This is a genomic window from Polynucleobacter sp. IMCC 29146 (assembly GCF_021395195.1).
In the GTDB taxonomy this organism is placed as follows: Bacteria; Pseudomonadota; Gammaproteobacteria; order Burkholderiales; family Burkholderiaceae; genus Polynucleobacter.
The window spans coordinates 113,487-170,183 of the sequence record NZ_JAJVCR010000004.1 but is presented as its reverse complement, the minus strand read 5'-3'; the positions used below and the strand labels follow the sequence as shown (position 1 = coordinate 170,183).

Here is a 56,697-nt window from a genome sequence, read left to right as displayed (position 1 = left end):
GCAACACGGCCAGTTACGACAATTTGTGCACCTGCCAAAATTGCATTGGCAATTTCTCGCGCACCTTGGTATGCATTCGCACAGACGAAATTCGCCGCATCAAATTGTTCGCCTAAATGCTGGCGCAATAAGGTCTCAACTTTTTTACCATCCAACCTATCGCCCACCACAATTGCAATCCGAGGGCTAGGTAAACCAAGGCGTTTTGCCAAAGCCTGAATGACTTTGCCAGCCCCCTCTGGGTTTGCTGCACCAAAATTACCGACAATGGTGATCTGATGCTGCAAGCAAGCCGCCAATATAGGCTCCAGCTCAAGTTCTAATAAAGGCTCATACCCTAATTGTGGGTTAGCGCGTTTAGCTAATTGATGGCTTGCTAAGGTTCTTTCTGCCAAATTCTCAAAAATAATGGCCGCAGGACCGCCCCGCTCGATTAAGGTTTGCACCACGGGTGCAGCTGCATCGGTACGATCACCCGAAAAACCAGCTCCGCAGCCAACCGCAAAAATCGGCATTACAAATCACCGCGTTTTTTCAGCCACGCATCTCGATAGATATTCGTCATACCAATCATGATCGAAGTAGTCCAAGCTACAGAAAATAGGCCAGAAAAGGCAATAAAGAGGGGTAATACTTTCCATTCAAAAGGCATGATATTGCTAATGAAACCAATTGTGGTGTAGGTACTTCCAGCAAATAAAATGGCTTCGATAGGGTTCAGCACTAAACCTAGTAATAACAACATTACAGCCCACAGAATCACTTCAATAATATGAATTAAAGCAATAAAAGCAAATGATAAATAGAAATGAAATAGTACTAAATTGAATTTTTTACTGACAAAATCTAATTTGGTGATGTTATTAAAACGCATCAAAATAAAGTTAATCGTAATGCCATGAAATAACAAGATGAAGACTAAACCCCCTAATCCAAAAGCAGATTGAATCGCCAGATCAGTAAAGGAAAAATGCTCTAAGTTAAGGTGAATTGAATTCATCGATAAATTATCTCAAATACGCTAGCTATGTTAAACAAGCGACATAAAAGCGCTTAATTTCAGGATCGCATTGCACATCCCTTACTTGAATCGGTTTTTGTAAGCTGATGCCCTCAATTGAACGGCAGCGACTTAAGGCCACATAAACCTGACCCGAAGCAAACGTACCCGAGGAAAGATCTACTCTTACCTTATCTAAGGTTTTACCCTGACTCTTATGAATGGTTACGGCCCAGGCCAACATTAAAGGAATTTGGGTATAGGTGCCAACTACATTGGGCTTTATTTTTCCCGACATCATCTCAATTGCGTATTGATAAGATTCCCAATCAAATGACTTAACCTCCACTGTATTCATGTAGGAAGCACTCTGAATCTCGACCTTGACCGCATCGCTTTTTAATTCCTTCACCACCCCAATACTGCCATTGACCCACTTCTTTGGAAAGTCTTTGTCATTGGCAGTAAACATAACTTTTGCGCCAATTTTTAAGGCTAAATGAAGGGGCGAAGGAAGGTTGCGCTCGTCGATATTAAATTTGCCATCTAGCTTACCTAAATATGTTTTTGCCGGAGAAGTAATTGCTACAAGTTCACTATTATTAATTTGGTCGGCCCGTGCATTGGTAGTAGTGAGAGTGATACTTAACGGGTCAAGATCTTGCTTGGCTGTTGTCGCTGATTGAAAGCATTGGGCGTTAAGACGCTCTAAGGTCGCATCAATATCTTCATTCAGCCGAATTTGATTCAGCATCTGCGTAAACTCACCATCTTTTTGGCGAAATATTTTTTGTAGCTCAATCATGGTTACCGCTTTACGATGCAAGACCATGGCACAAAAAAAGTAAGCGCCTTCGTAACCGCGCTCACGCAATATTTCCATATCTTCACTTCTTACGACCGGAGGTAATTGAAATAAATCACCTACAAACATAACTTGTATACCGCCAAAAGGCTCTCCTCGTTTGGGCCCATTCGCGCGTAAAAATAAATCCATTGCATCAATCAAGTCGGCACGCACCATTGAAATTTCATCAATAATGAGTAAGCGCATCCCTTCATACAGGCGCTTATCGCGCAGCACCTTAATATCTTCTTCAGGAAATATTAGTCGAGGAGGAAAACGAAAAAAAGAGTGGATGGTCACACCACGCACTTGCAAGGCTGCTACTCCAGTAGGGGCCAAGACCACTACATTGCCAGCAAGGTTTTCACGTAAATAGCCAATTAAGGTTGTCTTGCCAGTGCCTGCTTTGCCACTCACAAAAATATAGGGGTCACCCCGAGCAATTGCCTCCATCACCGCCTCATATTCAGGGGTGATTTCAATTTCAGAATTAGCGACATTTGTCATAGGTGCAACAATAACACCCTAAAATAGGTACTTCAGATAAGATTGGCGGATTATATTAATGAGATCAATTCGAGCATGAACGAAAAGTCTAAATCAGAAGAATTTACCGAGCAGTCAACCCTTACTCCGCAAGCGCCTGCCTTATTTAGCCGCTGGCTACCCCCTGGGCTTGGTAGGAAACTAATTCTTGCATTCTTTCTTGGTATGGGGTGCTTTGGCGTTTCTGAGGGGCGCTACTTGTGGTCCCTGTATTGGTTGGTGGCTATGACATTTTCACCGCGCATGGTGGGCCATTTTGTGCGGGGCTATGGTGGACTGATGAAAAAAATTAACCACACTATCAATCGACCATAAATCCGAGAATTGGATAAAATCAAAGCCGATATTAGAGCTTGCTTTATGATTAGCCTAACGCCTTACCGTGCCCCTTTAATAGGTTTGAAATGAACAAAATAATTGCCTTATTTTTGCTATCCATTGCCATCTATGGCTGTCAGGTTGCGCCCTATTCGGACTCATCCCCCGGCATGCAAAACACGATTCAGAATCAAATTACTGAGGGCGGTTGCATGGGTATGCCATGCAATTATGGCAACTAATAAGCTTAACTAAAAAGCTCGCTTACCCCAAAAAAAATGACCCTCACTCGAGAGTCATGATTCAAGCAGCCAAATGCTGAATTATTAAGAACTTAACCGGCTGATTTATCCTGAATTGCAAAAGACAAATAACTTAAAAAAAGCGCTATACCTAAAGACGCTAAAAATACAGCGACTTTTGACTGGCCAGCAGGGAAAATTAAATAAAATGCAGTGGTAATACTAATAATCATTCCAGCAATACCAGCTAGTTTCAAAATCTTATCCATCGGGCTTTGAGATTCAGTAAAAAGCATATTCAATATCCTTTCGTTAAGCAAAAATATTCACCGTAAAGCAAGTGAAATAATTCGCACCTTAACCCACTTGCCATTCGCTTACATTACATCGTGGTCCAGCCAGAGTCAAGACTAGCCGCAACATATTCTTAAAAATATCAATTAGGCGCTCTAAACCCAATTAAAATATAGGCTTATGGCTGGGCTGAATCGGTTAGGCAGAAGTCTTCATTTGTTCGGTAGGGAAGATAAAGGCGCCAATCACAACCAAGAAGCAAAATGCTGCAAAGGCCTGCAGCATTAAAGTAAAACCACCGTTGGCATAGAGTAAGGCCACTAAGCCTACCGAAGCGCCTGCTGCAGTAAAGCCCAGGAAATAGCGAACCGCAAAAGCGCGGGCGCGCCACTCATCCGAAGTATATTTACCAACCATCGTGTCGTTTACAGTTACCTGACCAAAAATACTAATCACAATCCCAATCGAAACGAGAATTAGCATAAAACCAGATGTTTCTGCTGCAACATACAGCATCGCTACTAAAAAAATAGCTAGTGGCATAAAAATCTTTTTAAGCGGATATTTATCCAGCAAATTACCAATCGTATATTGGGCTAAAGCACCAAACACATAAACCGTAGAAGCAATTAAACCTAAAAGCGCAGTATTTTGGGTGATCTCGGCGAGTCTTTCTTGAAATAATTTTGGCAGCGCTACCGTGATCGCATTAAAAGTGGTTGAGCTAGCAATAATTGTCAAGACTAAGGACACCACCACTAGCGCCATCACATTTTTTGATACTCTGGCATTACCCACGCCCAAGGATTTTTTGGCAATTTTTTCATCATGAATGGTTTTCATAAAAATGAGCCCAATGACGATGGCAATGACACCGGGTAAAACAAAAGCCCAACGCCAGCCTAAATATTCACAAATTAAGCCCGTGATGAGTGCTGATGAGGCTACTCCTAAGTTACCGTAAACACCGTTGATACCTAGTTCCCTCCCCAGTTTTGCTGAGTAAGACGTCAGCATAGCCATGCCTACAGGGTGATAGATCGAAGCAATGATCCCAACTGCAAATAGTGCAATCCCTAGCTGCATTGGTGTTTGTATCAAGGCAGTGCCTAAGAGGGCAGATCCCATGCCAATAAAAAAGATGGCAAGCATATTTCTTCTACTCCAGCGATCGCCTAGCCACCCGCTAATTAACGACCCAGCACCAAAGGCAATAAAGCCAGGGGTAGCATACGGCAGTAGCTGCGCATAGGTCATATTAAATACTGGCGCCATCACAATGACTGCGGCTGCAAACACCAGCATGGCATAGTGATCAATAAAATGCGCCAGATTAATAAAGCCAATGACTTTTTTGGGTGAATTCATCGCCAACCCCTTATAAAACAGATGTTTATCCTAATTAAGATAGAAATTCTATTCCTGATTGTCAATTTTTTGATAATTACCCCAATCTTATCGGGCTCAATTACACTAACTACTAATAAACGTCTTAATCCGGAGGCAACCATATGAAATTTGAAACTAAGGCTGTACATGCTGGCTACAAACCCGATCCAGTTACCAAGGCAGTAGTGCCCCCAATTTACCAAACAGTAGCCTACGCCTTTGACAGCGCACAGCATGGGGCCGACTTATTCGATCTAAAAGTGCCTGGCAATATCTATACCCGTATTATGAATCCAACCCAATCAGTGCTTGAAGAACGTGTGGCTGCGCTCGAGGGCGGCATCGCTGCCCTCGCACTGGCTTCAGGGCAAGCTGCAGTCACTTACGCAATTCAAACTATCGCTGAAATGGGCGATAACATCGTTTCTTCAAATGCCCTTTATGGCGGAACCTACAATTTATTTGCTCATACATTGCCTCAATATGGAATTGAAACTCGCTTTGCCGATTATCGTGATCCCAAAAGTTTTGAGCCGCTAATCGATGCCCGTACCAAAGCAATTTATGTTGAATCGTTGGGCAATCCCCAAGGTAACGTGACTGATATTGCTGCCATAGCGGAAATGGCACACCGCCATGGCGTCCCTCTCATTGTTGATAACACGGTACCTAGCCCCTATTTATGCCGCCCCATTGAGCATGGTGCCGATATTGTGGTGCAATCTTTAACCAAGTATATGGGTGGCCATGGCAATAGCTTAGGCGGCGCCATCATTGATTCTGGCAAGTTTCCTTGGGCCGAACATAAAGAAAAATTTAAGCGACTTAATGAGCCCGATGTGAGTTATCACGGCGTGGTTTATACCGAAGCGTTAGGACCCGCAGCTTATATTGGTCGCGCACGGGTAGTACCACTAAGAAATATGGGCGCTGCTATTTCACCGTTTAATGCCTTTTTAATTTTGCAAGGAATTGAAACCTTGCCGCTGCGCATGGATCGTATTTGTGAAAATACGTTAGCGGTAGCTAATTTTATGAAACAACAGGCGAAGGTGCAGTGGGTTAACTATGCAGGCTTACCCGACCACCCTGACCATGCCTTAGTAAAAAGAATAATGGGCGGCAAAGCATCGGGCCTAATGACTTTTGGTGTTAAAGGTGGGCGAGCTGCGGGTGAACGTTTCTTAGACGCCTTAAATTTATTTACCCGTTTAGTCAATATTGGCGATGTCCGCTCTCTCGCTACACATCCTGCTTCAACCACCCATCGCCAGCTTTCGCCAGAAGAATTGGCTAAATCTGGGGTTTCCGAAGATACGGTGCGTTTATGCGTTGGCATTGAACATATTGATGATTTAAAAGAAGACCTCGCCCAAGCTTTAGCCAAGGTATAGAGTAAATAGGAGAGTCAAGCTGAGAGTTGCATGCCACATTGCTACCCACACACATTACTGAGTAGTGATTTAATCAATATGCCTACCAAGCTGCCGGAGACATTTAGGATATTTTTAATTGCCTAGTCAATTGCAGTAATGGGTAACTAAATCTTAAATGCCTGGCGTCCGATCAACTTCCACTCACCACCTTCAATTCGAAATACATAGATAATTTCTAATTCGACATGCCCTGGTTTGCCGCCCGGCGCAATATCAGCCGATACATGATTACGTACAACGGCAAGATCCCCCATCATGACAATTTTTTGATTAGTCACATCAATTTTAGTAAATACCGACTTCCGTTCAACTAGAGCATCGATGAATTCTTTTTTGTTCTGCACCCTGCCATCCGAATGCCCATAATTAACTTGGGCTCCTGAAATTGCACTGAGCTTTTGCGCATCGCCTGAAAGAATGGCAGCATTCAACCTTTCCATCGCCTTAGATACCTCTGCTTCGGTTGCAGGTTGAGCAAATGCACTTGAAAAGCTGATGGCAAAAAGAGCCACTAATTGTAATAAACGAATCATAGTTGTCTGAACCATAGTTGTCTCCTAGGGGTAATTTTTTTAATGTCGGTCAATAATTTATAAAATAAATAATCGTCTTTTTTCTTCACTATACCTGAATAGCAATAAATTACTACTTCTGCCACCGCTTCAGTGCTTCATCATCGGTAATGCGAGCATCGACCCAATGCTCGCCAGTGGGTGTAGCCTCTTTTTTCCAAAAAGGGGCAGCGGTTTTTAAGTAATCCATAATAAATTCGCAGGCGGCAAAGGCTTCGCCACGATGTTGGCCTGTCACTGCTACCAAAACAATTTGCTCGCCAGGCAACATTTTGCCGATGCGATGAATCACTAATGTGTCGCGAATCTGCCAGCGCGCCTTCGCTTCGGCAATAATTGCTGCTAGCGCTTTTTCGGTCATGCCAGCATAGTGCTCTAACTCCATGCTGTTTACCTGACTACCATTATTCATATCGCGCACAGTACCGACAAAAGAAACAATTGCGCCGACCTCTAAATCACCAGAGCGTAGCGCAGCAATTTCGGTGCTCAAATCAAAATCAGCAACTTGAATACGAACTGTCATTTCAGCCGCCGGTAACAGGGGGGAAAAAAGCGACTTCATCGCCGTCGCTGATGCGCACATCTTCTGCCGCAATGTGTTGGTTTACAGCACAACGTATGGGCCGTTCGGCATTAAATAATTGCGCCCAAACTTCACCCCGCTGCATGAGCCAAATCCGCAACTCTGCAGTATTCACTACAGATGGCGGCACACTAACCAATTCCTCGCTTAAACCGAGGCCTTCGCGTAGGGAGGCAAAAAAGCGTAACTGTAGTTTCATCGTGCCATCCTAAACGATTTTATAGATTGAATGATGCTTAACTCAGGAGCCCACTAAAAGGCATATAAGTTACCATTGCACCGCGTTGAATTGCTTGATTTGGCGGACAGTCAACTAGACCATCGCCCCATGATGCGCTTGTTAAGACCCCTGAGCTTTGATTAGGAAATAAATCGAGGCCGCCTGCTGCGTTCTCCTTAACTCGCAAGAATTCATTACGGCGATCGGCTTTGAGCCAATCGAAATCTGCCCGCATAAAATATCTTGGTGCGTTTATCTCATGACGACCCTGTAAGCGCAAAATAAATGGCCGGACAAATAATAAAAATGTAACGAAGCTCGACACGGGATTACCTGGCAGACCCATAAACCAAGTTTCACCACTCGCAACATCAGCCCCTTTACGCACCGCACCAAAGGCCAATGGTTTACCAGGTTTAATTGCTATTTGCCAAAGGTCTAAGCGTCCTTCTGCGCTAACAGCGGGCTTAATATGATCCTCTTCCCCAACCGAAACCCCACCTGATGTAATGATCAGGTCATGATTTACACTTGCCGCCCGCAACGCCGCGCGAGTAGCGTCTAAGCGATCGGGTACGATACCTAAATCAGTAGGGATACATCCTAACGATCTTAAGCAAGCTAATAAAGTATCGCGATTCGAGTTATAAATTCCGCCAGGCTTTAATGGTTCGCCAGGCAAAGCTAGTTCATCACCAGTAAAAAATGCAGCAACTCGCACGCGGCGTTTCACCATTAAATGGGTAAGACCAGCAGATGCAGCAACCCCCAATTCTTGGGGACGTAAAAAAGTACCCGCTGACAAGGCCACTTTGCCGGCTGTAAGATCTTCGCCACGGCGACGAATCCATTGCCCCGCGAGAGGTAAATGCAGAATCTGTACGCGATCTGTTTGTCCCGCAATTTCACTTGGTAACAAGCTGGTTTCTTCTTGCATGACTATCGCATCTGCACCCTCAGGAATCGGAGCGCCAGTGAAAATACGTGCAGCTTGCCTTAACTCTAATGTCTGACCAACTGTTCCCGCAGGAATACGTTGACCAATGTGCAATGTCATATCAGCAGCGCTTAAATCGGCACAACGTACTGCATAACCATCCATCGAACTATTATCGAGGGGCGGTACATCTACTAAACTAGCTAAATCAGCTGCCAACACTCGTCCTAGAGCTGTCTGAGTTGGCTCACGCTCTACTTCGCTAACCGCCTGAGCATGCGGCAGTAAATGATCTAAAGCTTCTTGAGCAGTGAGCATAGTTTTTATTGAAGATGTGAAGTAATAAAAGCTTTCACCTGATTGACATCGGGTCTCATTGTCTGCACCCGTTGCGGTAAAGTTTTAATACTTTGAAAAGCAGGCGGACAATCAGCCGGGCGCCCTAGCGCAGCTTCAATGGTCTCTGCAAACTTAATTGGCAGAGCAGTTTCAAGCACAATCATGGGTATCCCCGCCTGTAGATGATGGCGTGCTACCTGCACACCGTCAGCGGTATGCGGATCGATCATCACGCCATACTGCATATCGATATTACGAATCGTGTCGAGGCGATTTTGGTGACTACTACTTCCAGAAATAAAGCCAAACTGCTGTATCGCTTGAAAGGCTGGGTCAGTCGATAAATCAAAGCCGCCAGTCTTCTCGACTTGCTTAAATAAAGCAGCAGTCCGTTGACCATCTTGACCTAATAAATCAAAAATAAAGCGCTCAAAATTACTGGCTTTCGAGATATCCATTGATGGACTAGTGGTATGTAAAGTCTCCGCCGCTTTACGAGCGCGATAAATGCCTGTGCGGAAAAATTCATCAAGTACATTATTTTCATTCGTAGCTAACACTAAATGCTCGATTGGTAAACCCATCATGCGCGCTATATGGCCTGCACAAATATTACCAAAGTTGCCTGAAGGAACAGCAAAAGACACCTGCTCTGTATTCGCTTTAGTGGCCAGAAAATAGGCTTGAAAGTAGTACACGACCTGAGCTACAACCCGCCCCCAGTTAATTGAGTTCACAGTACCAATGTGGTAGCGGGCTTTAAATTCTAGATCATTACTTACTGCTTTAACAATATCTTGGCAGTCGTCAAACACCCCTGTAAGCGCTAAATTATGGATGTTGGCATCAGGTAAAGAATACATTTGTGCGGCTTGAAACGCGCTCATTTTACCTTGCGGTGACAACATAAATACCTGAATACCAGCTTTACCGCGCATGGCATATTCTGCTGCGCTACCCGTATCACCCGATGTCGCACCCAAGATGTTAAGTTGTTGCCCCGTTTTTTGCAAAGCATATTCAAATAAATTGCCCAGCAACTGCATCGCCATATCCTTAAACGCTAAGGTAGGCCCGTTAGAAAGACTTAAAAGGCTGAGGCTAGTACCCTGCTCTTCTCCCAAATAATGCAAAGGAGTAATATCGCTTGCTAAATCAGTGCGCCGACCATTGCAATAAACCGCTGCGGTATAGGTTTTACGAGTGATGTCAAGTAAATCTGCTGCTGGTATGTCATCACAAAACAAATGTAACACCTCATATGCTAAATCGGCGTACGTTAATTTGCGCCAAGCATCGAGTTGCGCCGAGCTGACTTGTGGATAATGCACTGGCAAATATAAACCGCCATCGGGAGCTAAGCCACCAAGTAAAATGGCCTGAAAGCTGACTAGCGGGCTATTACCGCGGGTAGATTGATACAGCATTGTGCTTATCTATACGTAGCCGCACTTACGATAAGTTTTCAAGCCGCAGCTTAACAACGTCGGCCATAACAGTCGGCAAACATTGAATCTCTTGAATTGCTGCCAACATATTTTTTTCTTTAGTCGCATGAGTTAACATCACTAAATCAGTTTGTCTTTCACCTTCGAGCGCTTCTTTTTGGATGAGCGCGTCAATTGAAACATGATGTGAAGCCAAAATTTTCGTAATTTCTGCCAAGACCCCTGCCTGATCTGCCACACATAGGCGCAAGTAATAGCTACTCGTAATTTCGCTCATGGGCAAAATAGGTAAGTTTTGCATCGCCTCGGGTTGAAAAGCTAAATGGGGAACACGATTTTCCGGATCAGCTGTCATTAAGCGAGTTACATCAACTAAATCGGCAATAACGGCGGAAGCGGTTGGCTCAGAGCCGGCCCCTTTACCGTAATACAAAGTTGTGCCTACTGCATCGCCAAAAACTTGCACTGCATTCATCGCCCCCTCAACGTTGGCAATCAGGCGCTTGGCAGGAATTAAGGTGGGATGCACCCGCAGTTCAATGCCTGCAGGCGTACGCTTGGTAATGCCAAGTAATTTAATGCGATAACCCAGTTGCTCGGCATAGCGAATATCGATAGCTGACAATTGAGTAATACCTTCAATATGGGCCTGTTCAAATTGCATCGTAATACCAAATGCAATGGCACTCATAATGCTCACTTTATGCGCTGCGTCGATACCCTCGATATCAAAAGTAGGGTCGGCTTCAGCATACCCAAGGCGTTGCGCCTCCTTCAGGACGGTAGCAAAGTCTAAGCCCTTATCGCGCATTTCTGACAAAATGAAATTGGTCGTGCCATTAACAATTCCAGCGATCCATTCAATACGATTAGCCGATAAGCCTTCGCGTAATGCTTTGATAATAGGGATCCCGCCAGCAACTGCAGCTTCAAAGGCCACCATGACACCTTTTTCATGCGCTGCTGCAAAAATGGCATTTCCATGCACGGCAATTAAAGCTTTGTTTGCGGTAACGACATGCTTGCCAGCAGCAATGGCTTCCATCACTAAATCTTTGGCGATGCCATAACCACCAATAAGTTCGATCACGATATCAATTTCTGGATCGGCAATTACCGTGCGCGCGTCAGCAACCACTTGAGCCCGACCTTGCACCAATTCTTTAGCCCGAGAAACATTTAAATCGGCAACGGTATGAATGTGAATACCACGCCCCGCGCGCCGTTGTATTTCCTCTTGGTTGCGCTCAAGCACCGCAAACACGCCGCCGCCGACCGTACCAATTCCTAAAAGACCGACCTGAATCGGTTTCAAGCCATTTTTTTTCATGATGATTTAGCAGTCGTTAACGCTTTGTTGGTGCCGTGTTTTAGTCGATACCGCTCCAGAAACTGGGCTAAGCGGCCAATCGCTTCACGTAAAACATCCTCATGCGGTAAAAAGACGACGCGGAAATGGTCAGGCTTGACCCAATTAAATCCAGTACCTTGCACTAATAACACTTTTTCTTCCCGCAAAAAATCAGTAATCCATTTTTGATCGTCGGTAATGGGGTATACCTCGGGATCTAATTTTGGAAAAAGATATAAAGCAGATTTAGGCTTGACACAAGTCACGCCGGGAATAGCGGTAATTAAGTTCCAGGCTAGTTCACGCTGGCGAGCTAAACGTCCGCCACTGGCTACCAAGTCATTAATGCTTTGATAGCCACCCAATGCGGTTTGAATTGCATATTGACCTGGTACGTTTGCACATAAACGCATCGAAGACAACATATTTAAACCTTCAATGTAATCTAAAACGTGGCTTTTATCGCCGGAAACCACCATCCAGCCAGCCCGATACCCACAAGAGCGATAGTTTTTCGATAAGCCATTAAAAGTAATGGTAACGACATCGGTCGATAAAGCCCCTAAGGAAATATGTTCAGCCTGGTCATAAACCATCTTGTCGTAAATTTCATCGGCAAATAAAATGAGGCCGTGTTCACGGGCAATCGCTATTAAACTCAAGAGCACTTCTGAGGAATAAATAGCACCAGTCGGATTGTTGGGATTGATTACTACAATTGCTTTAGTGTGTGGTGTAATTTTGCTGCGTAAGTCGTTTAGATCGGGCGCCCAGCCATTGGCTTCATCACATAAATAATGAATTGGGTTACCACCCGATAAACTTACTGCCGCTGTCCAAAGGGGATAGTCTGGGGCAGGCACCAACACTTCGTCACCATCATTTAACAAGGCATTCATAGCCAAAACAATCAATTCAGATACGCCGTTACCGGTATAAATATCATCTAAAGTGACACCTTGGATATTTTTTTGTTGACAGTAATGCATGATCGCTTTACGCGCAGAAAAAATGCCCTTTGAATCGGAGTAAGCGGATGCATTACCCAAATTACGAATCATGTCGAGTTGAATTTCTTCGGGAGGATCAAAGCCAAATACCCCCACATTCCCGATATTCAGTTTGATAATTTTCTGGCCCTCTTCTTCCATTTGCTGGGCAAGGTCGAGCACAGGGCCACGAATGTCGTAGCACACGTTATTGAGTTTTGCGGATTTGAGGACGGTTTTCACAATCGGTCTACTGGTCATCTATTGGCCATCTAATGCCCATTCTTAAGGAATAGGTATATAGAGAGGCTGGCTATAATTCACTCAATTATGACAGAGCGCGCACGTGAAGCTTCATTCTGACGACCATTCCGGCCTAAATACGATTTCGGGCTATGGTACTGACTATATTCAGATCAACCAGAAAACCTATCAGCATGCCGTCTTAGTCAGCCCCTCGGGCGCAATAGTGGCTTGGCCGGTAGCAAACTTTGCAGCGCTGACCGAAGCCGATTTTTTGCAAATTTGTGCGCGCCAGCCCGAATTATTTATTTTGGGCACAGGGGCTCGTCAGCATTTTCCTCGGCCAGAACTACTAAAACCCCTTATTCAAGCACGCATGGGTTTTGAAATCATGAATTCACAGGCAGCCTGCCGCACTTACAATATTTTGATGGGCGAAGGTCGGCAAGTATTGGCTGCTATTCTGCTTGATACCGTATGAATAAGCCCCCTGTCAAACTTGGCCTAGCGTTTGCTGTGCTAGTGGTCTATACGATCATTTGGTTCGGCACTTTGAACTATCGTCACCTAATTCCTTCTGACGAAGGTCGCTATGCTGAAATGGCGCGCGAGATGCTTGCTAGTGGCGATTGGATTACGCCGCGCTATCACGACTATCTCTATTTTGAAAAACCCCCTTTACATATTTGGGCAACCGCTGTCATCTTTCAGGTTTTTGGTATTGGGGAATGGCAAGCCCGCTTATGGTCTGGCTTGTTGGGTTATCTCACGATTCTGCTGGTCGGCTTTACAGCTTGGCGCTTGTATAGCCCGCGTGCAGGACTATTGGCAGCAGTGGCCTTGGGTTCTGCCCCGATGTGGGTGGTGGGTGGACACTTTAATTCACTCGATACCGGTTTATCGGCCTGCTTAGCAGCCGCGCTATGCACTTTTTTGCTAGCGCAAGCGAGCCCTGAAACGCGTACCCGCAGCCGCTGGATGCTCGGGTGCTGGGCAGCCATGGCCTGCGCAACCCTCAGCAAAGGCTTAATTGGCATTGCGTTGCCTGCCATGGTTTTTGTGGTGTATTCAACGGCGACTTGGAATTGGCAAATTTGGAAATCATTATCTTTACTCAAAGGCTTATTACTATTGCTTGCCATCACGGCCCCGTGGTTTATTTTAGTGTCACTACGCAATCCTGAGTTTGCCCAATTCTTTTTTATCAATGAACACTTTCAGCGCTTTACCCAAGAAGAACATAGTCGTCCAGGTCCAATCTATTTTTTTCTGCCCTTTCTGTTATTGGGATTTCTGCCGTGGCTACCGCAAGTCGGCAGTGCAATGTGGCAAGCATGGCAACAGTTCCGCACTCAGCGCCGGATCCAGTTTTCTAGTCTTGGCTTATTAAGCTGCTGGGTTCTCGTCATTCTCGGTTTCTTTAGCGTTTCACAATCAAAATTACCGGGCTACATCATGCCCACCTTTCCGGCCCTAGCCTTGCTGGCTGGCTATGCCATTGATCGCAGTTTGGGCGAGCGTACTCACTTATCTACTTACTGGAAGGTACAAGCGCTATTTTTTGTCGTGCTAGGTTGTGTTGGCTTTGCTTTTTTACCGCTAATTGGCTTTGAAGCCAAGCCGGATGAATTATTGGCCTATGCCAGTTATACACAGTGGGTTATCACTGCATTGCTTATGCTTATTCTATTTAGCCTTGCTGCAGCACTATTGGCTAAACGCAATGCGTTAGCCAGTATTTATTGTTACGCGCTCGGATTCTTTTTCACCTGCACCATTGCCGGCACCGGTCATGAAGCTCTGGGACGTGCCGTTTCTGGAGTTGATTTAGCCGCCCAAGTAAAAGCCCAAATTCCTCGTGATGCCACCATTTATTCCGTGCGGATTTTAGATCACACCTTCCCTTTTTATCTTGGTAGAACCATGGTGATGGTCGAGTTTCCAGACGAACTTGAATTTGGCGTTAAACAGGAACCAAAGCGCTGGGTGCCTACCCTTGATGAGTTTATCGAGCGCTGGCAAAATGAGCCCACTGCCTATGCGCTGATGGTGCCAGAGCAATATCTGGCCTTACAAAAATTAGGCTTACCGATGCAGGAAATAGGTCGCGATTCTCGGCGAGTGGTAGTGGCTCACCCAAGTTTGCGAAAATAGCACCATGAACGAAAAAACCGCTGCAAGCCAGATTTCGCCACCAGACTTTATTCCTTTTACTCGGCCAAGCTTTGATGAGGCCACGATTGCTGCGGTGGCAGCAGTAATGCAATCGGGCTGGGTTACTTCGGGCCCGAAAGTCGCCGAATTTGAGGCAGAGTTAAGCCGTTATTTTGGAGACCGCCCAGTGCGTTGCTTTGCCAATGGCACAGCAACAATGAAAATTGCCTTGCAAATAGCAGGTATTGGCGTAGGCGATGAAGTGATCACCACACCGCTATCTTGGGTTGCCACTGCCAATGTGATTTTATCGGTTGGCGCTAAGCCTATTTTTGTCGATGTCGACCCGCGCACTCGCAACCTCGATCTCTCACAAATTGTTGCGGCCATTACCCCGCAAACCCGCGCCATCATGCCAGTGTATTTAGCGGGCTTACCCGTTGATATGGACGAGTTATACGCCATTGCCAAATCCCATCACCTGCGAGTGATTGAAGATGCTGCACAAGCATTTGGCTCACATTGGCGCGGCAAACGCATTGGCAGCATAGGTGACTTAGTCAGCTTTAGTTTTCAAGCAAATAAAAATCTGACTACCGTTGAAGGAGGCTGCCTCGTTCTCAATAACTCCAATGAAACTGCCCTAGCTGAAAAACTGCGTTTGCAAGGCCTTACTCGGCATGGCCCAGATGGGATGGATGTCGATGTCTTAGGGGGTAAAGATAACCTTACCGATATCAATGCCGTTATTGGTTTACATCAGCTTAAAAATCTGCCCACTTTTCAAGCGCGACGTGTCGCCATTGCAAAACAGTATTTTGAGTTATTAAAGGCCGGATTAAATACAAGTGCACTTAAGGGCTTTGCCCTACAACTACCTCCCGAAAACTTTAGTGATAGTAATTGGCATTTGTTTCAAGTGCTGTTACCTTTGCAGCAATTAAAAGTAGAGCGGTCGCAAATCATGACCGAATTAAAAGCACTGGGTATTGGCACAGGCGTGCACTATCCCATCATTACCAATTTCTCGCTCTATCGAAAATTAGGTTACCTTGCAGAAACGACGCCAGTAGCCGAAGTCATTGGCCGCTCAATTTTGACCTTGCCCTTATTTCCTGCCATGAGCGATGCTGATGTCAAACGCGTTTGCAGCTCTTTAATCGGGGTTTTTCAGCGCCATTATCAAGCCAGCGCATAATTACGCTATGACGGCCTCAACGCAACTCAATTCGCTCATCAATGTACCGCAATTAAGCATTATTGTGCCGGTATACAACGAAGAAGCTGGCTTACCCGCGCTCTTTAGTCGCCTCTATCCTGCACTGGATACGCTGGCTCAAAAACGTCAGCTACAGTACGAAATTATTTTTATTAATGATGGTAGTCGCGATCGTTCTGCAGCCATGTTGGGTCAGCAATTTGAAGCACGCCCAGATACCACACGCGTCGTGTTATTTCAAAATAATTTTGGCCAGCATATGGCGATCATGGCTGGCTTTGAATACGCTCGCGGTGAATACATTATCACTTTAGATGCGGATTTACAAAATCCCCCCGAAGAAATCGATGCGCTAGTCCAAGAATTAGTTGCAGGGCACGATTACGTGGGGACGATTCGCACTAATCGTAAAGATACCTTATTTCGTAAAAGTGCCTCGCGGCTGATGAATCACTTACGCGAAAAAATTACCCATATCACCATGACCGATCAAGGCTGTATGTTACGCGGCTACCGGCGGCGCATTATTGATTTAGTAGGAAAATGCAATGAAAGCAATACTTTCATTCCAGCTCTGGCTTATACCTTTGCTACCAATCCTACCGAAATTACTGTGCAACATGAAGAACGGTTTGCTGGAGAGTCGAAATATAGCGTTTACCAGTTGATTCGTCTTAATTTTGATTTAGTCACTGGATTTTCGGTGGTGCCCTTGCAAATTTTTTCCATTCTTGGCATGTTATTGGCCTTGGCAGCAGGCAGTTTATTTGCCACCCTCTTAATTCGGCGCTTTATTATTGGCGCTGAGGTCGAGGGTGTGTTTACCCTTTTTGCACTAACCTTTTTCCTCATTGGAGTCATGTTATTTGGGCTGGGTTTATTGGGCGAATACATTGGGCGCATCTATCAACAAATTCGCCAACGGCCTCGCTACGTAGTGCAGGCCGTACTCGAAAAACCTTAAGTTATTTTTATGCGCGCAGTTGTTTTTGCCTATCATGATGTTGGCGTGAATTGCTTGCAAGCGCTTCTCGACGCAGGTATAAAAGTTGATTTAGTCATCACCCATACCGATGACCCCAATGAAAATATTTGGTTTGCGAGTGTAGTAGAGCTCTGTAAGCAAAAAAATATTCCTTATGTACAGCCTCTGGCTAATGAATTAAATGCTCTTTTACCCCACTTACAAACCCTTCAACCAGACTATATTTTTTCGTTTTATTACCGCTACTTAATTCCTGCCACCCTTTTAGCCTGTGCCCGCATTACTGCCCTCAATATGCATGGCTCTCTACTGCCTAAATATCGGGGGCGTGCCCCAGTTAATTGGGCTATTTTGCACGGTGAAACTGAAACGGGCGCCACCTTGCATGTCATGGAAGCAAAACCAGATGCTGGCGATATTGTTGGTCAAGAAGCGGTTGCCATTGGCCCAAATGACACCGCCACAACTGTCTTCGCAAAAGTTAGCGCGGCCGCGGTTCACGTACTCCAAATTGCTCTGCCGCAGCTGTTGCTCGGGCAAATCAAACGCTTACCCAATCACCTCAAACAAGGTAGTTACTTTGGTGGTCGCAAACCTGCTGACGGCAAAGTTGATTGGTCGCAAACTGCGCAATCGATTCATAATTTGATTCGTGCGGTTGCGCCCCCCTATCCAGGGGCGTTTACCACTTGGCAAGGACGGCAAATGGTCATAGCAAGCTCGATTTTATTGGCCTTACCACCCCCACAAATTGAGCTTAGTGAGCTGGGTGTGCAGATGGTTGATAATCAGGTGTTTGGCATTTGCGGTGATCGACAGGTCATTCAGATCCTGCACTGGTATCCCGCTTAGTGCTTAGCGTGCATTTGTATTCAATTTTTTAGACGAGGCAGCACCGATGAAAAAAATCCTCATTCTTGGGGTTAATGGTTTTATTGGCCACCATCTTTCCAAGCGTATCCTTGCGACCACCGATTGGGAAGTGTATGGCATGGACATGCAAAATGATCGTCTAAGCGATTTGCTGAGTAATCCGCGCATGCATTTTTTTGAAGGTGATATCACAATTAATCGTGAATGGGTTGAGTATCACATTCGTAAATGTGATGTCATCTTGCCCTTAGTCGCCATTGCTACGCCAGCCACTTATGTGCAGCAGCCGCTTCGTGTATTTGAACTCGACTTCGAAGCAAATTTACCCATTGTGCGTTCAGCGCTTAAGTACAAAAAACATTTGGTCTTCCCCTCAACCTCTGAAGTTTATGGCATGTGCAGTGATGCCGAGTTTGACTCAGCTACTTCAAATCTAGTTTACGGACCCATTCATAAACAACGCTGGATTTACGCCTGCTCTAAACAATTAATGGATCGGGTGATTTGGGGTTACGGCATGGAAGGGTTGCGCTTTACCTTATTCCGTCCATTCAACTGGATTGGTCCAGGCCTGGATAGTATTTATACGCCTAAAGAAGGTTCGTCACGCGTTGTCACCCAGTTTTTAGGGCACATTGTGCGGGGTGAGCCAATTAATTTAGTCGACGGTGGCGAGCAAAAACGGGCGTTTACTTATATAGATGATGGCATCGATGCGTTGATGAAAATCCTCGCCAATACTAATGACATTGCGAATGGCAAGATATTTAATATTGGCAATCCTAAAAATAATCATTCTGTACGCGAGTTAGCCACCATGATGCTCGAAATTGCTTGCAGTATTCCCGAGTATGCAAAAACTGCGCAACAAGTCCAGATTATTGAAACGACCTCTGCCGCCTATTATGGTGAAGGTTATCAAGATGTGCAAAATCGCGTTCCGGCGATTGATAACACCAGGACCGAGTTACATTGGCAGCCAAGTACGACCATGCATGATGCCTTGAAACATATTTTTGAAGCCTATCGGCATGATGTTCCTAAGGCGCGGAACTTAGTCGATCAAGACAATTAAGTTGACCACTTAGCCCATGGCAAAAATCGCCCTCAAGGTGGACGTGGATACACTACGCGGCACGCGCGAAGGGGTGCCTAATTTAGCCCGCGTTCTGGAGCATTTACACCTGCACGCTACATTTCTGTTTAGTCTGGGGCCCGACCATACTGGTTGGGCGCTCAAGCGCGTTTTTCGACCTGGTTTTTTAAAAAAAGTAGGGCGAACTTCTGTCGTTGAGCATTACGGTATTCGCACCTTACTTTATGGGGTCTTATTGCCAGGTCCCGATATTGGTCAATTGGCTCGCGAGGAGATGCAAGCGATTCATCGTGCGGGTCATGAAACCGGGATTCATGCTTGGGATCATGTCGCTTGGCACGATGGGGTTCGTAACCGCAATGCTAAATGGACCCTCAAACACATGCAGCTCGCCTACGATCGCTTTCAAGAAATTTTTCGTCGTCCGCCAAGTACTGCTGGCGCGGCTGGTTGGCAAATGAATGAGGTAGCGCTTCAGCAACTAGATAGCTGGGGTTTAAAATATGCCTCAGACGGTCGTGCACCCCTAAATTTAGCGCCTTATCGCCTGCTCTTCCCCGCAGAAAAAAAAGGTGCCCCACCCAGCAAAAGTCAATGCATTCAATACCCCACTACCTTGCCAACCCTAGATGAACTGATTGGTGTTGCAGGTATGGATGCTTTTGCTGCCGTTCGACATCTACTAAGTCTGACCCAAAGCAACCCCAATGATCAAGTCTTTACCCTTCATGCAGAACTAGAGGGGCAGAAGCTCTTGCCGGCTTTTGTAGAATTAATCGAGGGTTGGTTGTTACAAGGTCACCATTTAGTCACCTTGGGCGAATTACACCAATCTTGGGTGGCTACGCAGCAACTCGATAAAATTATGGCTTGTCCCTTAAGTTGGGGTACCGTCCCCAATCGCAGTGGTGAATTAATGGTCTTACCGTAAGTTATTTTGAAATACTTTTTAACCCTAAAGGATTGATATGAGCATTGCTATTGGCCAACGTTTACCGAATTGCACTATTCCTGCAACCTCGCAACGCATATTTTCTCCCGCAGCATATGCGGGTCGTAAACTGGTTTTATATTTTTATCCTAAAGATTCAACCCCAGGATGCACGGTTGAGGCTGGCGAGTTTCGTGACGCCATTGATGCCTTTTCTAAAGCCAACACCTTAGTTGTCGGGGTCTCACGCGATAACCTGAAATCACATGATCATTTTCGGCAAAAACTGGATTTGCCATTTGAATTGGTGGCCGATACCGAAGAAAAACTCTGCGCCCTTTTTGGGGTAATCAAAATGAAAAATATGTACGGCAAGCAAGTCCGCGGAGTTGAGCGAAGTACCTTTTTATTTGACTCGACTGGTAAGCTCTGTAAAGAATGGCGCGGCCTCAAAGTACCTGGGCACGCAGCCGAGGTTTTACAAGCGGCAGAAGCCCTTCAATAAAAAAGCAACAATTAACCCTTGCATTGCATTTAATTTGAGGTAAAGTAAAGGCATATGCACCAAAAACGATGGTATGGTTTGATCATCAGCCTTGGCAATACAAAGCCAAGTAAGCGCAACCTCCCCCACAGTTTGGCTAATTTTTATCATTTTTTTGTCAACCGCCACCGCGCTTTGCCTGGCGGTTTTTTCTTTTAGGAGCCCTGCATGCCTTTGCCCCCACTGCCGAAGCAAATTGCCGATCAAGTGAAATTGAACCGTAAAGAAGCTCCGGATTTAAAACAAAGGCTAGTGCCCCTTGTCAGCAATGCGGTGGATACCCTCTTAGATGCCCAAGTTGATCTTGAAGCCCTAAGCTCAGCAGATTGGGCAAATAGTGCTCAAGTTGATTTATCCGCCGCAGAATTAGCCCTTGAAAAAATTAAAGGTGATCATCGGCTGAAGCAAACTGAAAATAAAAATTCAAAACGCATTATCCGTAGCGGGCCACCAACTTTATTTGTGCTGGATACCAATGTTTTAATGCATGACCCTGCATCGCTCTTCCGTTTTGATGAGCACGACTTATATTTACCAATGACGACTTTAGAAGAGCTCGATAACCATAAAAAGGGGATGAGCGAAGTTGCGCGTAATGCCCGCATGGTCAGTCGTTCGCTCGATCAACTCATCGCGGGGACTACTGGCACTCTTGAGGAGGGCATCCCGCTGAACAAGTTGGGACACTCGGATGTTTCAGGCCGGCTGTTTTTTCAAACCCAATTATTTACCCATGTACTGCCTGAGGGGCTGCCCGAAGGTAAGGGAGATAATTTAATTCTCGGGGTAGTACGTGAGCTCAAGCAAACGAAACCCGAACAAGAGGTGGTCTTGGTATCGAAAGATATCAATATGCGGATTAAGGCACGGGCACTAGGCTTGCCTGCAGAAGACTACTTTAATGATCAAGTCTTAGAAGACCGTGACTTAATGTATACGGGGGTAATGCATTTACCAACCGATTTTTGGCCTAAGCATGGCAAAGCGATGGAAAGTTGGTCAGATGTCAAATCAGGCTCGATGTTTTACCGAGTCACAGGTCCATTAGTATCTAGTATGCTAGTTAACCAATTTGTCTATCAAGAAAATCCCGATGGCTCGACGCCGTTTTATGCGCAAGTAAGAGAAATTAATGGCAGGACAGCGCTCCTACAAACGCTGCGCGATTTCTCCCATCAAAAAAATAATGTTTGGAGCGTAACCGCACGCAATCGCGAGCAAAATTTTGCGATGAACTTGCTGATGAATCCCGATGTTGATTTTGTTACCCTACTCGGCCAAGCGGGCACCGGCAAAACCCTTCTTGCTTTAGCGGCTGGCCTTGAGCAAGTGCTAGATAGCAAACGCTATAACGAAATTATCATTACTCGCGCGACCGTACCAGTCGGCGAAGATATTGGCTTCCTGCCTGGCACCGAAGAAGAAAAAATGCAGCCTTGGATGGGTGCCTTTGATGATAATCTTGAAGTCTTGCATCGCAATGAAGATAACTCTGGTGAATGGGGTCGCGCTGCAACCCAAGAACTCATTCGTTCGCGTATTAAGGTCAAGAGTATGAACTTTATGCGCGGCCGCACCTTTGTCAGTAAGTTTGTGATTATTGATGAGGCGCAAAACTTAACGCCAAAGCAAATGAAAACCTTGGTTACCAGAGCTGGTCCTGGTACGAAAATTATTTGCTTAGGCAATATCGCCCAAATCGATACCCCCTATTTAACTGAAGGCTCATCTGGTCTAACCTATGTCGTTGACCGCTTCAAAGGTTGGCGTCATAGCGGTCACGTGACTCTCGCCCGTGGCGAGCGCTCACGCCTTGCCGATCATGCTGCAGAAGCCTTATAACTATCGCTTTAGTCTGCTTATTGGTCTTGCTGTTTTTGGTCTCACGGCGTGCGGCATGTTTGGCGGACGTTCAACTCAAGTCTCGCCATTTTCTTCGCCACGAGTAAGCCAGTTTAAGGAAGATACCAGCGTTGGCGCTGAAGATATATCCATTGCTGCTGTTGGTTTAGTTGATGTGCCATATCGTTTTGGAGGCAACACTCCAAATGGCGGTTTCGACTGTAGCGGCTTAATTGTTTATGTTTATAACAAAGCGGTTTCAATAAGACTGCCGCGAACGATTGAAGAAATGAGTAGAAAAGGAAGTGGCATTGGTCAACAAGCGCCAGCGCCAGGCGATTTGATCTTTTTTAATACCACTGGAGAAAAGTATTCGCATGCAGGAATTTATGTGGGTCAAGGTCGCTTTGTGCATGCGCCTAGCGCCGGTGGCACGGTTCGTTTAGACCGCATTGACACGCCCTATTGGGCCGCACGCTTTACTGAAGCAAGGCGCATCGTACCTAACAACTAAGTGGCGCAATTAAAAGGGTTCGTACCCACTAAAGCTACTACCAGAACCATTGGAGCCATTACTCGATGAAAAGCCGGCAGCCCCGAGCGCCAAATTATCAAATTTAGTGTATGGGCCTTGCCAGCTGAGGCGAATCGTTCCAATCGGTCCATTACGCTGCTTGCCAATAATAATTTCCGCCACGCCTTTATCGGTAGTGGTATCGGGGTGATAAACCTCATCACGATAGATAAACATAATTAAATCGGCATCTTGTTCAATTGCACCCGACTCACGTAAATCAGACATGATGGGGCGCTTATTGGGGCGCTGCTCTAAACCACGATTTAATTGTGACAATGCCAGCACGGGGCATTGCAATTCCTTAGCAAGTGACTTTAAAGAACGAGAAATTTCTGAAATCTCAGTGGCGCGATTTTCAGAACTAGACCCGCCACTACCGCTCATTAATTGTAAATAATCAACAATCACCAATCCTAGTGTGCCGCCAAATTTTCGCGCAATACGGCGTGCTCGCGCGCGTAACTCGAGACTTGATAAAGCACCAGACTCATCAATTAAAATTTGGGTATTACTTAAGCGGGCAATCGCATCCGTAACTCGCGGCCATTCATCATCTTGTAACTTCCCGGTACGCATGCGTGATTGATCAACGCGCCCTACTGAGCCCAAAAGGCGTGAAGCTAATTGTGTTCCTGACATTTCCATCGAAAACACTACTACCGGTAAGCCCTCAACTAAAGCGACATTTTCAGCGATATTTAGTGCTAACGCGGTTTTACCCATCGAAGGTCTGCCAGCCACAATGACTAAATCCCCTTTTTGCAAGCCACTTGTTTGTTTATCTAAATCAATAAACCCAGTGGCAATACCCGTAATATCGCTGCCGCCCTGACGGTTATATAGCTCGTCAATGCGTGACACTACCTCTTGCAAGAGCGGCTCAATTTCTAGGTAATCGCCTTTGCGGCTACCCTCTTCCCCAATTTGCAAGATGCGTGATTCAGCTTCATCTAATAAAGTGCGAACGGAACGACCTTCAGGTACAAATGCAGAATTCACGATGCTGTCTGAAACCGCAATCAGTCGGCGCAAAATACTGCGGTCACGCACAATTTCAGCATAGCCTTTGATATTGGCTGCACTGGGCGTATTTTGCGCTAAGGAGTTCAGGTAGTCGATACCCACTAATTCACCCCCCTGCTCTGTCTTCATGGCCTCGTGCACGGTAATCACGTCAGCAGGGTGGTTATCGCCAATTAAGTTTTGTACTACGCGAAAAATTAAGGTGTGTTCAGGGCGATAAAAATCGACCTCGGTGAGAATGCCACCCAGCCTATCCCAAGCAGAATTATCGAGAAGTAAGCCCCCCAGCAGAGACTGTTCAGCCTCTACCGAATGGGGGGGTACTTTTAAGGCCTGTAGTACCGCATCCCCTGACCCCGCCATGCTAGGATTAAGCGTAATAGAACGGGAACGGGATTCAGCCATAAGGCTATATTAAGCCTGTTCGCCAACCACGCGAATCACGATGTTAGAAATCACATCGGTATGTACCGCCACCGCAACAGGATGATCGCCCACAATTTTTAAAGGGCCAGTGGGCATACGCACAAATGATTTTTCAATCTCAAAACCCTTGGCTTTTAAGCCATCGGCAATATCATGGTTGGTGACTGAACCAAACAAACGGCCATCGACTCCTGCCTTTTGACTGATTTCCAGCACTAAGCCATCGAGTTTTTGGCCAACTGTTTGCGCTGCAGCCAGTTTTTCTGCGGCCAGTTTTTCAAGTTCGGCACGACGCGTAGCAAAATCTGCAATCGCTGATTCAGTAGCACGACGCGCTTTACGTTGGGGTATCAAGAAATTACGTGCATAGCCATCTTTGACGCGCACGACATCACCGAGGTTGCCTAAATTAGTGACTTTTTCTAAGAGAATGATTTGCATTAAGGGCTCCCAATTATTTCTTGTGTTGATCTGAATATGGCAACAAAGCCAGGAAACGGGCGCGCTTAATCGCCGTATCTAACTGACGCTGAAATTTTGCTTTTGTACCAGTTAAACGAGCGGGCGTAATTTTTGCATTCTCACCAATAAAATCTTTGAGGGTATCGATATCTTTGTAATCGATTTGCTCAACACCGCCGACCGTAAAGCGACAATAACGCTTCCGCTTAAACAATGGGTTTTGCGCGGGTTTCTTTTTGAAATCGGGTTTCTTTCCAAACGCCATGATGAATTCCTCTTTAATCTTTCAATTGAATATGGGTAATATGAAATACAAGACGCTGATTACGTAAGGTTTTGGGGGCTAAAAATCCTGCAAACTCTGCCATACTTCCTAGGTTCATTTGCTCTAAACCCCGCTGTACAGGGCCAATCGCAATTGCCTCAACACGCATCTGAATTTTCCTTGGCATGGCTACTTCGCTAACCTCGCCAACATACTCAAGTTGGCAATGCATCACGGGTAGACCTGCTGGGGTAAATCGAATCGCGTCTTTGGATACCAGGGAAGCAGTTAGGGTGAAATGATTCAACGCCGTTCCGCCACTTGCTTACGCTCTATCGCCTCCGTATTTCTCTTAAATTAACTAGCTGATTCCGTCGCAACTGGTGCGTCGGCTTGCGCTTGCTTGCGTGCGTCTTCACGTTGCACTTCCTTCATCATGACGGAAGGCTCAACTTCAGCCTTGCTTGCCTTGATGATTAGGTGACGCAAAACCGCATCGTTAAATTTGAAGGCATGTTCGAGCTCTTCCAGCGTTTTCTGGTCACACTCAATATTCATGCAAACATAATGGGCTTTAGCAAGCTTATCGATCATGTAAGCCATCTGCCGACGACCCCAATCTTCAATGCGATGAACTTTTCCGCCTGCAGCAGCTAACACCGCTTTGTAGCGCTCAATCATCGCGGGCACTTGCTCGCTTTGGTCCGGGTGGACGATAAAGACTATTTCATAATGACGCATCTAACACTCCTTCTGGATAAAGTCATCTGGGCGTCTTGCTAACTTCTGATGGTTTTGAAGTCGGCAGCCAGTATGACAAGGGTGGAAACAAATTGTAGAAAAACTGCAACTCCGATTTATCTAAATTCAGATAAGAGGGCTATTCTAGCAAAAAAGACTGCTCAAGACTCAAATTCAGCGCCCTCGAGGCCTAAAAAGACGCTTAGGCAGGCATGGGAGCATTTTTTTGGGGGTTTAATGATAAATTTTCGTGGTTTTAAGGGCATTCAGTCGATAAAAGTTCTTGAAGTATCAAAACTACTGTATACAATATCAGTATGGACATAAATACAGTCGAATTTCTCAATTTACCCAAATTAACCCCCCGCCAGGGAGAGATTTTAGCCCTTATCTCTCAATCTATTGAAGAAAGTGGTTTGCCGCCTACCCGCGCTGAAATCGCTACTCGACTGGGCTTTGCTTCGGCCAATGCCGCTGAGGAGCACCTGCGTGCCCTCGCCCGCAAAGGGTATGTTGAGTTAAGTCCTGGTACCTCTCGTGGAATTCGGATTCCCCCCCAACATACGCAAAGGCGCGCGCAACATGCTTACCAAATGGCACTGCCCTCAGTGGCCTTACAGCAATTAACCCTACCCCTCATTGGTCGAGTAGCTGCTGGCTCGCCCATTATGGCAATTGAACATATTGAAAAACAAGTGCCAATTGACCCCAGCTTATTTAGTAAAGGTGCTGATTATTTATTAAAAGTAAAAGGGATGAGCATGCGCGATGCAGGCATTTTCGATGGCGATTATTTGGCCGTGAAAAAAACCAGTGAAGTGCGCAACGGGGATATCGTAGTAGCTCGGCTAGATGATGAAGTTACCGTAAAACGTTGGCACCAAAAAAGGACGGCGCAGGGCTTGGTAATTGAATTACAGGCAGAGAATCCCGACTTTAAAAACATCTTAGTCGATGCGCGCCAGCCTAACTTTGCCGTTGAAGGTCAGGCGGTTGGCTTAATTCGCTCGCAGGGTTTATAAGCCGAAGTTAGTCTTACTTTTTTGTCGGCGCAACCACATTGGCGTTTTTTGGCGATGAAGTGAGGATGATCTGTGATTTTGGTCCCACCATCGAACCATCAGCAACTTCAACCAGCACAGTGCGGTCACCCTTGGTAAAAACCAAAATACTCCATTTCGCCTTAACGGCGCTAATCGTAGTCCATCCTGCTTTAGGAAACTCAGACTGAAAAAATGCATAAATATCAGTTGGGGTTTGCAAACCGCTCAATACCACGCGCCCCACCCAGGCATCGCCTCTGCCAATAATTAAAGACTCGGCACCAATGATGCGCGCGCCAGTGGGTAAGGGTAAACCGCCCAATAATTCAGCTTGAGTTTGGTTAATTTCATCGGGCGTACCAGTGGCGATATCACCCGAACCCGAGCTTGCGCAGGCAATGAGGAAGCAGGGGAACAAACAACTAAATAAGATTTTGCGCATCACCGTGTCTTTCAGCGATATAGAAAAAGAACTATTCCCATTTTAGGGTGCATTCGAATTTCGTCAAGCAGTGGCATTGAGGCCTCAACTACAGGATAAAGGGGGCTAAATGAAGATAAGTGGAGGTGCGTGAGGGAATCGAACCCCCGTAAGAAGCTTTGCAGGCTCCGGCCTAACCACTCGGCCAACGCACCAAATTCTCGAAGCGAAAATGGGAAGCTTTTTAGGGCTTCCCATCGAACTTGGAGCGGGAAACGAGGCTCGAACTCGCGACCTCAACCTTGGCAAGGTTGCGCTCTACCAACTGAGCTATTCCCGCGTAATAGGGCGCTAGTTTAGCAAATAATCCCTTAACCTGCCTCTTTACTGCTTATCAACCAATTGAGGGAAGGCTTTTTGCAAATAATAAAACATCGACCACAGCGTTAATAGGGCAGCGACCCAAATTAACCAACTCCCTACCCGCGCACAATCAAGCCAGCCAAACAGGGTATCGTTAAGTAGCAAAAAGGGAATAGCCACAAGCTGCGCCCCGGTTTTTAGCTTACCGATGAAATGCACCGCCACGCTCCGTGAAGCTCCGACTTGAGCCATCCATTCGCGTAAGGCCGAGATCGTAATTTCACGCCCAATAATCACCAGCGCAACCCATACCTGCACCCGATCGAGATTTAATAAAACCAACAGTGCTGCCGCCACAATTAATTTGTCGGCTACCGGATCGAGAAAGCCGCCAAAAGCTGATTCTTGACCCCAGCGGCGGGCTAAAAAACCATCTAACCAATCGGTTAATGCGGCTAAGACAAAAAGAATGGTGCCGAGTAGATTTTTTTCAAAAGGAGTAAGCCAACTATTAGGTAAATAGAAAATACCAACAATGATTGGAATTGCACCTACCCGCAACCAAGTTAATGCAATCGGTAAATTAAAAGGCATCCTGCAAGCATAAACTAAACCTTGCCAGGATTTAAAAAACCCTTAAGGTTAATGAAGCTGCCGGTAAATTTGTTCGGCTAAAACCTGTGAGATACCCTCTACTCCAAGTAACTCTTCAATACTGGCATTCGCAACGCCGCGCAAACCCCCAAAACGGGCTAATAATTTTTGCCGCCGCTTGGCACCAATGCCTTCAATTTCCTCAAGCCGCGATACGGTGCGGGTTTTGGCTCGCTTCGCTCGCATTCCTGTAATGGCAAAGCGGTGAGCCTCATCACGAATTTGCGCTAACAACATTAATGCTGCACTATCGACTCCTAAAGCAATCGCGGCGCGATCGTCAGCAAAAATTAAGGTCTCTAAACCGACTTGGCGATTCTCGCCCTTAGCGATGCCAACAATCAAACTAATATCCATACCAAAGTCGACTAGTACTTGGCGAGCCATTTCCACCTGACCTTTACCCCCATCAATCAAAATAACTTGCGGTAATCGTTCGGGTGGAATTTCTTGAAAATTAGCGTAACGACGTTGCAACACTTGGCGCATCGCTGCGTAATCATCACCGGGGGTAATATCCTTAATATTAAAACGCCGATATTCGCTGGCTTGCATGGCATTTTTTGCATACACCACACAAGCTGCTTGAGTTGCCTCACCTGCGGTATGACTAATATCAAAGCACTCAATACGTAACTGCTCTAAATTGTCGACCTCCAAAGCCAAAATATCGGCTAAGGCGCGCGCTTTAGCGAGTTGTCCACCCGCTTCAACTAAACGCTTGGCGATGGCAATTTTTGCATTGCCTTCAGCCATCGCTAACCAATGGCGTCGTTGGCCATGGGGTTGATGCAGAAAATGGATTTTACGACCCGCTCTAGCTTGTAATACCTCTGGTAAATCAAACGCTAATTCAACGTCGCCTTCAGCTTGAGTCAAGTGACTCAAAATAATCGTCGGTGGAATAAAATGACTATCTGAAGCTACGTCTCCATCTAAGTAATGTTGTTGCATAAAAGCTTCTAAAATTTCTGCTGGGGCAGGCAATTCACCAGCCACCGAGCGCAAGGCCTTCGGAAAATACGCGCGGTCGCCTAAGTGACGTCCGCCACGAACCATTGCCAAATTAACGCAGATCATTCCCTCTAATTCGGCTACTGCCAAAATGTCCACATCGCCTTCACCATCGGCAACCGCGTCCATCGATTGTTGTTGCAAGACGCTCGATAAATCGGCAATTCGATCACGTAATACTGCGGCCATTTCAAACTCCATAGCAGCACTATGCGCCTCCATTTCCTTTTCGAGCTCTACCAAAACCTGACTATGGTCGCCCTCTAAAAATCGCATCGCTTGAGTTACATCTTGACCGTATTGCTCTTCACTTAAGCGGCCAACACAGGGCGCACTACAACGATGAATTTGATGGAGTAAACAAGGCCGACTACGATTCTTAAAAACAGAATCTTCACACGTTCTCAAACGAAATACCTTTTGCAAAATTTGGATGCTATTGCGCACCGCCCAGGCATTAGGAAAAGGGCCAAAATACCGATTACGCCGGTCGACCTTGCCGCGATAAGAAGCCAAACGTGGAAAGGAACTGCCACTCAACATGAGATAGGGATAAGACTTATCATCGCGAAACAAAATATTGAACGGCGGCGCCAATTCCTTGATTAAATTATTTTCTAAAATTAAGGCTTCAGACTCGGTCCGAGTTACAGTGGTTTCATAGCGCGCAATTTTTCCCACCATGCGTTCAATCCGCGGTGATAATTGAGTGCGCTGAAAATAACTGGCGACTCGCTTCTTTAGATCGCGGGCTTTCCCGACATACAAAATATGGCCTGCCGCGTCAAAAAAGCGATAGACCCCTGGTAAACCAGGGAGCCGTTTAACATCTTTTTGTAAGGTTTTGAAAAGCGAATCACTCATGCGTTGGGATATTTTCTGTCAAATCGTTGATAACTTTGGAGATGCAGGGGTTTGCTGGCGTCTTGCCCGCAGTTTAGCAATTCGCCACAAGCAAGTTGTTCGTCTTTTTTGTGATGATCTAACTACCCTTAATTTACTCGTTTCCGGTCAACTGCCGATGATGGGGCTCACAATCCATGCGTGGGAGGCAAGCTCTAACCCTCTCCTTAATAACACCTCTGCCCAGATGGCTCCGGATGTGGTGATTGAAGCCTTTGGCTGCGAGCTGCCCCAAGCCTATCTCACGAACCTCGTTATTGCCAACCACCAAGCAGTCTTAATTAATTTGGAATACCTCAGCGCCGAAGCATGGGTTGGTGAATATCATGCCAAAGCCTCTCCCCAGGCACATGGTTTAGCAAAATATTTCTTCTTTCCAGGCTTTCAAGCCAATACCGGGGGCCTACTCATTGATCCGGTTTTGCCAATACCCACTATAGCTGCACCGCCTGCCAGCCTTGCAAGCCTTTGGCAGCAAATGCGCCCGACAGCGCAACGCATTAGTATTTTTTGCTACCCCACAGCGCCCTTGCAGGAATGGCTTAAGAACCTTGCCACGCTAGATGCTGAATACGATGTTTTGCTCACCTTTGACCACGCCTCCTACTTAAATCAAGCGCTAATATTGCCTGAGTCGATGCGCCTGCATTTTTTACCTTTTATTCCGCAAGATGACTATGACTGGCTCCTGCACCAATGCGATTTCAATATCGTGCGCGGTGAGGATTCATTTGTTCGCGCACAACTCGCTGCTAAACCGTTTTTCTGGAACATCTATCCGCAAGACGACTTAGCGCATAAGGTCAAACTTAAGGCATTTCTCGACCTCTATTTAGAAAATGCCTCGCCCGCACTCATTTCAGCTTGCTGGCAAGCCTCTAAATGGGCCTCTCCTACAGTCTGGTGGGCCCTATTACCCGAATGGGAAACCCATGCCAAATTATGGCGTACCAAGTTGCTGGCCGAACAAGCTGATGGCGGCTTGGCAGCCCGTTTATTACGTTTTATCGAGTAATCGCCGCCAAATAGGTAAAATGGTGGGCTTTTGCGTCACCCAATCTCAATTTGTCATTAGGATCATTAGGAACACCCAAGATGAAAACAGCTCAAGAACTCCGCGTTGGTAACGTAGTGATGGTCGGCACCGATGCCATGGTAGTGGTGAAAGCCGAATACAGTCGCTCAGGGCGCAACTCTTCAGTGGTGAAAATGAAATTAAAAAATTTGTTAACAGGCACGCCGAATGAGGGCGTTTATAAAGCTGATGACAAATTCGATGTGGTGATCTTAGATAAAAAAGACTGTACCTATTCCTATTTTGCCGATCCCATGTATGTATTTATGGATGCCGAATATAACCAGTATGAGGTTGAATCTGAATTCATGGGCGATGCATTGCATTACCTCGAAGAAGGCATGCCCTGTGAAGTTGTGTTCTACGAAGGCAAAGCACTCTCGGTAGCAATGCCAAATTCATTGGTTCGCGAGATTATTTATACCGAACCGGCAGTTAAGGGTGATACCAGTTCGGGCAAAGTATTGAAAAACGCCAAATTAGCTACTGGCCATGAATTACAAGTGCCGCTGTTCTGTAACACTGGCGACAAAATAGAAATTGATACCCGTACAGGCGAATATCGTAGTCGCGCTAATTAAACGCCAGATCAATCAGGATTAGTTTAAAAACTGAGTGCGCTTAAATTAGCTGCAGCTGGCTCAGTAACTTTTTCGCCTGGACATATTCTGCCTGCTGCTGCAATTCATCCCAACTGAAGCCCGCAACGCGCGGCATTAGATGACTTAATCGCTGTCTTGAAGACTGCAATTTTGCGCTAGATACCTTTAACTCTGTGAGTAAACGATCTGCTAAATCGGGGCGATTACAAATTAATACTGCATCACAACCTGCTGTTAATGCTAATTGCGCTGCCTTGACCACATCACCTGCCACACTAGCGCCTTCCATGGCTAAATCATCACTAAAAATGACCCCCTGAAAAGCCAATTTCTGGCGCAAAATGGTTTGTAACCAAATTGCGGAAAACCCCGCCGGATGCTGATCGACTTTGGGATAAATTACGTGTGCAGGCATGACAGCCGCTAAACTCAAATGCAACCATTCATAAGGTTTGACATCATCATTCAGGATTTTTTTTAAGGGTCGCTCATCTACGGGTATAGCGACATGGGAATCCGCTTTTGCCCAACCATGCCCAGGAAAGTGCTTTCCGCAATTGGCCATGCCAGCCATTTGCAATCCCGCATTTAAGCTTTTAGCTAAAGCAAACACAATTTGTGGATCTCGCGAAAAAGAACGATCGCCAATCACTCCACTACGTTGAAAATCTAAATCTAACACTGGTGTAAAACTAAAATCAACTCCACACGCACGTAACTCTGCAGCTAAAACATATCCACAGGCAGTAGCAGTTTGCATGGCCCGGATTGCTGCAGTTGCAGGATAGTTTGTGGCTTTCACAGCTTTCCCATCAGCGAACCACATTTCACCCAAACGACCCATTGCAGGTAAATGCGTAAAGCCATCTTTTTTACAACGCTGCACTCGACCACCCTCATGATCAATCGAGATCAGCACATCGGGGCGCAAAGCCTTAATACTCGCAGTCAACTTAGTTAGTTGAGCCCGATTGGTAAAGTTTCTACCAAATAAAATCACGCCTCCTGTTAAGGGATGCAAAATACGCTGGCGATCTGTCGCAGTCAAACTAAGGCCAAGAACATCTAAGGTAATCGGTCCTGGCGCAATTTGTGGAGCTATTTTTTTCATGCTTGAGTACTCACAATGACAAAAGCAATGACCATATCTTGCTCATCGCTAACAGTCACTTGAGCATGCCAATCACGCTCTGCCATCCAATGCGCTAGCACACCGGTGTAATGGAGTATGGGCTTACCGCTCGCTTCATTCAATGTTTCAACCGAACGCCAGCTCATGGGTGTATGCATACCAAGGCCAATGGCTTTTGAAAATGCCTCTTTTGCGGCAAAACGGGTTGCCAAATAGGCCATGCCACGGCGATGATTGCGAGCCAAACGTTGACTAAACACCATCAGCTCTTGTTCACCTAAAATACGCTTCGCTAGACGACCCTGTGTACCCTCATATGCCGCAACCAAACGGGGTAATTGCAAAATATCAGTGCCAATGCCGATAATCATCTTTTATCAGCTCCACTGCGCGCATTGAGCATGATTTTTTTCATTGCCGTAATGGCTGGTTGCCAACCCTTAAATATAGCCTCTGCCACAATGGCATGACCAATGTTGAGTTCAGAAAGTTCACTAATTTGAGCAATTGGCGCCACATTACCTTCATGTAAGCCATGTCCTGCATTTACCCGCAAGCCTAAGCTTTTAGCTAAGCGGGCTCCCACAACTAAGCGCTGTAACTCTGCTGCTTGCGCTGCACCTTCTGTATCGGCATAGCGACCCGTATGTAACTCGACGACGGTAGCGCCAAGCTGTTGCGCTGCTTCTATCTGGGACAAAGTCGGATCAATAAATAAGGATACCCGTATGCCTGCAGCTTGTAATAGCTGTACCGCTGCTTGCACTTCTGCCTTCTGTTTGAGCACATCAAGCCCGCCCTCAGTTGTCACTTCGCTACGTCGTTCGGGCACTAAGCAAACATCATGGGGCTTGACTCGGCAAGCAATGGCGAGCATTTCTGGGGTGACCGCACACTCTAAATTCATACGGGTAGTGATTAAGGGTCGCAGAGCAAACAAATCAGCATCTTTAATATGGCGTCGATCTTCACGTAAATGCAAAGTAATTAAATCAGCTCCTGCTGCTTCAGCTTCGAGCGCGGCACGAAGAGGATCGGGATACAGGGTACCGCGAGCATTACGTAAAGTCGCTACGTGATCAATATTGACACCTAACTCAAGTGTCGAGTGATTAGTCTGTACAGAGAGGCTCATAGGGCAAGGTTAACTGATTTATAAAATGATTTAGATTTTTTTGAGATCAATCAAAATTTGTCGAGTTGTTAAGACTTGGTCTTGTAAATGCAAGCCCAGCAAAAACCGCATGAGCTGCTTACTTTCGGTGAGCGTCTCCGCTCCTGCATAATCACCCACCGCAATCTGCGCCAAAGTATCGCCACTTAATACCGGCCAGTGTCCAGGATCATCGGCTTGCCAAGGGCGAATACCACGCTCAGGTTGATAAACATATTGTTTACCAGTTTCGGGAACGGTATTCGTTTCAACGCAACGGTCTAAAGCAGCAGCATAGCCAGTTTCTTGCAAGAGACTTAACTCAAATGGTCGCAAGATTTGCTCAATACCTAAACGCGCCTGCTCTAACTCTGCCAGGGCAAGAATGGTTTGGGCATAACGATCGTAAAGCTTTTCGTAAGCATCTTCGCGGGCTAAAAACTTCACCAACAGTTCGTTGAGATAAAAACCACATAGCAAGGCATCGCCTACTAATGAGGGCGTACCCCCCACCCACTCAGATTTAGTGAGGGTGCGTAATTCAGAACGACCGCTCCAAGAGACTAATAGGGGCTGAAAGCGCTGTAATACCGGGCGTAATACCGAATGAGGACGTTTCGCTCCCTTCGCAATTAAGGCCATCCGCCCATGTTGACGAGTAAAAACATCAAGAATTAAGCTGGTTTCTTTATAGGGAATACTATGCAGTACAAAAGCGGGCTCATCGATGATTCGAATTGAAGCCATTTATTCCAAGCCCTGTGCTCGCAATTCAGCATGATCCTCGGCCCAACCCCGCTTCACCTTAACCCAGGTTTCTAAAAACACTTTACCGTCAAAGAGTTTTTCCATATCGATACGGGCTTCAGTTGAAATTTTCTTTAAGCGCTCACCCTTCTCGCCAATAATCATTGGCTTATGGCTGTCCCGATTAACCAAAATAGTCGCCGCAATACGGCGCATCCGACCATCCATTTTAAATTGATCGATGATCACCGAACTGGCATAAGGCAACTCTTCACCAGTGTAACGAAAAACCTTCTCACGCAAAATCTCGGCCGCTAAAAATCGTTCGCTGCGATCGGTTAATGTTTCTGGATCATACTGAGCCTCACCAAGAGGTAAATAATTTTCCAAAAGATCAAGCAGTCGCTTAACATCATCGGGATTTTTACCGCTCATGGGTACAATCTCAGCAAACTGCTGCGTTTGGTCAGGTCGACCGCCCAGCTCATTCCATGGCAAACCCATTTGTTTCATAAAATCGAGTAAGACTAAATCGCGCTCGCCAGGAGTTTGAAAGCGCCGAGAAAATAAATCCAGCTTATTAAGTACTAAAATAATCGGTAAGTCAGGTGGCAAAAGCTGCAATACTTTGACATCATCGGCCCCAAAGTATCCGGCCTCAACTACAAAACAAGCCACATTAACTCCCTGCAAAGCGCTGGTAACCGTACGATTCAGCGCCTTATTGAGGGTGTTCATTAATCGGGTTTGGAAGCCTGGAGTGTCGATAAAAATAAATTGTGCTTGGGGGCGAGTTTGAATCCCTAAAATACGATGGCGTGTGGTTTGCGCTTTACGCGAGGTAATGCTAATTTTCTGCCCCACTAAAGCATTTAACAGCGTCGACTTACCCATATTGGGTCTACCCACAATTGCAATGGTGCCGCAGCGAAACACACCATCAGCAAGCGTCTCTAGGGATACATCTGCTCCACCTTCAATTGTCATATTAGCCTTTTAGCTTCAGCTTCAACTGTTCATCGGTGGAGGCCGATTTGGCCGCTTTTTTCTTTGCCGAGCGGGTTTTCTTGGGTTTGCGAGTTTCTTGGGGCAGCGCTTTTTGTAAGGCACTTAAGGCTAACTTAGCTGCCGCTTGTTCAGCGGCACGGCGCGATGCCCCACCACCCTTTACTTGAATTTTTAAGCTCGCAATCACGCACTCGACTTCAAATTGCTGGCTATGCGCAGCCCCAGTTGTGCCGGTAACGTTATAGGCTGGCAAAGGCATTTGAAAACCCTGCAAATATTCTTGTAAAAGCGTTTTGTCGTCTTTACCCAGAGTTTTTGGATCAACATGCGCCAAGATCGTAGAATACAATTTATTTAAGCTTGCGCGTGCCGCATCAAATCCGCCATCAATAAAAATAGCACCAGTTACCGCCTCTAAGGTGTCAGCCAAAATAGAAGGTCGATGAAAACCACCACTTTTTAACTCGCCCTCTCCTAGGCGCAAATAATCGGAGAGCGATAACGATTGTGCAATTTCATACAACGCCTGCTGCTTTACCAAATTTGCCCGCACCCGCGACAAGTCGCCTTCATCTAAATCAGAATAACGTTCATATAACATTTCGGCAACGACACAATTCAAGACTGAGTCGCCTAAGAACTCTAAGCGTTCATTATTTTTTTTACTATGGCTGCGATGAGTAAGCGCTTGGTTTAGCAGCTCAGGTTTTTTAAAGCTATAGCCCAAACGCTCTTGCAGGGGTCCGTGGTCGATCACAGCGCGAGCGTTCATAGCTTACTCAAATCTGCCGATACGGCTTAAGGAACCTAAGTTAAGCCACACAAAAAAAGCTCGCCCAACAATATTTTGATCGGGGACAAAACCCCAGAAGCGCGAATCAGCACTGTTATCACGATTATCACCCATGGCAAAATAATGTCCAGCCGGTACTTTACAAGTCATACCAGAGCTTTGATATTGGCAATGCTCAATTCCTGGAAATTTTTCAGGCTGAAAAACACCCGTAGTGCGTTCGGGATCATTTAAAATTTTATGCACTACTCCACCTAAATTTGCTGGGTAGGTTTCGGTAAACTCTTTTTCATAGCGCATGTTTTCTGGATCTAAATAGGGTGCTCCGCCGCTATAGAGCAAAGGTTCGCCGTTAATAATTAAACGCTTATTTTGGTATTCGATGACATCACCTGGAATCGCTACCACCCGTTTAATGTAATCAACCGATTCATCACGGGGATAACGAAATACCACCACATCACCTCGTTTGGGAGTACCAAGCTCGACTACTTTGCGATTAATCACCGGCAAACGAATGCCATAGGTAAACTTATTGACCAAAATAAAGTCGCCAATTTGTAAGGTTGGAATCATTGATCCCGATGGAATTTTGAAAGGTTCAAATAAAAAAGAACGCAGAAAAAATACTGCACAAATAACCGGGAAAAAACTCGCTGAATACTCTACCCATAGTGGCACACGCTGGTCGCCTGCAGCAATACGGCGTGGGGCAAAATAAAAGCGATTAGCGACCCATGCAATACCTGTGGCGATAACTAAAATAAAAAGAATTAAAGCAAAATTCATTTATTCCACCTGCAAAATAGCTAAAAAGGCTTCTTGCGGAATTTCTACATTGCCAACTTGTTTCATCCGTTTTTTACCTTCTTTTTGTTTTTCCAACAGTTTACGTTTACGCGAAATATCGCCGCCGTAACATTTTGCTAATACATTCTTACGCAACGCTTTGACGTTTTCACGCGCCACAATATTGCTACCAATTGCCGCTTGAATCGCTACATCAAACATCTGCCGCGGAATAATGCCGCGCATTTTTGCCACTACGTCACGCCCACGTAATTGGCTATTACTCCGATGCACAATAACGGATAGCGCATCAACCTTATCCCCATTAATTAAAATATCGACTTTCACCACATCGGCAGCGCGGTATTCCTTAAATTCATAATCCATCGATGCGTAACCACGTGAGACAGACTTCAAACGATCGAAAAAATCGAGCACAATTTCTGCCATGGGTATTTCATAAGTTAACTGCACTTGGCGACCCAAATAATTCATATTGGTTTGCACGCCACGCTTACCCGTGCATAGAGTAATAACCGAGCCTACATATTCTTGTGGCATATATAAATTGACTGTCACAATTGGCTCTAGAATCGCCTCGATCTTACTTGGGTCCGGCATTTTCGATGGGTTATCAACGGTGAGCATGCTGCCGTCTCTTTGCTGCACTTGATATACCACAGTGGGTGCCGTGGTAATCAGGTTCATGCCGTACTGCCGTTCTAAGCGCTCCTGCACAATTTCCATGTGCAGTAAACCCAAAAAGCCGCAACGGAAACCGAAACCCAAGGCTTGCGAAACTTCGGGCTCATAAAGTAGGGACGCATCATTGAGCTTAAGCTTTTCTAATGACTCGCGCAGCACATCGTACTCGTTAGCTTCAACTGGGTATAGCCCAGCGAAGACTTGCGACTTCACCTCCTTAAAACCAGGTAGCGCTGAAGTAGCTGAGATGCGGCCTTGTTGTCCTGGTGCGTGGGTTGCTGTATCGCCTACTTTGGCCGCTTTTAATTCTTTAATGCCCGCAATGATGAAGCCTACCTGGCCAGCGCTTAGTGAGGGTCGATCGACTGATTTAGGGCTAAATACTCCAACATGCTCGACTAAATGCGTTGAGCCGTTGGCCATCAGCAGAATTTTATCTTTGGGTTTTAGCGTGCCATTCACCACCCTTACTAAAATAACCACACCCACATAGTTGTCGAACCATGAGTCAATAATCAGCGCCTGCAATGGCGCGCTAGCATCGCCCTTTGGCGGCGGTACCCGCCGAATCATTTCTTCCAATATTTCGGGCACACCTAGACCTGTTTTAGCTGAGCAAGTTAAAGCCTCTGTAGCATCGATACCAATGACATCTTCGATTTCTTGTTTGGCGCGCTCTGGATCTGCTTGCGGTAAATCAATTTTATTTAATACCGGCACAACCTCGACCCCAAGCTCGATTGCGGTATAGCAATTTGCCACTGTTTGCGCTTCTACGCCTTGGCTAGCATCAACCACTAGTAATGCACCCTCGCAAGCGGATAGCGAACGACTTACTTCATATGAAAAATCAACGTGTCCAGGGGTATCAATTAAATTGAGGTTATAAAACTTGCCGTCTTTGGCTTGATAACTTAGAGCGGCCGTTTGCGCTTTAATCGTTATCCCACGTTCGCGCTCAATATCCATTGAATCAAGCACTTGTGATTCCATTTCACGATCGGAAAGGCCGCCGCACAATTGAATGATTCGATCGGCCAAAGTCGACTTGCCATGATCGATATGGGCGATGATTGAGAAATTACGGATTAAATCCATTGCGCTTTATGAAGTCCATCAGAAAACGCCTTGCTGCAACACAGCAAAATGATGCGCTGCAAAAAGCCGTCTTACCCGCATTGTAATGGTTGCACAGAAACCCTACTTTGCAGGGCTTAGTGGATCACCCCAAAAGCAGAAAAACCGGCTTTTAGGGTGATTTAGGGCTTGTTTGGGCGTATTGGTAAAACTAAAGTGCTATCTGCGCGACGCACAAAAACAGCCGCCGGACGATTGAGATCTAAGCCCTTGGCAACGGTTTCAAATTGCCTAACTCCAGTTATATCTACATCGCCAATGCGCACAATGACATCGCCCACGCGCACGCCGGAACGTGCCATCGGGCCATCATTAATAGCAGTAACCTCAACACCATTCTTGATGCCTAAGCTTTGTTTTTTGGCATCAGTCAGCTCTGCGACTGCAACCCCAAATGCGGAATTCAAGGCACCGCTTTGCGGGGTTGAACTCTCGGCTTTTTTGCTTGCTACCTTTTCACTCGGCTCGGCATCGGCTACTACGACAGATAAATCTTTGATAGCACCCTTACGCCAAACTTGTACTGTTGCGCGCGTACCAGGTTTAGTCTGACCTACTTGGCGCGGTAAATCAGTTGATTTCTGAATCTCCAGACCATTGAAATTCAAGATCACATCGCCTGCCTCAATGCCACCAAGCGCTGCAGGCGCACCCGGCTCAACATTACGTACATAGGCACCACGCGGCTTGCCAAGACCCAAACTTTCAGCAGTCTCTTTAGTAATATCGCCAATCGAGACCCCAATTCGCCCGCGGACCAATTTGCCGTTCGCCCTTAACTGATCAGCTACTCGCATTGCCTCATCAATGGGTATGGCAAAAGAAATTCCCATATAACCACCAGAGCGACTAAAAATTTGCGAGTTAATGCCAATCACTTGTCCAGCGGTATTGAGCAAAGGCCCCCCAGAATTACCAGGGTTCACTGCCACATCAGTTTGAATAAAAGGTAAGTAATCGCCAGTATCACGGCTTTTTGCTGAAACAATTCCAGCCGTAACAGTATTTTCTAGGCCAAAAGGTGAGCCAATTGCTAAAACCCACTCGCCAACCCGTACCTTAGAAGAATCGCCCAGCGGTAACTTAGGTAAGCCGCTAGCCTCAATTTTAATAAGCGCGACATCGGTACGCTTATCAGCGCCCAATAATTTTGCTTTTAATTCTCGCTTATCAGTTAAGGTGACATAAATAGTTTCTGCACCTTCAATGACGTGAGCATTAGTCAAAATATAACCATTAGCATCAATAATAAAACCCGAGCCTACGCCACGGTCATTCTCCTGTGGCGGTCCTGGACGATTAGGGCCTGGATTAGGAGCTTGGTTAGGCGCCTTAGGCGAACCAGGTATGCCCGGAATATTGGGGAAAGGAATCCCAAAAAAACGCCGAAAGAACTCCTGCTGCTCATCTGTGCCGCCCTGGCCATTGGCACCAGCTTGTTGCACAGCCACTTTTTCTGTCGTACGAATATTTACGACCGCAGGGCTGGCTTTTTCGACTAAATCGGCAAAATCGGGAATTGCTACACGGGGGGGTTGCGCCATAACAAGCGGCGCAACAGGCAATTGCACAATGCCAACAAAAGCAATAACACTAAGGGTATGAAGCAATATTTTTTTCATTTGGATCAACTTGAAAGCGAGTTTCGGTGAGAACCCCGTAAAACAAAGATAACTGTATATCAGGGCAACTTACCAAAAATCAAGGTGCCGTTAGTACCCCCAAAGCCAAAATTGTTTTTCACAGCATAGTCAATGGGCAGATCGCGTGCGGTATTGGCGCAGAAGTCCAAGTCACACTCAGGGTCTTGGTTGAAAATATTAATCGTCGGCGGTGATTTTTGATGGTGTAAGGCTAAAACAGTAAAAACTGCCTCTAAACCGCCTGCCCCGCCTAGTAAATGACCCGTCATCGACTTGGTAGAGTTAATGACGACCTTTTTGGCATGATCACCTAAGGCTGCTTTAATGGCTTCAGTTTCATTTTTATCCCCTAAAGGGGTAGAAGTTCCGTGCGCATTAATGTAATTAATTTGCTCAGGGTTTAAACCTGCATCGCGCAAAGCATTCAACATGCAGCGGCGGGGACCATCCATATTAGGGGCCGTCATATGATAAGCATCGCCGCTCATTCCAAAACCCACTAACTCACAATAAATCTTGGCGCCGCGCGCACGGGCCTGCTCATATTCCTCTAAGACCATGACGCCCGCGCCTTCGCCCAGCACAAAGCCATCGCGATCCTTATCCCAGGGGCGGGAAGCGGTAGTGGGGTCATCATTACGAGTTGAAAGCGCGCGGGCCGCAGCAAAACCACCAACGCCTAAAGCAGAAATAGTCGACTCGGCACCCCCAGCAAGCATGACATCGGCATCGCCCGATTGAATTAAACGGGCCGCCAAACCAATGCTGTGTAGGCCGGTAGTACAGGCCGTTGCCGCTGCAATATTGGGTCCTTTTAAATTAAATAAAATACTTAAATGCCCTGAAATCATATTAATGATTGAGCCCGGCACAAAGAAGGGGGAAATCCGCCGCGGACCTCGTTCTAAAAGCTCGACACCGGTATTTTCAATCATCGGTAGGCCGCCGATTCCTGACCCAACCATGACGCCAATGCGCTCCGCATTCGCCTCACTTACTTCAATACCACTATCACGCAGTGCTTGGGTTCCCGCGGCAATACCATAGTGGATGAAATGATCCATATGGCGCGCCTCTTTAGCTGAGACATACTCTTCAATATTAAAGTCTTTAACCTCGCCAGCAAAGTGAACGCTTAGCGGGGTATGATCAAACTTGGTAATCGTCGCAATACCAGATTTACCAGCAAGTACATTTGACCAAGCCGTCGCGACAGAATTTCCAACTGGAGAAATAAGACCTAAGCCGGTAACTACGACCCGGCGTTGGTGTTTTAAAGCAGACACAGCGAGTCCAAATATTAGCCCTGTGATGCTTTAGATTTTGCGAAATCAATCGCAAGCTGAACAGTGGTAATTTTTTCAGCCTCTTCATCTGGAATTTCAATTCCAAACTCATCTTCTAAAGCCATTACCAACTCTACCGTATCAAGCGAATCAGCGCCGAGGTCATTCACAAAAGAAGATTCATTCTTAATATCTGCTTCTGGTACGCCTAACTGCTCAGCAACAATTTTCTTAACACGTTGTTCGATGTTGTCCATCAAGTCCCCCTAGGGTAGTAAAAAACGATTTAGGGATTTTATCAGTTTGGCAAAGTCACCCTCAGATTACTGCGCCAGACTCCTAAAACCCCATTCCATAAATCAGGCTAAATACAGGCCCCCATTGACGTGGAGGGTATTTCCCGTAATATAGCCCGCTGCTCCTGAAGCCAAAAAGACCACTGCCTGCGCCACATCTTCTGGGCTCCCTAAACGGGCCAAGGGAATGTTCGCTTTGAGGGCATTTTGTTGCTCTTCACTTAAGGCGCGGGTCATATCAGTATCGATAAACCCTGGAGCGACGCAATTCACGGTAATGTTGCGACTGCCAATTTCCCGCGCCAAAGCCCGAGTCATTCCCGCAACCCCCGCTTTTGCAGCAGCATAATTCACCTGTCCGGGGTTGCCCATGTGGCCGACGATCGAGGTGATATTAATAATGCGCCCAAAGCGGGCTTTCATCATCGGCCGCAAAACTGCCTGCGAAAGTCGAAAGACTGCGCTTAAGTTGGTATCAATCACATCTGCCCACTCCGTGGTTTTCATCCGCATCGACAGTTGATCGCGGGTAATGCCAGCGTTATTGACCAAAATATGAATGCCGCCAAATTCTTTGCACATGGCCTCAATTATTTGCTCACTTGCCGCAGCCTCATTCACATTCAGAATTTCGCCCCGCCCACCAAAAGCCTGTAAGCGTTCTGTAATAGCCAATGCACCAGCGGCTGAGGTGGCAGTGCCAATAACTGTCGCGCCCGACTGTGCAAGCGCTTCGGCAATCGCCGCACCAATGCCACGGGAAGCACCAGTAACTAAGGCAATTTGTTTGCTTAGATCAATTTTCATGTGACTTGTCCTAAAGCTGACTTCACTTCATTGAAGCTCGCATCATCAAATAATGCGAAGCCTTGTAATTGCGCATCGATGCGCTTGGTTAAACCTGCCAACACTTTGCCTGGTCCACATTCAATCACCTGAGTAATGCCTTGTGCGGCCATCGCTTGAATAATTTCTTGCCAACGTACGGGTTTAGCAGCCTGCCTTACTAGGGCATCTTTAATAGCCTGCGGATCACTCAAGATACTGACATCAACATTATTAATCAAGGGAATCGAAGGCGGATGAAAGGTGACATTTTCTAAATAAATCGCCAGTTTTTCAGAGGCTGCTTGCAATAAAGAGGAATGAAACGGGGCTGATACCGATAAGGGTAAAGCCCGTTTAGCGCCAGCTGCTTTTAATAACTCGCAGGCTTTGCTGACTGCTGCATTGGCGCCTGCTATGACCACCTGACCAGGGGCATTGAAATTGACCGCCTCAACTACTTCATTCGTCAAGGTGCTCGCCTCAGCACATACTGCTTGCACTTGGGCGCCGTCTAAACCCAAAATCGCTGCCATGGTTCCTGTGCCTAAGGGCACTGCGGTTTGCATCGCCTCTGCACGAAATCTAACGAGTGGCACGGCATCTTGAAACGAAATGACATCTGCGGCAACTAAAGCTGAATATTCGCCCAAGCTATGGCCAGCAACAAAAGTCGGTTTTGCACCACCACTTGCCAACCAAGCACGATAACAAGCAATACCTGCTACCAACATCACTGGTTGCGTATTGGTTGTGAGTGCGAGGGCTTCTGCTGGTCCAGCAGCAATTAATTGCGTGAGATCTTCGCCTAGGGCGAGTGATGCTTCGGCCAAGGTAGCCTGCACTTCGGGACGAGCGGCAAGCGAGTTCAGCATACCCACAGATTGCGAACCCTGTCCTGGAAAAACGAATGCAAATGTCATGAGAAAAAACCTGTTTAATATTTTAGAGCGACTGCGCCCCAAGCAAATCCGCCGCCAACGCCCTCTAACAAGAGATGTTGACCACGCTGAATTTGACCATTGCGGATACCAAAGTCTAAAGCCAATGGAATTGAAGCAGCAGACGTATTGCCATGCTCGGCCACAGTCACAATTACCTTATCCATTGAGAGTCCCAATTTGCGCGCCGTACCTTCCATAATACGAATATTAGCCTGATGAGGAACCAGCCAATCAATTTGTGTTGGCTGTAATTGTGCGCGCTCTAAAGCTTCAAGCGCAACCTGCTCTAAGGCCTTCACAGCAAATTTGAAAACAGCTGGGCCGTCCATCGTTAAGAATGGGGTGCCCTCAATGCCACCGGCAATTGCACGACCTGGTACACACAAAATGGCGCGTTGCCTGCCGTCAGCATGTAACGCTGCAGCCAAAATACCGGGTTCATCTGCGGCCTCAAGCACCACTGCACCTGCACCATCACCAAATAAAACGCAGGTTGTGCGATCATTAAAATCTAAGATACGGGAAAAAATTTCAGCCCCAATAACTAAAACTTTGCGGTATGTACCTGCGCGAATAAATGCATCGGCAATGGCGAGTGCATAGGTAAAGCCAGCACACACTGCCTGCACATCAAACGCCGCACCGCCATTGTGAATACCTAGCTTGTCTTGAATCACGCAAGCGGTACTGGGAAAGCCGCCCAAATGATCTGGAGTTGAGCTGGCCAAAATAATTAACTCAATTTGATCGGCACGAAGATTGGCGTCGTGCAATGCAGCCTGTGCGGCCAACATACCTAAGTCACTGGTTAATTCATTGTCAGCGGCAAAATGACGCGCTGAAATACCGCTACGCGTTTGAATCCACTCATCACTTGTCTCTATGCCCACTTGCGCTAAACGCGCTGCTAAATCATCGTTACTTAATCGTTGTGCAGGCAAATAACTGCCTGTTCCAGCAATGCGTGAATAAAGAGACCTTGAAGTCATGGCCTCACCTCTGCACTAAAAGCTTCAGCGATGCGTTCAACCATGCGATTCTTGCCAGCTTCATAAGCACGCTCCAGAGCGGCGGTAAAAGCTAGGCGATCGGCAGAGCCATGACTCTTAATCACACAACCGCGCAAACCAAGCAGCACAGCGCCGTTATAGCGCCGATGATCAACCCGATTTTTGACACGAACTAAAGGCAACATGGCACATAAGGCCATGAGCTTAGTTAGCCAAGAGCGATTAAATTCCGTACGAATCATCCCAGTCATCATTTTTGCCAGACCTTCGCTCGCCTTTAAAACAACATTACCCACAAAGCCATCGCAGACCACAATATCGACGGTGCCCTTAAAAATATCGTTTCCTTCGACATTACCAAAAAAATTTAATTGGCTATTACGTAATAATTCACCGGCTTCCTTCACGACTTCATTACCCTTAATGACTTCTTCGCCGATGTTCAGCAGGCCAATCGATGGTGAAGGCTTGCCATCAACAACTCGCAACATCACATCCGCCATTTGCGCAAACTGTAACAAATTCACCGGCAGACAATCGGCATTAGCGCCCAAATCGAGCACGGTAGTACTCGTACCCAATTCATTCGGAATTGCGGTGGCAATTGCTGGGCGATCAATGCCATCGAGCGTTTTCAATAGATAACGCGAAATCGCCATCAAAGCGCCAGTGTTACCAGAAGAAATAATTGCTTCGGCCTTTCCTGTTTTGACTTGATCAATGGCTAGACGCATCGAAGAATTTTTCTTGCGTCGCAACGCAACCTCAATTGAATCATCCATGAGCACGACTTCGTTGGCAGCAATAATCTCAATGCGCTTCAGCAATTCAGGCGCTGCCTTAGCTAACAATTGCGTCAGTAACTGTGAGTCACCCACTAACTGAATATGAGCGTCGGCGTGAACTTGGAGAAAATCAAGGGACGCAGGTACCGTGACTGCTAAACCCTGATCTCCGCCCATTGCATCTACTGCAAGCCTGACGTTCATCAGAGAATTCATGGGCGCTGGGGTTGCCAAATTTGCTGAGCCAAGAAAAAAGCGGCCAATTTAAAGCCGCTTCGATTGATTAAATGAAAAAATTAATCGTTCTTTGTTTTCACGACTTTCCGACCACGGTAAAAACCGTTGGGGGAAATGTGATGACGTAAATGCGTTTCGCCGGTGGTTGCTTCAACTGCCAATGCACCCACGGTCAAAGAATCATGGGCGCGGTGCATGCCACGCTTAGAGGGGGATTTTTTATTCTGCTGAACGGCCATATTGGACTCCTAAACAAGGGGGCATTCTAGCATAAAAATGCCTCTAAATACGGGATTCTAGGCATTGATGGGTAGGTATTAAAGGCCTCAATTAACCCAGCCGCCAGAGCTATTTCTTGATATTTTTCAATACCTTAAAGGGGTTTTCAGGTTCTTCAATTACACCCAATAATGGGCTTGGGGCACATAGCGCTTCAGGGTGTTTTGGCACTAATGGCAAGGATAAAAGAATTTCATCTTCGATTAGCGCCAATATATCAAAATGGGGGCTGCAGACTAAGGGGTCGAGAAGGTCATCTTCAATTGGATAGGCATCCGCAGCCGCTTCATCGGCCACAACAATAAATAAACGCTCCACGTTTAAGGAATACTGGAAAGTCTGTAAACACCGCTGACAAGTTAAGGGTGCTTGTCCATTAAGCCTCAAACGCAAGGTTTGCGCTTGGTCCCCGGCTTGATTAGCCGTAAACTGGGTTTGGATTTGCCAAGCAAAACCATTATCTGGGCTGCTGATAGCCAGCTCTAAAGCCACTCGGGGTAAGGCGCCCAGCGACAACCTACCCTCACCATGGTAGGTTTGCGGGGCACACAAATCAACCGCTTGTAATGCTTGCGGAGTTGCAGAAATTTCAACTTCAGGTAAAACTTGTTTACGATTCATCTCATCAGTCTAATTCAAGGCGCTATTTTTCATGACGAATTCCGACGTAGCAAGGCATCCAGCGCCAATTATTTTGGCCTCAAGCTCGCCGTATCGCCGCGAATTGCTTGCCCGCTTAGGGCTGCCCTTTACTTGCAGCACGCCTGCAATTGATGAAACTCCTTTGCCCCATGAAACTACCCTTGCTCTAGCCTTGCGTTTGGCTGAACTGAAAGCCAGAGTGATAGCGAAACAGAACCCGGGGGCATGGGTTATCGGCTCAGATCAGGTAGCTGATTTATTTGGCGCTGTATTAGGCAAACCGGGTAATTTTGAGCGGGCCTTAGCCCAATTACAGTTGATGCGCGGCAATGCTGTCCACTTTCATACGGCACTATGTTTCATGCGCGACGAGCAGTACACCACCCTGAGCGTGCCAACCACGGTACAGTTTCGCGATCTATCTGACGCGATATTAGAAGCTTATTTACATGCTGAGCAACCCTATGATTGTGCTGGTAGTGCCAAAGTAGAGGGGCTTGGCATCAGTCTCCTTGAGTCGGTTCAAAGCGATGATCCCACTGCTCTTGTTGGTTTACCGCTGATCGCATTAAGCGGATTATTGCGAGATGCCGGTTTTGCGCTACCTGCAAAAAATTGGTTCGCAACCAGTAAATGACTATCGGCACACTTTTTCTTATCCCGAATACCTTGGGTGCGGAAGGTCGCGCAGACCAATTGCCGTGGGTTTTGCCGGCCGCAACCATCACTCAAGCAGCCACGCTGAAATACTGGATTGTGGAGAATGCTAAAACCGCACGGGCATTTTTAAAGGCAATTGATACCGTTACGCCGCTGAGTACGCCTTTGCAGGAATTAGTGCTACTGGAATGGCGTGGCGCTGCGCAAAATGCAAAATACAATTCAAAAACACGTCCTGAGAGTTTGTTGCAAGCCTTAGTAGATGGGCACAATATGGGATTAATGTCAGAAGCAGGAGTGCCTGGAGTGGCCGACCCTGGAGCCGAATTAATTTTGGCTGCGCATGGTTTAGGTGCCCCCGTCAAACCCTTAGTAGGCCCTAGCTCTATTTTGTTAGGCCTCATGGCAAGCGGTCTAAACGGCCAACAGTTTGCCTTTCAAGGCTACTTACCCAATCAAAACCCAGAACGGATTAATCGCCTAAAGCAACTAGAAGCGGAATCGCGACGCTTACAACAAACACAAATTTGGATTGAGACCCCTTATCGCAATGCTGCGATGTTCGACGCTTGCCTGCAAGCATTAACAGCAGAAACCCGCTTATGTATTGGCATCGACCTGAGTTTAGCGAGCGAATCGATTCATACCTACACGCTCACCGAGTGGCGGAAACGCTACCCTGGTGAAAAAATGGCCGGTGAATTACAAAACCGTCCGGCGATTTTTTTGCTACTAGCTTAAGTACGTAGTAAAACGTACTACTTATTTCAGATTGGCATCTTTCATTAACGCTTGACCCATTGAGGTGCCCATTTCTGCGCCAAACTTTTTAGCTACCCTTTCAGCAAAATTTTCCTTTAAGGTGTAATCCAAAACATCTGGTGCCTTCAAAATATCGCGGGCTACCGAATCAACGGTACCAAACCCATCAGCCAGACCCAATTGAACTGCTTGCTCGCCATTCCATACCCGCCCCGAAAATAATTCAGCATTTTCTTTTAAGCGCGTGCCACGTCCCGCTTTAACTACTGCAATAAATTGTTGATGAATTTGATCCAACATCGATTGCACCATTTCAACCTGTTTCGGATTTTCCTTGCTAAAAGGATCGAGCATGCCTTTATTCGAACCAGCCGTGATCAAGCGGCGAGAAATTCCTAATTTATCCATTAGGCCAGTAAAACCAAAGCCCTCCATGACCACGCCAATTGAGCCGATTAAGCTAGCTTTATCAACTAAAATTTTGTCACCCGCTACCGCTACGTAATATCCACCCGATGCACAAATATCTTCTACCACCACATAGAATGGTTTTTGTGGATACAAAGTACGCAAGCGGCGAATCTCGTCATTAATCATGCCCGCCTGAACTGGTGAGCCACCCGGGCTATTAATTCGTAAGATCACGCCGACGCTATTGGTATTTTCAAAAGCCGCATCTAGCGCTGCATTCACGTCGACTGCATTCGCTGTCGTAGTCGGTGAAATCATGCCATCTAAACTAATTAAAGCGGTATGCTTTTCAATATGCATACCACGGCCTGGTATATGCAAATCAAATACCTGTGCAATGATACTGACAACTAACACTAGTAAAACTAAGCGGAAAATTGTTTTCCAGCGCCTAGCCTTACGAGTTTCTTTTAAATTTTCAAGCAGTAAATGCTCAAGAGCCTGTCGCTCCCAGTTTTCTTTCGGCTCCATCAATGCTTTACTTTCTTATTTATGTTCAAGGTTTGCTCGTACAAATGTTGATTGAACCACTGCGCTAATTCTTGCACATTATCAACGCAAATTAAGGCATTGGCAGTGCGCAGCTCCTCTAGCGGATGGGCGCCATAGGTAACGCCGACACTATCCACTCCGGCATTTTGCGCCATCAGTAGATCGTGCGTGGTATCGCCAATCATCAGCATTCGCCGCAATGGTACTTGCAAAACATCCGATAACTCTAACAGCATTGTCGGATTTGGTTTTGACGCCGTTTCGTCGGCAGTACGACTAGCGTGAAAAAGTGCTTCTAGCTGATGAAATCCCAAAGAGCGATCTAGGCCCTGCCGCGATTTACCAGTAGCCACGGCTAGCAAAAATCCCGCTTGACGTAAGTGCTCGAGCAATTCACGAATGCCGATAAATAAATGCAACTCATGATCGCGGGCTAAATAATGAAAACGAAAACGCGCAACTAAAGCCGGGTATCGTGCAGGCGCAATACTGGGAACGGCGCGCCGCAAGGAATCATCGATACCTAAACCAATCACCGAGCTAGCTAATGCATCGTTGGGCACTGGTAAGTCTAAATCGCGGCAAGCCTGTTGAATGCAATGCACGATGGTTGGGGTTGAATCCATTACGGTACCATCCCAATCCCAGACAATTAAATCGTAGCGTCGCTCTAGATTCTGTTGATGCGTGTGGTTCAAACGGACATTCCCTCAGCAACCTTCAATTAAATAACATCCCACTATACTGTTTTGTGGCTTACGGCGTCGCCGCTGGGTTGCTGCTGCTGGGCTCCACCTTCAGCCTCTTTAATAAGGCGTTGAACTCGGCAGGTAGCGGTGACTCAATGCGCATTTTGGCACCGCTGCGCGGATGAACAAAACCCACCAAATGGGCATGTAAATATAAGCGTTTGGATTTTAAGCGGCGATCCTCTTCCTCTAGGCCGTACTTATCATCACCTAAAATCGGGTGGCCAAGACGCTGTAAATGCACCCGAATTTGATGGGTGCGCCCGGTTTTTAATTGCGCCTCTGCCAAGCTCAGCGCTCCCGCCTCCCCCGCGAACAGTTGCGTAACCCGCACCGCAGTATGGCTGGGCAACCCCTCAGCATCAACCCGAACTCGACGTTCGCCATTTGCTAAGAGAAATTTATGCAAGGGAAACTTTAACTGCATTACCCGTGCGCCTGTTTCAATTTTGCCGTGCGCCAATAACCAATAGCGCTTATCAGTTAAGCCTTCACGTATTTGGCGATGCATTTCAACCAAGGCACTTCTGCGCTTAGCCAATAACAGCACCCCGGAGGTATCGCGATCGAGGCGATGCACTAATTCAAGAAAATGGAGTTCTGGGCGGGTCAACCGTAAAGTCTCAATGACCCCCAAGGCAATACCCGAGCCACCATGCACGGCCAGTCCCGCGGGCTTATCGATGATCAGGAGCACGTCATCTTCATACAAAATCGGGATTTGTGCGGCATATTGCTGAGCCCGCGCGAAATTTTGACCAGCCTGCACGCGCTCGGGTGTGGCAATGCGCACGGGTGGCAAACGGACGATGTCACCCTCAACGAGGCGGGTGGTGGGCTCAGCGCGCTTTTTATTGACCCGTACTTCCCCAGCACGAATGAGCCGATAAACATGGCTTTTGGGTACGCCTTTAGCCCAGCGCAGTAAATAGTTATCCAGACGCTGACCAGCGTCATCAGGACCAATGGTTTGCAATACCACTGCTGGTGGTTTAGGCGCTTTACCGAGGGAATGAGAAGTCATGAGAATGCTTATTATGAACTTCTGCCTTATAATCAAGGCACTAGCCATATTGGCTCAGATTGGGTTCAACTGAGAATATCTACTTGAAACCCCAATCGTGGTGCTGGAATCAACCATCAGAAATAGATTCCCAGGGTTGCCCCTCCCCTGTTTAACGAGGCGCAGGGTTGGCGTGCTGTATGCCGCGACCCGCGAGTAGATGACAGTTTTCAGGCGCGCGCCTACATTGATAACCCTAAAGGAGGGTAGCTGTGGCGAGCGTTCGGGGTGGCAACGATGTCCAGTAATGGACTCGATTCGAGCTAACTGATTAGCAGCTTAGTTCTCTTTTAAACCACGCCCTGTAGGGGCCAATAGAACCTAGTTCTTTGGTAGCCTTAATCTCATCTACATCGCGTCGCGCATCGTCCTCCAACCCCATTTGGAGAGAATTATGAAACGCATGCTATTTAACGCAACTCAGCAAGAAGAGTTGCGCGTCGCGATTGTCGACGGTCAAAAATTAATCGATATTGATATCGAATCAGCTGGGCGTGAACAACGCAAAGGCAATATTTACAAAGGGGTTATTACCCGCATTGAGCCATCCTTAGAGGCCTGCTTTGTTAATTACGGTGAAGAGCGTCATGGCTTTTTGCCATTTAAAGAAGTAGCCCGCGCTTACTTTAAAGAAGGCGTTGACGTTCGTACCGCATCAATTAAAGATGCCTTACGCGAAGGCCAAGAAATTATTATTCAGATTGAAAAAGAAGAACGCGGCCAAAAAGGCGCCGCGCTCACTTCTTTTATTTCTTTGGCTGGCCGTTATCTTGTCTTAATGCCTAATAACCCAAGGGGGGGTGGTGTATCTCGCCGTATTGAGGGCGAAGATCGTCAAGAACTCCGTGAGGCCATGGGTCAGCTCGAGGTTCCTGAAGGGATGAGCATTATCGCTCGCACCGCCGGAATTGGGCGCGATGCCGTTGAATTACAGTGGGACCTGAATTACCTCATGCAGCTATGGAAAGCCATTGATGAGGCTGCCAAAAGCAACTCGGCGCCGCTCTTAATTTATCTTGAATCGAGCTTGGTTATTCGCGCCATTCGCGATTATTTCCAACCCGATATTGGCGAAATTTTGATTGATACTGACGATATTTTCGAACAGGCTCAAGCCTTTATGTCGGTGGTAATGCCTGATAACTTACCCCGCGTCAAGCGCTATCAAGATGATGTCCCGCTCTTTTCCCGCTTTCAAATTGAGCATCAAATTGAAACTGCGTACTCGCGTACGGTACCGCTACCCTCAGGCGGCGCCATTGTGATTGACCATACCGAAGCCTTGGTTTCGGTTGACGTGAATTCAGCGCGCGCTACACGGGGATCTGATATTGAAGAAACCGCCACCCGCACCAACTCAGAAGCTGCAGAAGAAATCGGCCGCCAAATGCGTTTGCGCGATTTAGGGGGTTTGATCGTCATCGACTTTATTGACATGGAATCAGCGAAAAGTCAAAAAGATGTTGAAAACCGCTTACGCGATGCCTTACGCCATGATCGAGCCCGCGTGCAAATGGGCAAAATTTCTAAATTTGGCTTAATGGAAATGTCGCGGCAACGCTTACGACCCGCGCTCTCAGAAGGCAGTCATGTGACTTGCCCGCGCTGTAATGGTACTGGCCATATTCGCGATACCGAATCATCTGCTTTGCAAGTACTACGCATCATCCAAGAAGAGGCGATGAAAGACAATACGGCAGCTATTCATACACAAGTACCTGTTGAGGTCGCAGCTTTCCTTCTCAATGAGAAACGGGCTGAAGTCATCAAAATTGAAAGTCGCTTTAAGGTTAATGTCTTGATGGTGCCGAATAAGCATCTTGAAACACCGCATTACAAATTAGAGCGCTTACGTCATGATGATCCCCGTTTAGATGATCAAAAAGCCAGCTATGTCATGGCGCAAGAGGCTGCTACCGAGTTAGAAGCCGATACGATTGTGAGTCGCAAGGAAGAGACCAAAGTAAAACCTGAGGCTGCAGTCAAAGGTATTACGCCAAGTCAACCTGCGCCAATGAACCAACCCCGTGCGGCACGTGTATCTGCCACGAACGAAAAAGCGGTGGCTGAGTCAACCGGTGGATTTATGGGTTTCATTAAGAAACTATTTACTTCAACTCCAGAAATAACCGTAGCAACACCCGAAGCACGTCCTCGTCCTAGCGGAGCACGCGAAGGCCGCAATGGTAATGAACGTGGTGGTCGTAATCGCCGTGGCCGTAATGAACGTCCAGCAACAGCATCTACCAACGAAACAATTGCTCCTACTGAGACAAATGGGCGTGAAGCAAAGCCTCGTCAAGAGGGTCGCGGTCGTAACCGTAATTCCCGTCCTGAACGTCCAGCGAATCAAAACGGCAACGACACGCCTGAAGGCATCACCAACAATGCGAATACTGGGGCCACTGATTTAGTTAACGCTGAAGGCGAAGAGCGTCCGCGGGGACGTAATCGCCGTGGACGTGGTCGTGGTCAACGTGAACGTGGTGATAATCGCACAGATATCCCTGCTCAAGAAGCTGATTCAAACTCAACAGTAACTCACCCAGCCATTACCGAGGTTTCTGCCACCTGGCCGCCAGTAGGCATGGCACATATGGCAGGTGATGCAGCTACTTTGCCGCTGCACGATCTGCAAAGTAATTTAAGCGGTGCACCCCAAACCGCGCCTGTAGCAAATTTCGTTCCCGTGCCTGCTGCTTTACCTAAAGTCTCCTTCTCGCGTTTAGAAGAGGCGCCTTTGGAGCAAGTGGTGCAATCAGCGGGAATGGTTTGGGTTGCTACCGATGCGACTAAATTTGCCGAAGCACAAACGCAAATGAATGCTGAACCCATTCAACCGCGGGCCGAACGCGCCCCTAAGGCGCCAAAAATATTACCTAGTGGTCCCATGGTCTTAGTAGAAACAGGTGGCCAAGAAAAAATGATTGATAAAAACTAGTCTGGTAATACTCAATAGACTAGGTATAAACTTATTTAGCTATGGTTGATCGAGCCTATTCGCGCATTATTCCCATCAGCAATACTGTTGGTGCCTCAGCGGCAATTCCAACAGTATTGCAAGGGGTCCATTCTGAAACAACTGACTTACGTCAGCGGCAATTACGTGACTTACGCATTTCAGTAACGGATCGCTGTAATTTTCGTTGCACTTATTGCATGCCGAAATCGGTCTTCGATCAAAACTATCCGTATTTAGCGCAAGATGCCTTACTGCGTTTTGAGGAAATCACCCGCATGACGCAAATCTTTGCCAGTCTGGGTGTAGAAAAAATTCGCCTTACAGGAGGCGAGCCGCTTTTACGAAAAAATTTAGAGGCTTTAGTGGCGATGCTCGCCCAAGTTAACACGCCAGCAGGGCAAAAATTAGATCTCACTCTCACAACGAATGGTAGCCTCTTAAGAAAAAAAGCGCAGCTCTTAAAAAATGCGGGCTTACAACGCATCACAGTTAGTCTCGATGCATTAAGTGATCCTGTTTTTAAAGCGATGAATGATGTTGATTTTGCAGTTGACGAGGTACTGGATGGTATTGAGGCAGCAAAAGAGGCTGGCTTTAAATCCATCAAGGTTAATATGGTCGTTAAGAAAGGGGTTAATGAGCAGGAGATTTTGCCAATGGTGCGGCATTTTCGTAACTCTGGTATTACCCTACGCTTCATTGAGTTTATGGATGTGGGGAGTTCGAATGGTTGGAATATGGCTGAGGTATTGCCTTCGCGAGAAGTCATCAACCAAATTCATGCTGAGTTTCCCTTGCAATCACTAGAACCAAACTATGTCGGTGAAGTTGCGCAACGCTGGCGCTATGCCGACGGCGCTGGTGAAATTGGGGTGATTTCTAGTGTGACGCAAACCTTTTGCCATACCTGTACCCGTGCTAGGCTCTCAACCGATGGACATCTTTTTTTATGTCTATTTGCGCATCAAGGCGTCGATTTCAAAGCCCTGCTTCGCTCCGGCAAGAGTGATTTAGAAATTGCGAATGCCATCATGAATACTTGGGCTAAACGTGATGATCACTATTCTGAAATCCGAGGTTCACACACTCCCATCGGAAATTCAACTGGTCGTAAGGTTGAAATGTCTTATATCGGTGGCTAGGCTCAATCCCGAATGGCAGCAATCATAGCTTCATTACCGCCCTTAGTAATCACGGGCTTAGTCCTGGCAGGGGGTCGAGCAGAGCGGATGGGCGGAAGTGATAAAGGCTTAATACCCTACCTAGAAAAACCCCTGATCGAGACTGCGTTAACCCGCCTTCAAGATCAGGTAAGCACGATCCTAATTAATGCCAATCGCAATCACATGCGTTATGCAAGCTATGGCTACCCTGTTATTGCCGATGACAGTGCGGTTGAATCTGCACCATCTTATTTTGGTCCGCTCGCAGGTTTTATGGCTGGTCTGCGCCATTGTCAAACTGAATATCTCCTTACCGTGCCATGTGATTCACCGCTCTTTCCGCTTGATTTAGGCGCACGCTTAAGCGCTGAATTACTGCGCGGTCCATTTGATTTAGTATACGCATGCAGTATTGATAACACCGGGCATCAATGGAATCAAGCCGTTTTCTGCCTCATGAAAAAAACGGTTCAATTATCGCTTGCAGAATTTTTAGCAAGTGGTGCGCGGAAAATTGACCGCTGGTTTGAAAATGTCAATAGTAGTGCCGTACTTTTTGAAAATGAACAGGCCTTTGCAAATGCCAATACACCCGCAGAGCTAGCCTCGCTAGAAACATTGGCGTACCTCGAGAAGCAAAACAAAATTGCGGTGCAGTCCCAAATAAAAACATGACCCTCAATACCCCCACTAGCTCCTTATCCGTTATCGAGACCCGCCGTATTATCAGTGCATTAATTACCCAAATAAACGAAGAGGTACGCACAAAAAATGGGGGGCTTCAGAGCGAAACGATTGCACTTGAAAATGCGGTTAATCGTATTCTGGCTGAAGATCTTTTATCGCCAATGCATGTTCCCAACGCAGATAATTCCGCGATGGATGGTTATGCTTTTCAAGGTCACGTCAATGAAGCTGCTCATGCAGGGCAAAAAAAATTAAAAATCGTTGGTACGGCGTTCGCTGGAAAACCGTTCTTGGGTCAATTGGGTGC

62 protein-coding genes and 2 tRNA genes (2 of these 64 running past the window's edge) are annotated in these 56,697 nt (G+C 46.6%); 22 read left to right on the top strand and 42 right to left on the bottom strand.

Features of this window, described 5'->3' with window-relative positions; all coding sequences use genetic code 11:
• The 3 genes in view from LZT22_RS06540 to LZT22_RS06530 are tightly spaced (at most 25 nt apart) and all read right to left on the bottom strand, a layout consistent with a single transcriptional unit that may run on beyond the window.
• Nucleotides 1–515, bottom strand: partial view of an acyclic terpene utilization AtuA family protein gene (locus LZT22_RS06540; RefSeq protein WP_233924260.1) — the start only. It extends 847 nt beyond the left edge of the window; the window shows 515 of its 1,362 coding nt (coding positions 1–515); it begins with the start codon at nt 513–515; its stop codon lies beyond the left edge, outside the window.
• Entirely contained in the window at nt 515–1,000 is a 486-nt protein-coding gene (locus tag LZT22_RS06535) for a hypothetical protein (protein WP_233924259.1), read from the bottom strand. Before LZT22_RS06535 ends, LZT22_RS06540 begins: the two co-directional genes overlap by 1 nt.
• Before the next feature lie 25 nt (nt 1,001–1,025).
• Nucleotides 1,026–2,354, bottom strand: coding sequence for an ATP-dependent RecD-like DNA helicase (locus LZT22_RS06530; protein ID WP_233924258.1), 1,329 nt, complete (start codon nt 2,352–2,354; stop codon nt 1,026–1,028).
• Nucleotides 2,355–2,429: 75 nt separating this feature from the next.
• Here LZT22_RS06530 and LZT22_RS06525 point away from each other — a divergent pair, with 75 nt between their 5' ends.
• Nucleotides 2,430–2,708 carry a hypothetical protein gene (locus LZT22_RS06525; RefSeq protein WP_233924257.1) on the top strand — a complete coding sequence of 93 codons (279 nt, stop codon included), beginning with the start codon at nt 2,430–2,432 and terminating at the stop codon, nt 2,706–2,708.
• Nucleotides 2,709–2,797: 89 nt separating this feature from the next.
• Complete coding sequence (locus LZT22_RS06520; RefSeq protein ID WP_233924256.1) at nt 2,798–2,953, top strand: hypothetical protein; 156 nt, start codon at nt 2,798–2,800, stop codon at nt 2,951–2,953.
• A gap of 92 nt (nt 2,954–3,045) precedes the next feature.
• Here LZT22_RS06520 and LZT22_RS06515 read toward each other — a convergent pair whose 3' ends face one another.
• Both LZT22_RS06515 and LZT22_RS06510 read right to left on the bottom strand, forming a co-directional pair.
• The gene (locus LZT22_RS06515) at nt 3,046–3,249 is read right to left on the bottom strand and encodes a hypothetical protein (protein WP_233924255.1); all 204 of its coding nucleotides are present in this window, start codon (nt 3,247–3,249) and stop codon (nt 3,046–3,048) included.
• A gap of 196 nt (nt 3,250–3,445) precedes the next feature.
• Nucleotides 3,446–4,615 carry an MFS transporter gene (locus tag LZT22_RS06510; RefSeq protein ID WP_233924254.1) on the bottom strand — a complete coding sequence of 390 codons (1,170 nt, stop codon included), beginning with the start codon at nt 4,613–4,615 and terminating at the stop codon, nt 3,446–3,448.
• Nucleotides 4,616–4,758: 143 nt separating this feature from the next.
• On the opposite strand from LZT22_RS06510, the gene LZT22_RS06505 reads away from it, so the two are divergent.
• On the top strand, nt 4,759–6,030 hold the full coding sequence (locus LZT22_RS06505) for an O-acetylhomoserine aminocarboxypropyltransferase/cysteine synthase family protein (protein WP_233924253.1): 1,272 nt from the start codon (nt 4,759–4,761) through the stop codon (nt 6,028–6,030).
• Between the two features lie 146 nt (nt 6,031–6,176).
• Here LZT22_RS06505 and LZT22_RS06500 read toward each other — a convergent pair whose 3' ends face one another.
• The 7 genes from LZT22_RS06500 to LZT22_RS06470 form a co-directional block, all read right to left on the bottom strand.
• Complete coding sequence (locus LZT22_RS06500) at nt 6,177–6,620, bottom strand: nuclear transport factor 2 family protein (protein WP_233924252.1); 444 nt, start codon at nt 6,618–6,620, stop codon at nt 6,177–6,179.
• 97 nt (nt 6,621–6,717) lie between these two features.
• Nucleotides 6,718–7,170, bottom strand: a complete 453-nt coding sequence (gene moaE, locus LZT22_RS06495) for a molybdopterin synthase catalytic subunit MoaE (protein ID WP_233924251.1) — start codon at nt 7,168–7,170, stop codon at nt 6,718–6,720.
• A gap of 1 nt (nt 7,171) precedes the next feature.
• On the bottom strand, nt 7,172–7,429 hold the full coding sequence (moaD, locus tag LZT22_RS06490; RefSeq protein WP_233924250.1) for a molybdopterin converting factor subunit 1: 258 nt from the start codon (nt 7,427–7,429) through the stop codon (nt 7,172–7,174).
• A gap of 37 nt (nt 7,430–7,466) precedes the next feature.
• Nucleotides 7,467–8,705 carry a gephyrin-like molybdotransferase Glp gene (gene glp / locus LZT22_RS06485; RefSeq protein WP_233924249.1) on the bottom strand — a complete coding sequence of 413 codons (1,239 nt, stop codon included), beginning with the start codon at nt 8,703–8,705 and terminating at the stop codon, nt 7,467–7,469.
• A gap of 5 nt (nt 8,706–8,710) precedes the next feature.
• A complete protein-coding gene (gene thrC / locus LZT22_RS06480; protein WP_233924248.1) occupies nt 8,711–10,153 on the bottom strand; it encodes a threonine synthase in 1,443 nt (480 codons plus the stop codon).
• A gap of 25 nt (nt 10,154–10,178) precedes the next feature.
• On the bottom strand, nt 10,179–11,489 hold the full coding sequence (locus LZT22_RS06475) for a homoserine dehydrogenase (protein ID WP_233924381.1): 1,311 nt from the start codon (nt 11,487–11,489) through the stop codon (nt 10,179–10,181).
• Between the two features lie 11 nt (nt 11,490–11,500).
• A complete protein-coding gene (locus LZT22_RS06470; RefSeq protein ID WP_233924380.1) occupies nt 11,501–12,757 on the bottom strand; it encodes a pyridoxal phosphate-dependent aminotransferase in 1,257 nt (418 codons plus the stop codon).
• A gap of 103 nt (nt 12,758–12,860) precedes the next feature.
• Here LZT22_RS06470 and LZT22_RS06465 point away from each other — a divergent pair, with 103 nt between their 5' ends.
• From LZT22_RS06465 to LZT22_RS06420, 10 genes are all read left to right on the top strand, one after another.
• Complete coding sequence (locus LZT22_RS06465; protein ID WP_233924247.1) at nt 12,861–13,238, top strand: Mth938-like domain-containing protein; 378 nt, start codon at nt 12,861–12,863, stop codon at nt 13,236–13,238.
• The gene (locus LZT22_RS06460; RefSeq protein WP_233924246.1) at nt 13,235–14,911 is read left to right on the top strand and encodes a glycosyltransferase family 39 protein; all 1,677 of its coding nucleotides are present in this window, start codon (nt 13,235–13,237) and stop codon (nt 14,909–14,911) included. The genes LZT22_RS06465 and LZT22_RS06460 overlap by 4 nt, the downstream gene beginning before the upstream one ends.
• Before the next feature lie 4 nt (nt 14,912–14,915).
• On the top strand, nt 14,916–16,109 hold the full coding sequence (locus LZT22_RS06455; protein ID WP_233924245.1) for a DegT/DnrJ/EryC1/StrS aminotransferase family protein: 1,194 nt from the start codon (nt 14,916–14,918) through the stop codon (nt 16,107–16,109).
• Nucleotides 16,110–16,146: 37 nt separating this feature from the next.
• Complete coding sequence (locus tag LZT22_RS06450; protein WP_370635195.1) at nt 16,147–17,094, top strand: glycosyltransferase; 948 nt, start codon at nt 16,147–16,149, stop codon at nt 17,092–17,094.
• Between the two features lie 9 nt (nt 17,095–17,103).
• Nucleotides 17,104–17,967: a formyltransferase gene (locus LZT22_RS06445; RefSeq protein ID WP_233924243.1), complete on the top strand. Its 864-nt coding sequence runs from the start codon at nt 17,104–17,106 to the stop codon at nt 17,965–17,967.
• 46 nt (nt 17,968–18,013) lie between these two features.
• Entirely contained in the window at nt 18,014–19,063 is a 1,050-nt protein-coding gene (locus LZT22_RS06440) for a bifunctional UDP-4-keto-pentose/UDP-xylose synthase (RefSeq protein WP_233924242.1), read from the top strand.
• A gap of 16 nt (nt 19,064–19,079) precedes the next feature.
• On the top strand, nt 19,080–20,015 hold the full coding sequence (locus LZT22_RS06435) for a polysaccharide deacetylase family protein (RefSeq protein ID WP_233924241.1): 936 nt from the start codon (nt 19,080–19,082) through the stop codon (nt 20,013–20,015).
• Between the two features lie 37 nt (nt 20,016–20,052).
• Entirely contained in the window at nt 20,053–20,520 is a 468-nt protein-coding gene (locus tag LZT22_RS06430) for a peroxiredoxin (RefSeq protein ID WP_233924240.1), read from the top strand.
• Between the two features lie 207 nt (nt 20,521–20,727).
• Nucleotides 20,728–22,401, top strand: a complete 1,674-nt coding sequence (locus tag LZT22_RS06425) for a PhoH family protein (protein WP_233924239.1) — start codon at nt 20,728–20,730, stop codon at nt 22,399–22,401.
• The gene (locus LZT22_RS06420; RefSeq protein WP_370634813.1) at nt 22,382–22,915 is read left to right on the top strand and encodes a C40 family peptidase; all 534 of its coding nucleotides are present in this window, start codon (nt 22,382–22,384) and stop codon (nt 22,913–22,915) included. The genes LZT22_RS06425 and LZT22_RS06420 overlap by 20 nt, the downstream gene beginning before the upstream one ends.
• A gap of 9 nt (nt 22,916–22,924) precedes the next feature.
• Here the strand turns inward: LZT22_RS06420 and dnaB are convergent, their stop codons facing one another.
• Genes dnaB through rpsF form a run of 5 tightly spaced genes read right to left on the bottom strand, consistent with a single transcriptional unit; the run spans nt 22,925 to nt 25,895 of the window.
• Nucleotides 22,925–24,364, bottom strand: coding sequence for a replicative DNA helicase (gene dnaB, locus LZT22_RS06415; RefSeq protein ID WP_233924379.1), 1,440 nt, complete (start codon nt 24,362–24,364; stop codon nt 22,925–22,927).
• Between the two features lie 51 nt (nt 24,365–24,415).
• Complete coding sequence (rplI, locus tag LZT22_RS06410; RefSeq protein ID WP_233924238.1) at nt 24,416–24,868, bottom strand: 50S ribosomal protein L9; 453 nt, start codon at nt 24,866–24,868, stop codon at nt 24,416–24,418.
• A 13-nt stretch (nt 24,869–24,881) separates the two neighbouring features.
• Entirely contained in the window at nt 24,882–25,154 is a 273-nt protein-coding gene (gene rpsR, locus LZT22_RS06405) for a 30S ribosomal protein S18 (protein WP_233924237.1), read from the bottom strand.
• A gap of 13 nt (nt 25,155–25,167) precedes the next feature.
• On the bottom strand, nt 25,168–25,461 hold the full coding sequence (gene priB, locus LZT22_RS06400) for a primosomal replication protein N (RefSeq protein ID WP_233924236.1): 294 nt from the start codon (nt 25,459–25,461) through the stop codon (nt 25,168–25,170).
• A 50-nt stretch (nt 25,462–25,511) separates the two neighbouring features.
• The gene (gene rpsF, locus LZT22_RS06395) at nt 25,512–25,895 is read right to left on the bottom strand and encodes a 30S ribosomal protein S6 (RefSeq protein WP_233924235.1); all 384 of its coding nucleotides are present in this window, start codon (nt 25,893–25,895) and stop codon (nt 25,512–25,514) included.
• A 317-nt stretch (nt 25,896–26,212) separates the two neighbouring features.
• On the opposite strand from rpsF, the gene lexA reads away from it, so the two are divergent.
• The gene (gene lexA, locus LZT22_RS06390; protein WP_233924234.1) at nt 26,213–26,917 is read left to right on the top strand and encodes a transcriptional repressor LexA; all 705 of its coding nucleotides are present in this window, start codon (nt 26,213–26,215) and stop codon (nt 26,915–26,917) included.
• 13 nt (nt 26,918–26,930) lie between these two features.
• Here the strand turns inward: lexA and LZT22_RS06385 are convergent, their stop codons facing one another.
• The 5 genes from LZT22_RS06385 to uvrC form a co-directional block, all read right to left on the bottom strand.
• Nucleotides 26,931–27,380 carry a hypothetical protein gene (locus LZT22_RS06385; protein ID WP_233924233.1) on the bottom strand — a complete coding sequence of 150 codons (450 nt, stop codon included), beginning with the start codon at nt 27,378–27,380 and terminating at the stop codon, nt 26,931–26,933.
• Between the two features lie 120 nt (nt 27,381–27,500).
• Nucleotides 27,501–27,574, bottom strand: a tRNA-Cys gene (locus tag LZT22_RS06380).
• 49 nt (nt 27,575–27,623) lie between these two features.
• Nucleotides 27,624–27,699: transfer RNA gene (locus tag LZT22_RS06375), tRNA-Gly, on the bottom strand.
• A 44-nt stretch (nt 27,700–27,743) separates the two neighbouring features.
• Nucleotides 27,744–28,316: a CDP-diacylglycerol--glycerol-3-phosphate 3-phosphatidyltransferase gene (gene pgsA, locus LZT22_RS06370; protein WP_233924232.1), complete on the bottom strand. Its 573-nt coding sequence runs from the start codon at nt 28,314–28,316 to the stop codon at nt 27,744–27,746.
• A 48-nt stretch (nt 28,317–28,364) separates the two neighbouring features.
• Nucleotides 28,365–30,254 carry an excinuclease ABC subunit UvrC gene (gene uvrC, locus LZT22_RS06365; protein ID WP_233924231.1) on the bottom strand — a complete coding sequence of 630 codons (1,890 nt, stop codon included), beginning with the start codon at nt 30,252–30,254 and terminating at the stop codon, nt 28,365–28,367.
• On the opposite strand from uvrC, the gene earP reads away from it, so the two are divergent.
• Complete coding sequence (gene earP / locus LZT22_RS06360; RefSeq protein WP_233924230.1) at nt 30,253–31,308, top strand: elongation factor P maturation arginine rhamnosyltransferase EarP; 1,056 nt, start codon at nt 30,253–30,255, stop codon at nt 31,306–31,308. The genes uvrC and earP overlap by 2 nt on opposite strands.
• A gap of 80 nt (nt 31,309–31,388) precedes the next feature.
• On the top strand, nt 31,389–31,949 hold the full coding sequence (gene efp, locus LZT22_RS06355; protein WP_233924229.1) for an elongation factor P: 561 nt from the start codon (nt 31,389–31,391) through the stop codon (nt 31,947–31,949).
• A gap of 40 nt (nt 31,950–31,989) precedes the next feature.
• Here efp and nagZ read toward each other — a convergent pair whose 3' ends face one another.
• From nagZ to LZT22_RS06270, 17 genes are all read right to left on the bottom strand, one after another.
• Nucleotides 31,990–33,081 carry a beta-N-acetylhexosaminidase gene (gene nagZ, locus LZT22_RS06350; protein ID WP_233924228.1) on the bottom strand — a complete coding sequence of 364 codons (1,092 nt, stop codon included), beginning with the start codon at nt 33,079–33,081 and terminating at the stop codon, nt 31,990–31,992.
• Nucleotides 33,078–33,473, bottom strand: a complete 396-nt coding sequence (gene acpS, locus LZT22_RS06345; protein ID WP_233924227.1) for a holo-ACP synthase — start codon at nt 33,471–33,473, stop codon at nt 33,078–33,080. Before acpS ends, nagZ begins: the two co-directional genes overlap by 4 nt.
• Nucleotides 33,470–34,237, bottom strand: a complete 768-nt coding sequence (locus LZT22_RS06340) for a pyridoxine 5'-phosphate synthase (protein WP_233924226.1) — start codon at nt 34,235–34,237, stop codon at nt 33,470–33,472. Before LZT22_RS06340 ends, acpS begins: the two co-directional genes overlap by 4 nt.
• Nucleotides 34,238–34,267: 30 nt before the next feature.
• Nucleotides 34,268–35,002, bottom strand: a complete 735-nt coding sequence (gene recO, locus LZT22_RS06335) for a DNA repair protein RecO (protein ID WP_233924225.1) — start codon at nt 35,000–35,002, stop codon at nt 34,268–34,270.
• Complete coding sequence (gene era, locus LZT22_RS06330) at nt 35,003–35,989, bottom strand: GTPase Era (RefSeq protein ID WP_233924224.1); 987 nt, start codon at nt 35,987–35,989, stop codon at nt 35,003–35,005.
• Between the two features lies 1 nt (nt 35,990).
• Entirely contained in the window at nt 35,991–36,782 is a 792-nt protein-coding gene (gene rnc / locus LZT22_RS06325) for a ribonuclease III (RefSeq protein WP_233924223.1), read from the bottom strand.
• 3 nt (nt 36,783–36,785) lie between these two features.
• Complete coding sequence (lepB, locus tag LZT22_RS06320; RefSeq protein WP_233924222.1) at nt 36,786–37,592, bottom strand: signal peptidase I; 807 nt, start codon at nt 37,590–37,592, stop codon at nt 36,786–36,788.
• Entirely contained in the window at nt 37,593–39,395 is a 1,803-nt protein-coding gene (gene lepA / locus LZT22_RS06315) for a translation elongation factor 4 (protein WP_233924221.1), read from the bottom strand. It abuts the gene before it with no gap.
• Nucleotides 39,396–39,556: 161 nt separating this feature from the next.
• Nucleotides 39,557–40,978: a DegQ family serine endoprotease gene (locus tag LZT22_RS06310; RefSeq protein ID WP_233924378.1), complete on the bottom strand. Its 1,422-nt coding sequence runs from the start codon at nt 40,976–40,978 to the stop codon at nt 39,557–39,559.
• 137 nt (nt 40,979–41,115) lie between these two features.
• On the bottom strand, nt 41,116–42,363 hold the full coding sequence (gene fabF / locus LZT22_RS06305; protein WP_233924220.1) for a beta-ketoacyl-ACP synthase II: 1,248 nt from the start codon (nt 42,361–42,363) through the stop codon (nt 41,116–41,118).
• Between the two features lie 14 nt (nt 42,364–42,377).
• Entirely contained in the window at nt 42,378–42,620 is a 243-nt protein-coding gene (gene acpP, locus LZT22_RS06300) for an acyl carrier protein (RefSeq protein ID WP_233924219.1), read from the bottom strand.
• 102 nt (nt 42,621–42,722) lie between these two features.
• Nucleotides 42,723–43,466, bottom strand: coding sequence for a 3-oxoacyl-ACP reductase FabG (fabG, locus tag LZT22_RS06295; RefSeq protein WP_233924218.1), 744 nt, complete (start codon nt 43,464–43,466; stop codon nt 42,723–42,725).
• Complete coding sequence (gene fabD, locus LZT22_RS06290; RefSeq protein ID WP_233924217.1) at nt 43,463–44,407, bottom strand: ACP S-malonyltransferase; 945 nt, start codon at nt 44,405–44,407, stop codon at nt 43,463–43,465. The genes fabG and fabD overlap by 4 nt, the downstream gene beginning before the upstream one ends.
• Nucleotides 44,408–44,421: 14 nt before the next feature.
• A complete protein-coding gene (locus tag LZT22_RS06285) occupies nt 44,422–45,417 on the bottom strand; it encodes a beta-ketoacyl-ACP synthase III (protein WP_233924216.1) in 996 nt (331 codons plus the stop codon).
• Nucleotides 45,414–46,427, bottom strand: coding sequence for a phosphate acyltransferase PlsX (gene plsX, locus LZT22_RS06280; RefSeq protein ID WP_233924215.1), 1,014 nt, complete (start codon nt 46,425–46,427; stop codon nt 45,414–45,416). The genes LZT22_RS06285 and plsX overlap by 4 nt, the downstream gene beginning before the upstream one ends.
• Before the next feature lie 92 nt (nt 46,428–46,519).
• Nucleotides 46,520–46,699, bottom strand: coding sequence for a 50S ribosomal protein L32 (gene rpmF / locus LZT22_RS06275; protein ID WP_233924214.1), 180 nt, complete (start codon nt 46,697–46,699; stop codon nt 46,520–46,522).
• Nucleotides 46,700–46,808: 109 nt separating this feature from the next.
• Nucleotides 46,809–47,360: a DUF177 domain-containing protein gene (locus LZT22_RS06270; RefSeq protein WP_233924213.1), complete on the bottom strand. Its 552-nt coding sequence runs from the start codon at nt 47,358–47,360 to the stop codon at nt 46,809–46,811.
• A gap of 31 nt (nt 47,361–47,391) precedes the next feature.
• Between LZT22_RS06270 and LZT22_RS06265 the strand changes: the two genes are divergently transcribed.
• A complete protein-coding gene (locus LZT22_RS06265; RefSeq protein WP_233924212.1) occupies nt 47,392–48,018 on the top strand; it encodes a Maf family nucleotide pyrophosphatase in 627 nt (208 codons plus the stop codon).
• Nucleotides 48,015–48,782, top strand: a complete 768-nt coding sequence (locus LZT22_RS06260; protein ID WP_233924211.1) for an SAM-dependent methyltransferase — start codon at nt 48,015–48,017, stop codon at nt 48,780–48,782. The genes LZT22_RS06265 and LZT22_RS06260 overlap by 4 nt, the downstream gene beginning before the upstream one ends.
• Before the next feature lie 21 nt (nt 48,783–48,803).
• Here LZT22_RS06260 and LZT22_RS06255 read toward each other — a convergent pair whose 3' ends face one another.
• Genes LZT22_RS06255 through LZT22_RS06245 form a run of 3 tightly spaced genes read right to left on the bottom strand, consistent with a single transcriptional unit; the run spans nt 48,804 to nt 51,539 of the window.
• Entirely contained in the window at nt 48,804–49,745 is a 942-nt protein-coding gene (locus LZT22_RS06255; RefSeq protein ID WP_233924210.1) for a S49 family peptidase, read from the bottom strand.
• Nucleotides 49,745–50,464, bottom strand: coding sequence for an HAD-IA family hydrolase (locus LZT22_RS06250; protein WP_255696494.1), 720 nt, complete (start codon nt 50,462–50,464; stop codon nt 49,745–49,747). The genes LZT22_RS06255 and LZT22_RS06250 overlap by 1 nt, the downstream gene beginning before the upstream one ends.
• Before the next feature lie 58 nt (nt 50,465–50,522).
• Complete coding sequence (locus LZT22_RS06245; RefSeq protein ID WP_233924209.1) at nt 50,523–51,539, bottom strand: RluA family pseudouridine synthase; 1,017 nt, start codon at nt 51,537–51,539, stop codon at nt 50,523–50,525.
• Between the two features lie 433 nt (nt 51,540–51,972).
• Here LZT22_RS06245 and LZT22_RS06240 point away from each other — a divergent pair, with 433 nt between their 5' ends.
• The 4 genes in view from LZT22_RS06240 to glp (LZT22_RS06225) are tightly spaced (at most 41 nt apart) and all read left to right on the top strand, a layout consistent with a single transcriptional unit that may run on beyond the window.
• Entirely contained in the window at nt 51,973–54,519 is a 2,547-nt protein-coding gene (locus tag LZT22_RS06240; protein ID WP_233924208.1) for an Rne/Rng family ribonuclease, read from the top strand.
• A gap of 41 nt (nt 54,520–54,560) precedes the next feature.
• Nucleotides 54,561–55,682 carry a GTP 3',8-cyclase MoaA gene (gene moaA, locus LZT22_RS06235; RefSeq protein WP_233924207.1) on the top strand — a complete coding sequence of 374 codons (1,122 nt, stop codon included), beginning with the start codon at nt 54,561–54,563 and terminating at the stop codon, nt 55,680–55,682.
• Between the two features lie 12 nt (nt 55,683–55,694).
• Nucleotides 55,695–56,378 carry a molybdenum cofactor guanylyltransferase MobA gene (gene mobA / locus LZT22_RS06230; protein ID WP_233924206.1) on the top strand — a complete coding sequence of 228 codons (684 nt, stop codon included), beginning with the start codon at nt 55,695–55,697 and terminating at the stop codon, nt 56,376–56,378.
• Nucleotides 56,375–56,697 carry the 5' end (the start) of a gephyrin-like molybdotransferase Glp gene (glp, locus tag LZT22_RS06225; RefSeq protein WP_233924205.1) on the top strand. It continues 1,009 nt past the right edge of the window, so the window shows 323 of its 1,332 coding nt (coding positions 1–323); its start codon is at nt 56,375–56,377; its stop codon lies off the right edge, out of view. Before mobA ends, glp (LZT22_RS06225) begins: the two co-directional genes overlap by 4 nt.

Excerpts from the sequence above, each read along its gene's own strand:
- LZT22_RS06535 (WP_233924259.1), bottom strand. The coding sequence starts at position 1,000 with ATGAATTCAATTCACCTTAACTTAGAGCATTTTTCCTTTACTGATCTG.
- LZT22_RS06530 (WP_233924258.1), bottom strand. The coding sequence starts at position 2,354 with ATGACAAATGTCGCTAATTCTGAAATTGAAATCACCCCTGAATATGAG.
- LZT22_RS06525 (WP_233924257.1), top strand. The coding sequence starts at position 2,430 with ATGAACGAAAAGTCTAAATCAGAAGAATTTACCGAGCAGTCAACCCTT.
- LZT22_RS06520 (WP_233924256.1), top strand. The coding sequence starts at position 2,798 with ATGAACAAAATAATTGCCTTATTTTTGCTATCCATTGCCATCTATGGC.
- LZT22_RS06515 (WP_233924255.1), bottom strand. The coding sequence starts at position 3,249 with ATGCTTTTTACTGAATCTCAAAGCCCGATGGATAAGATTTTGAAACTA.
- LZT22_RS06510 (WP_233924254.1), bottom strand. The coding sequence starts at position 4,615 with ATGAATTCACCCAAAAAAGTCATTGGCTTTATTAATCTGGCGCATTTT.
- LZT22_RS06505 (WP_233924253.1), top strand. The coding sequence starts at position 4,759 with ATGAAATTTGAAACTAAGGCTGTACATGCTGGCTACAAACCCGATCCA.
- LZT22_RS06500 (WP_233924252.1), bottom strand. The coding sequence starts at position 6,620 with ATGGTTCAGACAACTATGATTCGTTTATTACAATTAGTGGCTCTTTTT.
- moaE (WP_233924251.1), bottom strand. The coding sequence starts at position 7,170 with ATGACAGTTCGTATTCAAGTTGCTGATTTTGATTTGAGCACCGAAATT.
- moaD (WP_233924250.1), bottom strand. The coding sequence starts at position 7,429 with ATGAAACTACAGTTACGCTTTTTTGCCTCCCTACGCGAAGGCCTCGGT.
- glp (WP_233924249.1), bottom strand. The coding sequence starts at position 8,705 with ATGCTCACTGCTCAAGAAGCTTTAGATCATTTACTGCCGCATGCTCAG.
- thrC (WP_233924248.1), bottom strand. The coding sequence starts at position 10,153 with ATGCTGTATCAATCTACCCGCGGTAATAGCCCGCTAGTCAGCTTTCAG.
- LZT22_RS06460 (WP_233924246.1), top strand. The coding sequence starts at position 13,235 with ATGAATAAGCCCCCTGTCAAACTTGGCCTAGCGTTTGCTGTGCTAGTG.
- LZT22_RS06455 (WP_233924245.1), top strand. The coding sequence starts at position 14,916 with ATGAACGAAAAAACCGCTGCAAGCCAGATTTCGCCACCAGACTTTATT.
- LZT22_RS06445 (WP_233924243.1), top strand. The coding sequence starts at position 17,104 with ATGCGCGCAGTTGTTTTTGCCTATCATGATGTTGGCGTGAATTGCTTG.
- LZT22_RS06440 (WP_233924242.1), top strand. The coding sequence starts at position 18,014 with ATGAAAAAAATCCTCATTCTTGGGGTTAATGGTTTTATTGGCCACCAT.
- LZT22_RS06435 (WP_233924241.1), top strand. The coding sequence starts at position 19,080 with ATGGCAAAAATCGCCCTCAAGGTGGACGTGGATACACTACGCGGCACG.
- LZT22_RS06430 (WP_233924240.1), top strand. The coding sequence starts at position 20,053 with ATGAGCATTGCTATTGGCCAACGTTTACCGAATTGCACTATTCCTGCA.
- LZT22_RS06425 (WP_233924239.1), top strand. The coding sequence starts at position 20,728 with ATGCCTTTGCCCCCACTGCCGAAGCAAATTGCCGATCAAGTGAAATTG.
- LZT22_RS06420 (WP_370634813.1), top strand. The coding sequence starts at position 22,382 with ATGCTGCAGAAGCCTTATAACTATCGCTTTAGTCTGCTTATTGGTCTT.
- dnaB (WP_233924379.1), bottom strand. The coding sequence starts at position 24,364 with ATGGCGGGGTCAGGGGATGCGGTACTACAGGCCTTAAAAGTACCCCCC.
- rplI (WP_233924238.1), bottom strand. The coding sequence starts at position 24,868 with ATGCAAATCATTCTCTTAGAAAAAGTCACTAATTTAGGCAACCTCGGT.
- rpsR (WP_233924237.1), bottom strand. The coding sequence starts at position 25,154 with ATGGCGTTTGGAAAGAAACCCGATTTCAAAAAGAAACCCGCGCAAAAC.
- rpsF (WP_233924235.1), bottom strand. The coding sequence starts at position 25,895 with ATGCGTCATTATGAAATAGTCTTTATCGTCCACCCGGACCAAAGCGAG.
- lexA (WP_233924234.1), top strand. The coding sequence starts at position 26,213 with ATGGACATAAATACAGTCGAATTTCTCAATTTACCCAAATTAACCCCC.
- LZT22_RS06385 (WP_233924233.1), bottom strand. The coding sequence starts at position 27,380 with ATGCGCAAAATCTTATTTAGTTGTTTGTTCCCCTGCTTCCTCATTGCC.
- pgsA (WP_233924232.1), bottom strand. The coding sequence starts at position 28,316 with ATGCCTTTTAATTTACCGATTGCATTAACTTGGTTGCGGGTAGGTGCA.
- earP (WP_233924230.1), top strand. The coding sequence starts at position 30,253 with ATGCGTTGGGATATTTTCTGTCAAATCGTTGATAACTTTGGAGATGCA.
- uvrC (WP_233924231.1), bottom strand. The coding sequence starts at position 30,254 with ATGAGTGATTCGCTTTTCAAAACCTTACAAAAAGATGTTAAACGGCTC.
- efp (WP_233924229.1), top strand. The coding sequence starts at position 31,389 with ATGAAAACAGCTCAAGAACTCCGCGTTGGTAACGTAGTGATGGTCGGC.
- nagZ (WP_233924228.1), bottom strand. The coding sequence starts at position 33,081 with ATGAAAAAAATAGCTCCACAAATTGCGCCAGGACCGATTACCTTAGAT.
- acpS (WP_233924227.1), bottom strand. The coding sequence starts at position 33,473 with ATGATTATCGGCATTGGCACTGATATTTTGCAATTACCCCGTTTGGTT.
- LZT22_RS06340 (WP_233924226.1), bottom strand. The coding sequence starts at position 34,237 with ATGAGCCTCTCTGTACAGACTAATCACTCGACACTTGAGTTAGGTGTC.
- recO (WP_233924225.1), bottom strand. The coding sequence starts at position 35,002 with ATGGCTTCAATTCGAATCATCGATGAGCCCGCTTTTGTACTGCATAGT.
- era (WP_233924224.1), bottom strand. The coding sequence starts at position 35,989 with ATGACAATTGAAGGTGGAGCAGATGTATCCCTAGAGACGCTTGCTGAT.
- rnc (WP_233924223.1), bottom strand. The coding sequence starts at position 36,782 with ATGAACGCTCGCGCTGTGATCGACCACGGACCCCTGCAAGAGCGTTTG.
- lepB (WP_233924222.1), bottom strand. The coding sequence starts at position 37,592 with ATGAATTTTGCTTTAATTCTTTTTATTTTAGTTATCGCCACAGGTATT.
- lepA (WP_233924221.1), bottom strand. The coding sequence starts at position 39,395 with ATGGATTTAATCCGTAATTTCTCAATCATCGCCCATATCGATCATGGC.
- LZT22_RS06310 (WP_233924378.1), bottom strand. The coding sequence starts at position 40,978 with ATGGCGCAACCCCCCCGTGTAGCAATTCCCGATTTTGCCGATTTAGTC.
- acpP (WP_233924219.1), bottom strand. The coding sequence starts at position 42,620 with ATGGACAACATCGAACAACGTGTTAAGAAAATTGTTGCTGAGCAGTTA.
- fabG (WP_233924218.1), bottom strand. The coding sequence starts at position 43,466 with ATGAAAATTGATCTAAGCAAACAAATTGCCTTAGTTACTGGTGCTTCC.
- fabD (WP_233924217.1), bottom strand. The coding sequence starts at position 44,407 with ATGACATTTGCATTCGTTTTTCCAGGACAGGGTTCGCAATCTGTGGGT.
- LZT22_RS06285 (WP_233924216.1), bottom strand. The coding sequence starts at position 45,417 with ATGACTTCAAGGTCTCTTTATTCACGCATTGCTGGAACAGGCAGTTAT.
- plsX (WP_233924215.1), bottom strand. The coding sequence starts at position 46,427 with ATGAACGTCAGGCTTGCAGTAGATGCAATGGGCGGAGATCAGGGTTTA.
- rpmF (WP_233924214.1), bottom strand. The coding sequence starts at position 46,699 with ATGGCCGTTCAGCAGAATAAAAAATCCCCCTCTAAGCGTGGCATGCAC.
- LZT22_RS06270 (WP_233924213.1), bottom strand. The coding sequence starts at position 47,360 with ATGAATCGTAAACAAGTTTTACCTGAAGTTGAAATTTCTGCAACTCCG.
- LZT22_RS06265 (WP_233924212.1), top strand. The coding sequence starts at position 47,392 with ATGACGAATTCCGACGTAGCAAGGCATCCAGCGCCAATTATTTTGGCC.
- LZT22_RS06260 (WP_233924211.1), top strand. The coding sequence starts at position 48,015 with ATGACTATCGGCACACTTTTTCTTATCCCGAATACCTTGGGTGCGGAA.
- LZT22_RS06255 (WP_233924210.1), bottom strand. The coding sequence starts at position 49,745 with ATGGAGCCGAAAGAAAACTGGGAGCGACAGGCTCTTGAGCATTTACTG.
- LZT22_RS06245 (WP_233924209.1), bottom strand. The coding sequence starts at position 51,539 with ATGACTTCTCATTCCCTCGGTAAAGCGCCTAAACCACCAGCAGTGGTA.
- LZT22_RS06240 (WP_233924208.1), top strand. The coding sequence starts at position 51,973 with ATGAAACGCATGCTATTTAACGCAACTCAGCAAGAAGAGTTGCGCGTC.
- moaA (WP_233924207.1), top strand. The coding sequence starts at position 54,561 with ATGGTTGATCGAGCCTATTCGCGCATTATTCCCATCAGCAATACTGTT.
- mobA (WP_233924206.1), top strand. The coding sequence starts at position 55,695 with ATGGCAGCAATCATAGCTTCATTACCGCCCTTAGTAATCACGGGCTTA.